General features: G+C 66.5%; 48 protein-coding genes and 2 pseudogenes (1 of these 50 running past the window's edge). 30 read left to right on the top strand and 20 right to left on the bottom strand.

Going from position 1 to position 57,671, the window contains the following annotated elements:
* From DIE22_RS33615 to DIE22_RS33565, 9 genes are all read right to left on the bottom strand, one after another.
* A protein-coding gene (locus DIE22_RS33615) for an ABC transporter permease (RefSeq protein ID WP_124607090.1) crosses the window boundary here: on the bottom strand, positions 1-798 show its 5' portion. Its footprint begins 327 nt before the window's first position; the window shows 798 of its 1,125 coding nt (coding positions 1-798); it begins with the start codon at positions 796-798; its stop codon lies beyond the left edge, outside the window.
* A gap of 2 nt (positions 799-800) precedes the next feature.
* A complete protein-coding gene (gene rbbA / locus DIE22_RS33610; protein WP_124607089.1) occupies positions 801-3,614 on the bottom strand; it encodes a ribosome-associated ATPase/putative transporter RbbA in 2,814 nt (937 codons plus the stop codon).
* A complete protein-coding gene (locus tag DIE22_RS33605) occupies positions 3,611-4,684 on the bottom strand; it encodes an HlyD family secretion protein (RefSeq protein WP_124501877.1) in 1,074 nt (357 codons plus the stop codon). The genes rbbA and DIE22_RS33605 overlap by 4 nt, the downstream gene beginning before the upstream one ends.
* Positions 4,681-6,174: an efflux transporter outer membrane subunit gene (locus DIE22_RS33600; RefSeq protein ID WP_124607088.1), complete on the bottom strand. Its 1,494-nt coding sequence runs from the start codon at positions 6,172-6,174 to the stop codon at positions 4,681-4,683. The genes DIE22_RS33605 and DIE22_RS33600 overlap by 4 nt, the downstream gene beginning before the upstream one ends.
* A 440-nt stretch (positions 6,175-6,614) precedes the next feature.
* Positions 6,615-7,565: a universal stress protein gene (locus tag DIE22_RS33590; protein WP_124501874.1), complete on the bottom strand. Its 951-nt coding sequence runs from the start codon at positions 7,563-7,565 to the stop codon at positions 6,615-6,617.
* 246 nt (positions 7,566-7,811) lie between these two features.
* A complete protein-coding gene (locus tag DIE22_RS33585) occupies positions 7,812-8,396 on the bottom strand; it encodes a hemerythrin domain-containing protein (protein WP_124501884.1) in 585 nt (194 codons plus the stop codon).
* A gap of 785 nt (positions 8,397-9,181) precedes the next feature.
* Entirely contained in the window at positions 9,182-10,186 is a 1,005-nt protein-coding gene (locus DIE22_RS33575) for a hypothetical protein (RefSeq protein WP_124501873.1), read from the bottom strand.
* A 100-nt stretch (positions 10,187-10,286) separates the two neighbouring features.
* Positions 10,287-11,114: a hypothetical protein gene (locus DIE22_RS33570; RefSeq protein ID WP_124607087.1), complete on the bottom strand. Its 828-nt coding sequence runs from the start codon at positions 11,112-11,114 to the stop codon at positions 10,287-10,289.
* Positions 11,115-11,234: 120 nt separating this feature from the next.
* Complete coding sequence (locus DIE22_RS33565) at positions 11,235-11,822, bottom strand: tetratricopeptide repeat protein (RefSeq protein WP_124501871.1); 588 nt, start codon at positions 11,820-11,822, stop codon at positions 11,235-11,237.
* Positions 11,823-12,197: 375 nt separating this feature from the next.
* Here DIE22_RS33565 and DIE22_RS33560 point away from each other — a divergent pair, with 375 nt between their 5' ends.
* The 6 genes from DIE22_RS33560 to DIE22_RS33535 all read left to right on the top strand — a co-directional run bounded on the left by DIE22_RS33560 (position 12,198) and on the right by DIE22_RS33535 (position 16,826).
* Positions 12,198-12,809, top strand: a complete 612-nt coding sequence (locus DIE22_RS33560; RefSeq protein ID WP_124501870.1) for a TetR/AcrR family transcriptional regulator — start codon at positions 12,198-12,200, stop codon at positions 12,807-12,809.
* Between the two features lie 418 nt (positions 12,810-13,227).
* Positions 13,228-14,034, top strand: a complete 807-nt coding sequence (locus DIE22_RS33555) for a transporter substrate-binding domain-containing protein (protein WP_124607086.1) — start codon at positions 13,228-13,230, stop codon at positions 14,032-14,034.
* An 89-nt stretch (positions 14,035-14,123) separates the two neighbouring features.
* Positions 14,124-14,810, top strand: a complete 687-nt coding sequence (locus tag DIE22_RS33550) for an amino acid ABC transporter permease (protein WP_124607085.1) — start codon at positions 14,124-14,126, stop codon at positions 14,808-14,810.
* On the top strand, positions 14,807-15,457 hold the full coding sequence (locus DIE22_RS33545) for an amino acid ABC transporter permease (RefSeq protein ID WP_124501867.1): 651 nt from the start codon (positions 14,807-14,809) through the stop codon (positions 15,455-15,457). Before DIE22_RS33550 ends, DIE22_RS33545 begins: the two co-directional genes overlap by 4 nt.
* Positions 15,444-16,193 (top strand): amino acid ABC transporter ATP-binding protein, encoded by a 750-nt coding sequence (locus tag DIE22_RS33540; protein WP_124607084.1) that lies wholly within the window; start codon positions 15,444-15,446, stop codon positions 16,191-16,193. The genes DIE22_RS33545 and DIE22_RS33540 overlap by 14 nt, the downstream gene beginning before the upstream one ends.
* A 102-nt stretch (positions 16,194-16,295) precedes the next feature.
* The gene (locus DIE22_RS33535) at positions 16,296-16,826 is read left to right on the top strand and encodes a GNAT family N-acetyltransferase (protein WP_124607093.1); all 531 of its coding nucleotides are present in this window, start codon (positions 16,296-16,298) and stop codon (positions 16,824-16,826) included.
* 27 nt (positions 16,827-16,853) lie between these two features.
* Here DIE22_RS33535 and gcvA read toward each other — a convergent pair whose 3' ends face one another.
* Positions 16,854-17,732 carry a transcriptional regulator GcvA gene (gene gcvA / locus DIE22_RS33530; RefSeq protein ID WP_124607083.1) on the bottom strand — a complete coding sequence of 293 codons (879 nt, stop codon included), beginning with the start codon at positions 17,730-17,732 and terminating at the stop codon, positions 16,854-16,856.
* A gap of 126 nt (positions 17,733-17,858) precedes the next feature.
* Between gcvA and argH the strand changes: the two genes are divergently transcribed.
* The 13 genes and pseudogenes from argH to DIE22_RS33465 all read left to right on the top strand — a co-directional run bounded on the left by argH (position 17,859) and on the right by DIE22_RS33465 (position 32,270).
* Complete coding sequence (gene argH / locus DIE22_RS33525) at positions 17,859-19,292, top strand: argininosuccinate lyase (protein WP_124607082.1); 1,434 nt, start codon at positions 17,859-17,861, stop codon at positions 19,290-19,292.
* A complete protein-coding gene (locus tag DIE22_RS33520) occupies positions 19,286-20,179 on the top strand; it encodes an amino acid ABC transporter permease (RefSeq protein WP_124501863.1) in 894 nt (297 codons plus the stop codon). The genes argH and DIE22_RS33520 overlap by 7 nt, the downstream gene beginning before the upstream one ends.
* Positions 20,176-20,979, top strand: a complete 804-nt coding sequence (locus tag DIE22_RS33515) for an amino acid ABC transporter ATP-binding protein (protein WP_124501862.1) — start codon at positions 20,176-20,178, stop codon at positions 20,977-20,979. Before DIE22_RS33520 ends, DIE22_RS33515 begins: the two co-directional genes overlap by 4 nt.
* 96 nt (positions 20,980-21,075) lie before the next feature.
* The gene (locus tag DIE22_RS33510) at positions 21,076-21,909 is read left to right on the top strand and encodes an ABC transporter substrate-binding protein (protein WP_124501861.1); all 834 of its coding nucleotides are present in this window, start codon (positions 21,076-21,078) and stop codon (positions 21,907-21,909) included.
* Between the two features lie 7 nt (positions 21,910-21,916).
* On the top strand, positions 21,917-22,789 hold the full coding sequence (locus DIE22_RS33505) for a polysaccharide deacetylase family protein (protein WP_124501860.1): 873 nt from the start codon (positions 21,917-21,919) through the stop codon (positions 22,787-22,789).
* A complete protein-coding gene (locus DIE22_RS33500) occupies positions 22,786-23,694 on the top strand; it encodes a polysaccharide deacetylase (protein ID WP_124607081.1) in 909 nt (302 codons plus the stop codon). Before DIE22_RS33505 ends, DIE22_RS33500 begins: the two co-directional genes overlap by 4 nt.
* Complete coding sequence (locus tag DIE22_RS33495; protein WP_124607080.1) at positions 23,691-25,079, top strand: MmgE/PrpD family protein; 1,389 nt, start codon at positions 23,691-23,693, stop codon at positions 25,077-25,079. Before DIE22_RS33500 ends, DIE22_RS33495 begins: the two co-directional genes overlap by 4 nt.
* 1,091 nt (positions 25,080-26,170) lie before the next feature.
* Positions 26,171-28,495, top strand: a complete 2,325-nt coding sequence (locus tag DIE22_RS33490; protein WP_124607079.1) for a YjbH domain-containing protein — start codon at positions 26,171-26,173, stop codon at positions 28,493-28,495.
* A 54-nt stretch (positions 28,496-28,549) separates the two neighbouring features.
* On the top strand, positions 28,550-29,266 hold the full coding sequence (locus DIE22_RS33485) for a carboxypeptidase-like regulatory domain-containing protein (RefSeq protein WP_124607078.1): 717 nt from the start codon (positions 28,550-28,552) through the stop codon (positions 29,264-29,266).
* 125 nt (positions 29,267-29,391) lie between these two features.
* Positions 29,392-29,778: a type II toxin-antitoxin system PrlF family antitoxin gene (locus tag DIE22_RS33480; RefSeq protein WP_260426830.1), complete on the top strand. Its 387-nt coding sequence runs from the start codon at positions 29,392-29,394 to the stop codon at positions 29,776-29,778.
* Entirely contained in the window at positions 29,699-30,205 is a 507-nt protein-coding gene (locus DIE22_RS33475; RefSeq protein WP_124607077.1) for a type II toxin-antitoxin system YhaV family toxin, read from the top strand. The genes DIE22_RS33480 and DIE22_RS33475 overlap by 80 nt, the downstream gene beginning before the upstream one ends.
* 292 nt (positions 30,206-30,497) lie before the next feature.
* Positions 30,498-30,665 (top strand): annotated as a pseudogene (locus DIE22_RS33470) (helix-turn-helix domain-containing protein); the annotation flags it as partial.
* Positions 30,666-30,899: 234 nt separating this feature from the next.
* Complete coding sequence (locus DIE22_RS33465) at positions 30,900-32,270, top strand: MFS transporter (RefSeq protein WP_124502005.1); 1,371 nt, start codon at positions 30,900-30,902, stop codon at positions 32,268-32,270.
* A gap of 228 nt (positions 32,271-32,498) precedes the next feature.
* Here DIE22_RS33465 and DIE22_RS33460 read toward each other — a convergent pair whose 3' ends face one another.
* Together DIE22_RS33460 and DIE22_RS33455 are read right to left on the bottom strand one after the other, a co-directional pair.
* A complete protein-coding gene (locus DIE22_RS33460) occupies positions 32,499-32,687 on the bottom strand; it encodes a hypothetical protein (protein ID WP_124502004.1) in 189 nt (62 codons plus the stop codon).
* 486 nt (positions 32,688-33,173) lie between these two features.
* Complete coding sequence (locus DIE22_RS33455) at positions 33,174-34,481, bottom strand: NtaA/DmoA family FMN-dependent monooxygenase (protein WP_124502003.1); 1,308 nt, start codon at positions 34,479-34,481, stop codon at positions 33,174-33,176.
* 339 nt (positions 34,482-34,820) lie between these two features.
* Between DIE22_RS33455 and DIE22_RS33445 the strand changes: the two genes are divergently transcribed.
* The 7 genes and pseudogenes from DIE22_RS33445 to DIE22_RS33415 form a co-directional block, all read left to right on the top strand.
* Positions 34,821-35,966 (top strand): MsnO8 family LLM class oxidoreductase, encoded by a 1,146-nt coding sequence (locus DIE22_RS33445; RefSeq protein WP_124607076.1) that lies wholly within the window; start codon positions 34,821-34,823, stop codon positions 35,964-35,966.
* Complete coding sequence (locus tag DIE22_RS33440) at positions 35,963-36,538, top strand: GNAT family N-acetyltransferase (protein ID WP_124502001.1); 576 nt, start codon at positions 35,963-35,965, stop codon at positions 36,536-36,538. The genes DIE22_RS33445 and DIE22_RS33440 overlap by 4 nt, the downstream gene beginning before the upstream one ends.
* A 66-nt stretch (positions 36,539-36,604) precedes the next feature.
* Positions 36,605-38,245, top strand: a complete 1,641-nt coding sequence (locus DIE22_RS33435) for an ABC transporter substrate-binding protein (RefSeq protein ID WP_124607075.1) — start codon at positions 36,605-36,607, stop codon at positions 38,243-38,245.
* A gap of 61 nt (positions 38,246-38,306) precedes the next feature.
* Positions 38,307-39,317: an ABC transporter permease gene (locus tag DIE22_RS33430; RefSeq protein WP_124501999.1), complete on the top strand. Its 1,011-nt coding sequence runs from the start codon at positions 38,307-38,309 to the stop codon at positions 39,315-39,317.
* A gap of 13 nt (positions 39,318-39,330) precedes the next feature.
* Positions 39,331-40,200, top strand: coding sequence for an ABC transporter permease (locus DIE22_RS33425; protein WP_124607074.1), 870 nt, complete (start codon positions 39,331-39,333; stop codon positions 40,198-40,200).
* Positions 40,197-41,888, top strand: coding sequence for an ABC transporter ATP-binding protein (locus DIE22_RS33420; protein ID WP_124607073.1), 1,692 nt, complete (start codon positions 40,197-40,199; stop codon positions 41,886-41,888). Before DIE22_RS33425 ends, DIE22_RS33420 begins: the two co-directional genes overlap by 4 nt.
* A gap of 29 nt (positions 41,889-41,917) precedes the next feature.
* A pseudogene (locus tag DIE22_RS33415) lies at positions 41,918-42,193 on the top strand (LLM class flavin-dependent oxidoreductase); the annotation flags it as partial.
* On the opposite strand, the gene DIE22_RS39265 reads toward DIE22_RS33415, so the two are convergent.
* Both DIE22_RS39265 and DIE22_RS33405 read right to left on the bottom strand, forming a co-directional pair.
* Positions 42,162-42,365: a sigma 54-interacting transcriptional regulator gene (locus DIE22_RS39265; protein WP_311767476.1), complete on the bottom strand. Its 204-nt coding sequence runs from the start codon at positions 42,363-42,365 to the stop codon at positions 42,162-42,164. The pseudogene DIE22_RS33415 and the gene DIE22_RS39265 sit on opposite strands and share 32 nt — an antisense overlap.
* Positions 42,366-42,804: 439 nt before the next feature.
* On the bottom strand, positions 42,805-43,545 hold the full coding sequence (locus DIE22_RS33405) for a GntR family transcriptional regulator (protein ID WP_124501996.1): 741 nt from the start codon (positions 43,543-43,545) through the stop codon (positions 42,805-42,807).
* Positions 43,546-43,702: 157 nt separating this feature from the next.
* Here DIE22_RS33405 and DIE22_RS33400 point away from each other — a divergent pair, with 157 nt between their 5' ends.
* Together DIE22_RS33400 and DIE22_RS33395 are read left to right on the top strand one after the other, a co-directional pair.
* Positions 43,703-45,265, top strand: coding sequence for an SLC13 family permease (locus DIE22_RS33400; RefSeq protein ID WP_260426829.1), 1,563 nt, complete (start codon positions 43,703-43,705; stop codon positions 45,263-45,265).
* Between the two features lie 38 nt (positions 45,266-45,303).
* Positions 45,304-47,712, top strand: a complete 2,409-nt coding sequence (locus DIE22_RS33395; protein ID WP_124501995.1) for a hypothetical protein — start codon at positions 45,304-45,306, stop codon at positions 47,710-47,712.
* Positions 47,713-47,897: 185 nt separating this feature from the next.
* Here DIE22_RS33395 and DIE22_RS33390 read toward each other — a convergent pair whose 3' ends face one another.
* Positions 47,898-50,279, bottom strand: a complete 2,382-nt coding sequence (locus DIE22_RS33390) for an AsmA family protein (RefSeq protein ID WP_124501994.1) — start codon at positions 50,277-50,279, stop codon at positions 47,898-47,900.
* 389 nt (positions 50,280-50,668) lie between these two features.
* On the opposite strand from DIE22_RS33390, the gene DIE22_RS33385 reads away from it, so the two are divergent.
* Complete coding sequence (locus tag DIE22_RS33385) at positions 50,669-52,471, top strand: alkaline phosphatase (protein WP_124607072.1); 1,803 nt, start codon at positions 50,669-50,671, stop codon at positions 52,469-52,471.
* 117 nt (positions 52,472-52,588) lie between these two features.
* On the opposite strand, the gene DIE22_RS33380 is transcribed toward DIE22_RS33385, so the two are convergent.
* From DIE22_RS33380 to DIE22_RS38410, 4 genes are all read right to left on the bottom strand, one after another.
* The gene (locus DIE22_RS33380; RefSeq protein ID WP_124501992.1) at positions 52,589-52,735 is read right to left on the bottom strand and encodes a DUF3096 domain-containing protein; all 147 of its coding nucleotides are present in this window, start codon (positions 52,733-52,735) and stop codon (positions 52,589-52,591) included.
* A gap of 606 nt (positions 52,736-53,341) precedes the next feature.
* Positions 53,342-54,355 carry a hypothetical protein gene (locus DIE22_RS33370; RefSeq protein ID WP_124607071.1) on the bottom strand — a complete coding sequence of 338 codons (1,014 nt, stop codon included), beginning with the start codon at positions 54,353-54,355 and terminating at the stop codon, positions 53,342-53,344.
* 140 nt (positions 54,356-54,495) lie between these two features.
* Complete coding sequence (locus DIE22_RS33365; protein WP_124501990.1) at positions 54,496-56,097, bottom strand: GMC oxidoreductase; 1,602 nt, start codon at positions 56,095-56,097, stop codon at positions 54,496-54,498.
* 26 nt (positions 56,098-56,123) lie between these two features.
* Positions 56,124-56,276: a hypothetical protein gene (locus tag DIE22_RS38410; protein WP_185640748.1), complete on the bottom strand. Its 153-nt coding sequence runs from the start codon at positions 56,274-56,276 to the stop codon at positions 56,124-56,126.
* Positions 56,277-56,465: 189 nt separating this feature from the next.
* On the opposite strand from DIE22_RS38410, the gene DIE22_RS33360 reads away from it, so the two are divergent.
* The gene (locus tag DIE22_RS33360; protein ID WP_124501989.1) at positions 56,466-56,726 is read left to right on the top strand and encodes a hypothetical protein; all 261 of its coding nucleotides are present in this window, start codon (positions 56,466-56,468) and stop codon (positions 56,724-56,726) included.
* Here the strand turns inward: DIE22_RS33360 and DIE22_RS33355 are convergent.
* Positions 56,683-57,459, bottom strand: a complete 777-nt coding sequence (locus DIE22_RS33355) for a hypothetical protein (protein WP_124607070.1) — start codon at positions 57,457-57,459, stop codon at positions 56,683-56,685. The genes DIE22_RS33360 and DIE22_RS33355 overlap by 44 nt on opposite strands.
* Positions 57,460-57,671: the final 212 nt, after the last annotated feature.

The raw sequence follows: 57,671 nt of genomic DNA, 5'->3' as shown, positions 1-57,671 counted from the left end.
GTGCAACGCCATGCCGGCCACGAACAGCGGCACGGACCCGGGAATCGGCACGTGCAGCGCGCCGCCCACGACGAACGTCAGCGACGCGACGGCAGCGGCCGCGACGACGAGCCCCATCGACCAGACCTTCGCGAGCATGATCTCCGCGGCGGTCACCGGCATGACGAGCAGATGCTCGATCGTGCCGTGCTCGCGCTCGCGAATCAGCGCGGCGCCGGTGAGGATCATCGACAGCATCGTCACGTTGTTGATCAGCTCCATCAGCGCGCCGAACCAGACTTCGTCGAGATTCGGATTGAAACGCATCCGCATCGCGAGACCGACGGGCGGCAACGGCGTACCGCGCTGGCGCCGCACGAATGCGTCGATCTCGCCCGACACGATCTGCTGGACGTAGCCGCCGCCGGTGAACGCCTGCGTCATGCGCGTCGCATCGACGTTGAGCTGGACCGTCGCATGGCGGCCGGCCAGCACGTCGCGCTGGAAATCCGGCGGAATGTCGAGCGAGAACGTGTAGTCGCCGTTGTCCAGGCCGCGATCGGCCGAGCCGGCGTCGACGATCGGGGGCGGCGCGAACTGCGGCGGAAAGAACGCCGCCGCGATGCGCGCCGACAGCGGCGACGCATCTTCGTCGACGATCGCGATCGGCACCTTGTGCAGCGTTTCCGGACGCGCGGTGGCGGCGACGTAGATCGACGCGCTGAACGTGTAGACGATGAGCGCGAGCAGGATCGGGTCGCGAGCGAGGCTCCAGAGTTCCTTGACGCCGAGCCGGAAGATGGCGAGCAGGCGCGACATGGTCAGCGCTCCTGCTTGCGGAGCAGGACGCCGGTCATGACCAGGATGACCGGCACGGCCGCAAGCATCGGCCAGAACTGGGACGACAGGTCGGCCGGGCCGAGCGCCTTGTTGTACACGCCGCGGCTGATCGCGAGCATGTAGGTGGCCGGATAGATCGTGCCGATCCACTTGCCGCTGCCCTCGAGCGACGACAGCGGCGTGAGCAGCCCCGAGAACTGCACGACGGGGATCAGCGTGCCGACGATCGTCATGAAGATCGCGGCGATCTGGCTGCGGGTAAACGTCGACGCGAACAGCCCGATGGCGGTGGCCACGACATTGAAGATCAGCACCGCGGCCGCCAGCGTCGCGAAACTTCCCTTGATCCGCACGCCGAACACGACGTCGGCCAGCACGACCATCAGCAGGAAATTCAGCATCGCCAGCATCACGTACGGCGCCTGCTTGCCGAGCAGGAATTCGGCCCGCGTGACGGGCGTCACGTACAGGTTGACGATCGACCCGAGCTCCCGTTCCCGCACGACGGCGAGCGCCGTCAGCATCGCGGGCAGCATCAGCAGCAGCATCGGCATGATCGCCGGAATCATCGCCGGCAGGCTCTTGACGTCGGGGTTGTAGCGATAGCGGATCGCGATGTCGACGGCCGGGACGAGCGACACGCCGAGGCGGCGCTTCGCCTGGTCGCGCAGCCAGTTTTCGTGCATGCCGGCCACGTAGCCGCGGATCGTCTCCGCACGCATCGGCATCGCGCCGTCGACCCACGCGCCGATTTCCACGGGCCGGCCGCGCGCGACGTCGCGCGCGAAACCGGGCGGGATCTCGATCGCGAGCGACAGCCGGCCGTTACGCATGCGGCGCTCGAGGTCGCGGTCGTCCGCGAGCGGCGCACGCGGCACGAAGTAGCGGGAACCGGCGAGGTTCTGCGCATAGTCCTGGCTCAGGATCGACTGATCGCGATCCAGTACCGCGAACGTCAGGTTGTCGACGTCGAGACTGATCCCGATGCTGATCACGCACATCAGGACTAGCGAACCGAACAGCGCCAGCGTCGCGCGCAGCGGGTCGCGTCGCAGTTCGAGCACTTCGCGCCACAGATAGCTGCCGGCGCGCGCCGGGCTGAACCATGCGGCGCCGCGGCCGGCGCCGGCCGCCGCGGGCGGCGCGGCGAGCCAGCCGGCGTCGGACGACGCATCGGCCGGCGTGCCGTCCGTGCCGTCCGCACGTTGTGCGTCGCTAAGGTAGCCGATGAACGCGTCCTCGAGCGTGGCGGCGCCGCGCAGGCGAACCAGTTCCGCGGGCGCGGCGCTCGCGAGCACGCGGCCCGCATGCATCAGCGAGATGCGGTCGCAACGGGCGGCCTCGTTCATGAAGTGCGTCGAGATGAAGATGGTCACGCGATCATTGCGCGCGAGCTCGATCATCAGCCGCCAGAAGTCGTCCCGCGCGACGGGGTCCACGCCCGACGTCGGCTCGTCCAGGATCAGCAGCTCGGGCTTGTGCACCATCGCCACCGCGAGGGACAGCCGCTGCCGCATGCCGAGCGGCAGGCGCTCGGGCAGCGAGTCGAGTGCGTCGGCGAGCCCGAAGCGCGCGACCATTTCGGCCACCCGTGCGGGTACGTCCGGTTCCGCCACGCCGAACAGGCGCGCGTGCAGCACGAGGTTCTGCCGGACGGTCAGTTCGCCGTAGAGCGAGAATCCCTGCGACATGTAGCCGACGCGCCTGCGCGTGTCGATGTCGTTCGCGGCGACCGGCCGGCCGAACAGCGTCGCGGTGCCTTCGGAGGCGGGGAGCAGCCCCGTGAGAATCTTCATGGTCGTCGACTTGCCGCAGCCGTTGGAGCCGAGAAAGCCGAAGATTTCGCCGCGGCGGATCTGCAGGCTCACGTGGTCGACCGCGACGAAATCGCCGAACCGCATCGTCAGCGCATCGGCCTCGATCGCGTAGCCGGCGCCCGGATCGGGCTGGTACGGCTCGATCCGGACCGGCTGGTGTCCGTGCCGGCGATCCTCCGGGAGCAACGCGATGAACGCGGCTTCCAGCGTGTCGCAACCCGTGCGGGCGAGCAGTTCGCCGGGGCTGCCCGTCGCCAGCACGCGGCCGGCGTCCATCGCGATCAGCCGGTCGAAACGCCGGGCCTCGTCCATGTACGCGGTGGCGACCAGCACGCTCATCGCCGGGCGCGCGGCGCGAATGCGTCCGATCAGCTCCCAGAACTGCGCGCGCGAGAGCGGGTCGACGCCGGTCGTCGGTTCGTCCAGGATCAGCAGGTCGGGATCGTGGATCAGCGCACAGCACAGGCCGAGCTTCTGCTTCATGCCGCCGGACAGTTTGCCGGCAGGGCGATCCAGGAACGGATGCAGGCCGGTGCTGTGCGTCAGCGCGTCGATCCGGCGGCGCCGCTCCGCCGCGTCGTGGCCGAACAGTCTCGCGAAGAACTGCAGGTTTTCCTCGACCGACAGCGTCGCGTACAGGTTCCGGCCGAGGCCTTGCGGCATGTAGGCGACGCGCCGGCATACGCGGGCGCGATGGCGGCGCGACGACAGATCGCCGTCGAGCGTCCATACACGCCCCTGCTGGATCGCACGCGCGCCGGCAACGAGCGCGAGCAGGCTCGACTTGCCGACACCGTCCGGCCCGATCAGCCCGATCATGCGGCCGGCCGGGATCTCGAGCGTCACGTCGGCGAGCGCGTATTTGTCGCCGTAGCGCAGCGACACGCCGGACAGCCGGGCGACCGTGCCCGGATCGGCCGGCGCCGGCAGGCCGTCGATCGAGCCGGCATCCGTATCGGCAGGCGTCGTCGATTTCATTGCGGCACCCGGATCGCGAGACGATCCGGCCAGCCTGCGTGCGGGTCGGTCTTCAGCCACGCGACGCCCGGCAACCCGGTCTTGACGAGTTTCAGGTGGCGCTGCAACAGATCGCGGTCGATGCGTGCCTTGACGCGAAACATCAGCTTCTGCCGCTCGGTGGCCGTCTCGACCGTCTTCGGCGTGAACTGCGCGGTGCTCGACACGTAGGACACGCGTGCCGGAATCACGTATTCCGGCGCCGCATCGAGCACGATCCGCACGTCGGCGCCGAGCGGCACCCGGCCCACGACCGCTTCGGGCAGGAAGAACGTCATGTACACGTCGGACAGGTCGACGACGTTGAGCACCTTGCCGCCTGCCGGCAGGACCTCGCCCGATTCGGCGATCCGATACTGGACGCGCCCGGCGCGCGGCGACGTCAGTTCGCTGTCCGCGATATCGGCCCGCACGCGCGCAACGGTCGCCTGCGCGGCCGTCACGGCCGAACGCGCCGCGACGAGCTGGGCCCGCGTGGCATCGATGGCGGCCTGCGCGGCTTCGACCTGGGCCCGCGCGGCATTCACGGTCGCCCGCAGGCTGCCGGCACGCGCGCGATCGTCGTCCAGTTCCTGCATCGACGACGCACCGTCGCGCGACAGCGTCTCGGACCGCGCGAGCCGCCGCGTGGCCGCATCCAGCTCGCTTTCCCGCTGCACGACGACGGCCGCGGCCGCGGCCTTGTCACTGCGGCGCTGCGCCACCTGCGCGTCGATGCTCGCCGCGGTGTTGACCGCCTGTTGTGCCCGGGCTTGCGCTTCGTCGAGCTGCGCCTGCAGGACGACGACGTCCATGCGTGCGAGCGGCTGGCCGGCCGTCACGAAATCGCCTTCGTCGACGAGCATGGCGGTGACGCGCCCGGGCAGCTTGGTCGCGACGTCGATTTCGGTCGCCTCGATGCGGCCGTTGCCGCTGACGAGGCCCGCATCCGCCTGTCCGTCGCGCCAGCGCGTCCAGCCGTAGTACGCGAGGCCGATCGCGAGCACGGCCGCACCGACACCGATCAGAAGAGGGCGCTGGATGATTTTCATGGTTGGGAAGCCGAGTCTGTCGAAAGAGGGGGCGGTGCCGCGGCAGTCCTGCCGGTGCCGATCGTCCCGCCGCCCAGCGCGCCGTACAGCGCGACGCGGCTCGACAGCAGCGCACGGCGGGTCATGACCAGTTGCTGCTCGGCGTTCATCAGGTCCCGCTGCGCATCGAGCACTTCGAGGAAGCGGGTGGCGCCGCTGTCGTAGCGCAGCTTCGCCAGGCGCGCCCGCTCGGCCTGCGAGGCCAGCGTGGCACGCTCGATCGCGACCTGGTCGGCGAGCCAGTGGCGCGCGGCGAGCGCATCGGACACGTCGCGGAACGCACGCTGCAGCGTCTTCTCGTACTGGGCGAGCGCCTCGTCGCGTTGCGCGCGCGCGAGCGCGAGATTCGACCGGTTGCGGCCGCCATCGACGAGCGGCAGCGTGACGTTCGGAATCACCGACCACACGCCCGACCCGGACGACAGCAGCGCATGCAGTGCGCTGCTTCCCGAACCGATCGAGCTCGTCAACGCGATGCGCGGGAAGAAGGCAGCACGCGCCGCGCCGATGTTCGCGCGGGTTGCCTGCAGTTCGTGCTCCGCCGCGATCACGTCCGGACGCCGGGTCAGCAGCGACGACGGCAGCCCGGGGGCGAGCGAAGGCATCACCGCGCCGTCGTCGAGCGCGAGCGGCGTGTCGGCCGCATCCGGCGGCGCACCGACGAGCAGTGCCAGTGCATCGGCCGCCGCGGCGCGGGCCTGCTGCAACTGGACGCCGAGCGATTCCGCCTGCTGCAGCAGAATGTCCGATTGCGTGAGGTCGAGGCGCGAGATCGCGCCGGCCGCGTGACGCAGCCGGAAAATCCGCAGCGACTCGCGCCGCGTGTCGACCGTCGCGCGGGTCAGCGCGATGCGTTCGTCGATCTCGCACAGGGTCAGATAGGCGTCCGCTACCCCGGTGACGACGCTCAGTATCACTGCCTGGCGGGCCGCGTCGCTCGCGAGGTAGCGCTGGAGCGCCGCGTCCTTCAGGCTGCGCACGCGGCCCCAGAAATCGAGCTCCCACTGCGTTTCGGCCAGCTGGACTTCGTAGACCTGGCCGATGACCGGCGCCGGCGAGAGCAAGCCGCCCGGCGTGCGAAACCGCGCATAGGCCGCGCCCGCGCCGATCGTCGGCCATTGATCGGCACGGCGGATGCCGTGGACGGCACGCGCCTGCTCGACGCGCGCGACCGCCGCGCGCAGATCCCGATTATTGGCGAGCGCCTGCCCGATCAGCGCGCGAAGGCGCGCGTCGACGAAATAGGCCTGCCACTCGGGCACTTGCGCCGCCGGTGTCGCGTCGGCGGACGGATCCGGAAAGGATGCGGGAATCGGTGCGGCGGGACGCTCGTCCGGTGGCGCGAGCGACACGCATCCCGACAGCAGCCCCATGCCCGCGGCCAGCGCAACGGCACGCAGGCGTCGCGCGACGGCAGGGTGAAAGCGAACGGGAGGCGCGGCAGCGCGCATGGAGGTGCCTCGTCGAATACGGGAATGCTGGATGGCGCCGCCTCGGGGGCGTCGCCGCTTCGGACTCGTTTATATCCGACGATTACCGGGTTTCCCCTTGATCTGCGTCACTCGCGCGGGAATACGTTTCGAGCGGTCCCTCGCTTGACGCGCGTGCCGGAGCGTGCGCCGGGCGGTCGCGACGCGTCGTGACGGCAGGCCGGCCGCGGTATGCAGCACGGTCGGTGCCGGCGACAGTTTCGTCGGCGGCATGGTCTGGGCGCTGGCGGGCGGCGTGCCGTTGGAGGGTCGCGGACACGCCGCACGACGGGCCGGACGTCATGCAGGTGCAGGCGATGCAGCGTGTGCTGTACGGGCTCGAAGCCATCGTGCGCCTGCATTGCGCGCAGGAGGAGGCGCTGTTCCACGCGGTGGGAACGGAGGCGCGACAACGAAACGCGTCACGCGCGACGTGCGTTTACGAGAAGAAGCGGCGTTTTCGTGATCCGCGCAACGCGTGCGGCCACGCTGCCAACCACCCAGCCCGCCGCACCTCGCCGTCCATGGGTGCCCATGACGATCATGTCCGCATTCCAGTCGATGGCGTCGCGCGCGATGATGTGCGAAACGTCCGCGCCTTTTCGATCCGTTCGGATCAGTTCCGATTGCGCTTGTCCGGCCACGCCATCGAGCAGGGTCATGGCTTTTTGCAGCGCTTGATTGCCTTCGCCGATCAATGCCGCTTCCAGCGTCTCGACCGGGACGAAATCACCCAACGACACCGGGCGATCGAGGACGTATATCGCACGCAATTCGGTGGTGGGCCTCGCGAACGTCAATCCGGTTCGCAACGCGTGGAACGCAACCGGACTGCCGTCGACAGCAAACAGCATGCGCCGCGGCAGGTGTTCGGCAACCGGCGCAAACCCCTCGGGAACGATGAGCAGCGGGCAGCCGACGAGTTTGCCGAGCGGGCCGGAAACCGTTCCTTCGATCCATCCGAGCAAGCCATGATGCTGACGTGCGCCGACGATCAGGAGTTCGGCTTGCCACGCTTGCGCACTGTCGGCCAGCACATGCACGATATCTGCGCCATGCGTGGACAGGTCGATGACTTCCGTGTCGACGGCGATGTCGTCGCGCTGCATGGCGCTTTTGGCGCGCGACAGGGCGTCGGCGGCATCTGTCAGCAATTCGTCGCGCGCCGATTCGAGAAACGCCATCGATTTCGATCCGCGCGGGACGAGTGTGCGCGGATTGTCGGCAACGCTCACGATGTGGACCGATGCATTCGACGGCACGAAGCTTCTGGCATACGCGAGGGCGTGATCGGATGCGATCGAGCCGTCGATGGCGATCAGTACCCGTTGGGGAGCGAGAACTGCCTGGCGGGGTGAGGTGCGGGTGCTCATGAATGCCTCCCGATGGCAACCGGCGATCGTCCGTACGGCGATTTTTCGCCCGTCCGGCTTTTACCGGCTTGACCTTCGTCAAGCGCGTTCGTCATCGCGGTGCAACGGGGGAGGATGAGGAATCAGCCGGTGGCTGCCTGGAAACCGTGCCTGGGTCAGTGCGTTTGCTTCGCCGGATCGAAGTCTTCGGGAATGGAACACGCACGACATGACCGGCCGTCCATCGACCGATGCAACCGAACGAGGCTAGCTGGCTTCGTGATCCGGGATGGCATGGACGATCATCGAGAACAGTCTTTCCAGATCCTCTTCCGGTTTCTCGCCGTCGAACGGGTCGCGATTCGCTGCAAAGGCGGCATCGATCTCGGCCCAGTCATCCGTCGTCAACAGACGTTTGGCGGCCGGCAAGATCAGTGTTTCTTCCAGGCACCGATGGTCCGCATGGAACTCCGCATAATCGTCCATCAGCGCGCCCAGCGTGTGAAGTGCGGAGGCCCCCTTCAACTCATACCGGGTCAGCGCATGCTCGAGATTTCTCAACTTCATGTCGCCTTGATCGTGCTGAGCCTCGAGTTCATCAAGGACGCTGTCGAACTCGCTGGTTCGCTCCCGCAATGGCCTGAACAGGTAGCGATCCTCTTTGGGATGATGTATCTGCTGCGGGTATTCCCGAATATAGTAAAGCATCGCCCGAAACACGATGAGGCCCGGAACGGGGGCACCGGCAACAAGCAGATGGACGAAGCGTCGCATGCCGTCGATAACGACGGACAACTGCACGTGTTCCTGGAGGATGACGGCTACTGCGCTACGCGGCCCGAGCAACGGCATTTCAAACTCCACGGCGGGAACGGAACAACCCGCGGCTTGCGGCTTGCGGCTCGCTGCGACTGCAAGCACGCAACCCGGTTTCGATACCTCCATATTGGTCATGCACGGTTCGCCGTCAAAGCGCGCGAACGCCGCGGCGTTGATGAGGATCAACGGACAGCGCTGTGTGTTCGTCCGGCGGCCGCTTCGAGCGACGAAACGCTGGCCGGCCGCTGGTCCGATGTTTGCCGCCGTCCTTGCAGCCACGAGGCCGCAACGCGCCCGTTACAGCGCGCCATGTTTCCCGCTTCACCCGATATCGTCGGCCTGACCCCGATGCCGGCCTGAACGCGTCGGCCATGGGAGGATGCGCGGAAGAATGTTCTTCGTATGGATCAGACGGTGCGCCAGCGCGCCGAGGACGTGCAGGCCGACCAGCGCGGCGGGCCCGTATGCCGTCAGCGCATGCAGTTCTCCCAGCCAGTGTTGGCGGGCATTTCGCATACGTCGACGGGCTGAACGGAACGGGGTTCGGCGTGCGTGTCACGTGACCGGTGTCGGTCTGACTCCCTGGCATCGGCGACATGACGGTCAACGCAGGTGCGCGCATACGCGGTGCCGGGCCGGCCCGTGTCTTTCAGGCCGAATGCAGCCGCGAGGCGAAGCTGGCATTGCCTTCAGCTTGAGCGGAGCCTGCTGTCGCTCCGGCAGGCCGGGGCGGCGCATCCGAGGTACGCGGTTCGACCCGCGCGGAACACCCGGCAAGGGCCGGCCCGCGCGATGCGCGCCGGGTCGGCAGCGTCCGCTCAGTTCTGCGTGAGCGGATTCAGCGTCGTGCACAGGAAACCCGTGCAGTTTCCGGCCTTGAAATAGAAAGGCGCCTGCTGCATCGCCGCCGGCGGCGGCGCGCTGAACGCCAGTTCACCGAGATACGCATTGCCCTGCGCGCCGTAATCGTTCGCCTGCTGCACGAAGTTCGCGCCGGTCGACTGAGTCGCGGCCGACTGGTACGTGAAGGTCGACGACTGCATCTGGTCCTTCACGTAGATCCACGACATCGTGCTGCCGAACACTTGCCCGCCCTTCGCGCGATAGCCCTTCGCACCTTCGCTGTTGGACTGCGCGATGAAGTCGTTGATGCTCGCCGCCGGGGTCAGCGCATCGTACGTATAGGTCGCGTTCGACGCGTTGTTCTTCATGTAGACGTTCGCCTGCACCGATCCGACGACCATCGCGCTGAAGAACCAGTAGCCCGACTGGCCCTGCGCATTTGCCTGCGTGAGGAATGCGTTCGGATCGGCCGGCAGGCCCGTCGTCGTGTACGTGTAGGTCGCCGACGAACCGCCGTCCTTGCGATAGAGATAACCGTAACCGTACGGTCCTTCGTAGCGATAGCCGTTCGCGCCCTGGCCGTTGGCCTGGCCGAGGAAGCCTGCCCAGTCGGCCGGCGGCGATTGCAGTTGATACGTGTAGGTCTGGGCGGTGCCGTCGTTCACGAAGATCGAGCGCGTGCCGCCGCTGGCCGCGTCATAGTAGTAGTCGCCGAGATAGCGGTAGCCCTTCGCGCCCTCGCTGTTGAGGAGCGTCAGGAAGCCCGGGCCGTCGGCCGCGGGCGTCTGCGCATCGTAGCGCCACGTCAGCGTGCTGCCGCCCGAGCCACCGGTCCCTCCGCTGCCGCTACCGCCGGCGCCACCGCTGCCGCCGTTGTCGCTCGTCCCGCCGCCGGATGCGGCGGGCGAGGCATTGTCGTCGCCGCCGCCGCAAGCGGTCAGCGCCAGACAGGTCAGTGCAATCAATGTAGCGGCTTTCATCAGGATCACCTCGAAACGAAAAGGACGAACGGAGCCGGTACGCGCGGACAAGTCATGTACCGGAAATCGGCCGGTGGCAAGCACCACCGGGCCGGGGACGTCAGTTGACCTGCAACTGGCCGCCGCGGCCGAGGCCGCCCTTGACGTCTTGCGCCTTGTAGCTGCGCAGCGCGACGACCATCTTGTTCCACGCGTCGATGAACGCGACGACCGTCGCCTTGCCTTCCGGCGTCGTCGAGAAACCGGCCAGGCCGCCGCCCACGCCGCCGCCCAGGCCGCCCAGCGCCGCGCCGTAGTTGGTCGCCGTCGAGCTGCCTTCGGCCGCCGCGATCTGCACGGACGAGCGCACGTCGAACAGCGTCAGCGTCACGACCGACGCCTTCGTCTGCAGATGGCCGGCCACCGCCGCGACCGCGCCGTTGCCGATCAGCCCGCCGATCATGCTGCCGATGCCGCCGATCGGCGAATCGTTGATCACGATCTGCGGTTCCATGTAGTAGTCGGCCGCGACGCGCTGGCCTCTCTGCTGCTTCGAGCCCGCGCGGTATTCGCCCGAGTTGCGCTGCAACTGCGTGATGCGCGACAGGCGCGCGTCGGTCTTCTGGTTGCCGAGCGACGTGATCACGAAGCAGTTCGACTGCTGCACGGCCAGCCGCAGCAGCGGATCGATGCTCGTCACCTTGGTCGCACTGCCGAACGGGCCCCACCAGTCGGCGTTGCGGCCGTCGTCGACGGCGATCGTGCCGAGCGGCGACGCACAGCGCTGCAGTTGCGAATCGGCACCGGCGCTCGTGCCGCCCGCGGCGGCACCGGTCACGCCGGCGTTCTGGCCGCCGGGCGTCACCATGCCGCCGCAGCCGGCGACGGACGCGCAAAGCGCTGAAACCAGCGCATCTCGAGTGAGACGTTGGGAAAGGTTGGTCTTCATGTCGTTATCGATCGATAGAGTCGTTGTTCGGCTTATGTGTTCGTGCGAACGTCGATAAGCCCCCCGGCGTGGCGCGCGATGGTGGTCTCCCCGCGGCGGCCCCCGTTGCTTTCGGCCCGGTCAGTAGTACCAGTACGTCTGCTGCCAGACGCCGTAGTACGGATAGCCCGAGTACCAGTAGCCGTAATAGACGTCACGCCATTGCGTGCGCCATTTCCAGTCGTCCTCGTCTTCCTGCTTCGCCTTGCGGGCGAGTTCGAGCAGCTTTTTCGATTCCTTGTCGCCGCGGCCCGCCGCGATCGACAGCCACTTGTCCGCTTCGCGCGAATCCGAGCCCATCTCCTCGAGGCCGAACAGGTAGAAACTTCCGAGCGCCTTCTGCGCGTTCAGGTCGCCGCGCTCGGCGGCGTCGCGCATCCACTTGAGTGCCTGATAGCTGTCCTGGCGCACGCCGTCGCCGCGGAAATAACGCAGGCCGAGGTCGTAGGCGGCCTTCGGCTGGGTCTTCGCGGCCTGCTTCAGCGACACGATGCGCGGATCTTCGTGGTCGTCCGAATCGCGCCTTTTTTGATAGGAGACCTGATCTTTAGGGCGATCGGAACAACCCGTGTCATCGCAGATCCGGACCGTTTTGCTGGTAATGGACGGATCCTGCGCGCACGCGGCCAGCAGCAACAGCAGCCCCCGCGCCAGTAAACGGCGAACCATTTTTGCTTTCCCCACGTGTCGTTTGCGCCGTACTGCTTCGCGCTATCCCACCCCGCGAGCGCGCACTCGGCGTGGTGCACGGCGAGGCGAATGCAATTCGTCAACGTCGGCACACAGCCAAGTCTCTCTCAGGCTCTCTTTTCGGCATTGCCACATCAATGCAACAGCAGAAAATATCGATCCTTATTTTCTCGGTTCAAATGATACATATCGGTCTATCCAATAGTCAAGGCAACTTGCAATTCAGTTTGCCGGATGAGGGGAGGTGTGTCGGTTCCTTTTTCAGGCGAGCCGGAAGGGCAGGCGTAAGTGGACGGGACAATGTTAGAATAATCGGTCTACACGGTATGAAGCCTCGAGGAGGAGGACCCGGTCGTGAGAGCCAACAAACGCCAGCAGGTGGTAGACAAAGCGACCGAACTGTTCTCCAGGCACGGTTTCCATCCTGTCGGTGTCGACTGGATCATCGACGATTCCGGCGTTGCCCGAATGACGCTCTATCGGCATTTTCCGAGCAAGGACGAACTCATCCGCGAAGTGCTGGTTCAGCGTTACGACCTGATCGTCGGCAGCATCGACGCGCAACTGCAGCACGTGCGCGACCCGGTCGAGCGCGTCAAGACGATCTTCGACTGGTATGAGGCCTGGTTCAATACGCCGGAATTTGCCGGCTGCCTGTTCGAGCGCGCGTTGGCCGAATTCGGGACCGCTTATGCGCCGATCTCCGACGTCGCGATCCGCTACCGCCGCACAATGGTCGAATGGATCGCCGAACTGCTCGAGCCGCTCGTGGTGCCCGAAACGGCAAAACGGCTGGCCGGCGTCTACATGATGCTGCTCGACGGTGCGACGGTCGACGCGCGGGCGTTCAACGATTCCGCGTCTGCCGGGCGCGCATGGCAAGCGGCGAAGTCCCTTCTCGAACAGGAAATGTGCGCCACCAACCGGTCCGCGACAGATGCGGACGGCGCAACGCAGCCTGCCTAGCACGCTGACCACGGTTCGCCGACAGTGGCGAATGGATCCGCCAAGCGGGCAACCTGCACGGCGCGAGCACGCGAACAGCGCCGGTTCGCGACGTCGTGCATCGCGCGAGCGCCACCTCCCGGTTCGTCTTTGCATCCGACACCCCGCGCGTCCTGGATCGATGCGCTGCGCCCGCCCGCCTTCGGTTCGTGGTGACGATCGGTCAGGTAATTTGGTGCGCCGGCGCGCGCCGCGAATGGGCAACCGCTGCGGCCGGCGCCGGCTCATGCACCGAAATGAGGAATGCAGTTCGCCGACATTTCCGTCAAGTGCCGCTGCGACAGGCCTTGCACGGCAATGGCCCGGTTTTTGCTGGAGTTGCCGAGGCCGCGCAACGTTGCGCGCTGCCCGACGACATACCAGACAAGGAAGATTCACCGTGAGCCCGACGATCCGACCGTTCCCCCGACGCACCTGGCTGGCTGCGCTGATTGCAGCACCCGTGATGGCGCTGTTCGCTGCTGCACCGGCGCATGCCGACGCGCTCGATACCATCGCGAAAAACGGCGCGCTGCGCGTCGCGGTGCCTGAAGACTATCCGCCGTTCGGCTCGGTCGGTACGGACATGCAGCCGCAGGGCTATGACATCGACATGGCCGAACTGCTCGCCAAATCGCTCGGCGTGAAGCTGAAGCTGGTGCCCGTGAACAGTGCGAACCGGATTCCGTACCTGACGACCAACAAGGTCGACATGGTGATCTCGTCGCTCGGCAAGACGCCGGAGCGCGAGAAGGTCATCGACTTCTCGACCGCGTACGCACCGTATTTCCAGGGCGTGTTCGGGCCGGCCGACGTGAAGGTGGGCACGCCCGCCGACCTGACCGGCAAGACCGTCGGCGCCACGCGTGGCGCGCTCGAGGAGATCGCGCTGTCGCAACTGGCGCCGAACGCGACGATCAAGCGCTTCGAGGACAACAACGCGACGATCCAGGCATTCCTGTCGGGACAAGTGCAGCTGATCGCCGCCGGCAACATCGTCGCGGCGGCGATTCTCGCGAAGAATCCGCCGCGCCGGCCCGAGGTCAAGTTCGTGATCAAGAATTCGCCGTGCTTCGTCGGCGTCAACAAGAACGAACCGCGCCTGCTCGCGAAGATCGACGACACGATCGCGCATGCGAAGCAGGACGGCACGCTGGGCGCAATGTCGAGGAAGTGGCTCGGCCAGCCGTTGCCGGCCGGACTGTGACGGATCGCCGTGTCGCCTGACACGCCGCCGCGGCCGGCCTGCCCGGCGCGGCGCGTGTCGTTGCCCGAACCCGAATCTACCCCCTTCCCATGAGCTACCAGCTTCAATTCGGCGAGCTCGCCGATTACGCCAGCGTGTTCGCGAGCGGCGCGGCGATCACGCTCGCGCTGACCTCGGTCGCGACCGTACTCGGCGTGGCGCTCGGCGTGCTCGGCGCGGCCGCGTACAGCGCCGACGCGCGCGCGGCCGTGCGGCTGCGCCCGCTGATCGGCGCGTACGTCGAGGCGATCCGCAATACGCCATTCGTCGTCCAGCTGTTCTTCCTCTTTTTCGGCTTGCCGGCACTCGGCGTGCACATCGGCGAATACACGGCCGCGATTCTCGCGATGACGCTCAATCTCGGCGCGTACTCGGTCGAGATCGTGCGCGCGGGCGTCGCCGCCGTGCCGAAAGGGCATCTGGAAGCGGCATCCGCGCTGGCGATGTCGCGCGCGCAGATGCTGCGCCACGTCGTGCTGCCGCAGGCGCTCGCCAAGGTGTTTCCGGCGCTCTCGAGCCAGATCGTGATCACGATGCTCGGGTCGGCGGTCGTGTCGCAGATCTCGGTGGCCGACCTGACCTATGCGGCGGGCTACATTCAGTCGCGCAACTTCCGCGCATTCGAGACGTATTTCGTCATCACGCTCGCGTATCTGGCGATGGCGCTGCTGCTGCGTGCGACGCTCGGCTCGATGGGGCGCCGCCTGTTCTCCCGTCGCGTGCGAGGTGCGCGATGACCGATTTCACGTTCGGGCAGATTCTCGCGAACCTGCTGCTGGCCGCGCGCTGGACGATCGTGCTGTCGATCGTGTCGTTCCTGTCCGGCGGCCTCGTCGGCCTCGGGCTGCTCGTGATGCGCGTATCGAACTCGACGCTGCTGCGCGGCTGCGCGAAGCTCTATATCGAGGTATTCCAGGGCACCCCGTTGCTGATGCAGCTGTTCATCGTGTTCTTCGGCCTGCCGCTCGTCGGTCTCGACGTTCCTCCGTGGGTCGCGGCCACGGCCGGGCTCACGTTCTTCACCAGCGCGTATCTCGCCGAAATCTGGCGCGGCTGTGTCGAGGCGGTGCCGAAAGGGCAGTGGGAGGCGTCCTCGAGCCTCGCGATGAGCTACGTCGAGCAGCTGCGGCACGTGATCCTGCCGCAGGCCGCGCGCATCGCGATCGCGCCGACCGTCGGCTTCGGCGTGCAGGCCGTGAAGGATACGGCGCTGGTGTCGATCATCGGGTTCACCGAGCTGACGAAGGTCGGCATCGCGATCTCGAACGCGACGTTCCGGCCGTTCGTCGTGTACGGGCTCGTCGCGCTGATCTATTTCGTACTGTGTTATCCGCTTACCCGTTACGCGCGCACGTTGCAAAGGAGATGGCATGCCGCTCGTTGAAACCCGTGGTCTCGAAAAGAACTTCGGCCCCCATCATGTGCTCAAGGGCATCGATTTCTCCGTCGAGCGCGGGCAGGTCGTATCGATCATCGGCCGCAGCGGCTCGGGCAAGAGCACGCTGCTGCGCACGCTCAACGGGCTCGAGAGCATCGACGCGGGCACCATCTCGATCGACGGCGAACGTGTCGATGCACGGCACGCCGACCTGCGTGCGCTGCGGCTCAAGGTCGGGATGGTGTTCCAGCAATACAACCTGTTTCCGCACCTGAGCGCCGGGCAAAACGTGATGCTCGCGCAGTCGGTCGTGAAGAAGGCGCACCGCCAGCAGGCGCGCGCGATCGCGGAGCTGATGCTCGAGCGCGTCGGCCTCGGCGACAAGTTCGACGCCTTTCCGGAACAGCTGTCGGGCGGCCAGCAGCAGCGCGTCGCGATCGCCCGCGCGCTCGCGATGAAGCCGAGCGTGCTGCTGTGCGACGAAATCACGTCCGCGCTCGATCCCGAGCTCGTCGGCGAGGTGCTGGGCGTCGTCGAGCAGCTCGCGCGCGAGGACATGACGCTGATCATGGTCACGCACGAGATGAACTTCGCGCGTGCGGTGAGCGACCGGATCGTGTTCATGCATCAGGGCAGGGTGTGGGAGAGCGGCACGGCGGAAGACATCTTCGAGCGGCCGCAGACGGTGGAGTTGACACGGTTTCTGGGCAGCGTCCGCCACACCGAAGCCGTTGCGCGCTGATCCGCGCCGCCTGCGGAGTGCTGACATCGTCGCCCGGATCGTCGACAATCCCCGGCGTATGCACCGTGCCCGCGCGTGCCAAGCCGCCCGAGAGAGTCTTCCATGTCCGGAATAGCCATCAGGTCCGCCAACGTCGACGATGCGCAGGCGATCGCCGATTTTCACGTCAAGGTCTGGCGGCATACCTATCGCGCGCTCGCACCGGCGCAAGCGCATGCCGTCCTCGACGAGCACTATCGCGGCAGGAAATGGCGGGAAAAGCTCGCATCGCGCGACGGTGACCAACGGGTGCTCGTGGCGGAAACCGACGGCAGGATCGTCGGAATCGGGGCGGCCGGCGCGCCGTCGGAGCCGATCTTCGGCGACCGTGGCGAGATCAAGTTCCTGTATGTCGACCCCGCATTCAAGCGTCGCGGCATCGGTCGCGCGCTGCTCGCGCAACTCGCTACGCATCTGAACCACATGCGGTATCGGGGCGCGGCGTTGAGTGTCGTCAAGGGCAACGACGCCGCGATCGCCTTTTACGCGTCGCTGAACGGCCGCTTGGCAGGCGAGTATGTCGATGCCGGGCCGGTCTGGCGATCGCACAACATCGTGATGGTGTGGGACGACCTGGCGAGTCTCGTTACCTGAGCCCGCCACCTGCCGCGCGCACGCGCGTCACGCCAGGCGGGCGCGCAGCCACGTCGTGAACGCGGTCACGAGCGGCGAATCGGCCAGTTCGTGACGCGTGACCAGATAGTAGGCGTGACGAGACGGCACCGTCGCGCTGAACGGCCGCACGAGCGTGCCGTCGATCAGGTCGTCGCGCACGGAGAGGCTGTCGCCGAGCGCGACGCCTTGCCCGTGCACCGCGGCTTCGACGCCGATGTGCGCATTGCCGATTTCCAGGATGCGGATGCCCGGCAGCTTGTCCGCGTTCGCTTCCGCCAGCCAGCGCATCCACGAACCCGCGTGCTCGCAGAACAGCGTGCGTCCCGCGAGATCCTGCACCTTGCGGATGGCGTCGGGCCCGTTCATCAATGCCGGGCTCACGACCGGGAACAGCGCCGGATGCGCGAGCAGCTCGACGCTCCGGTTCCGCCAGTTGCCTTCCCCGTACCGAATGCATACGTCGACGTCGGTCGAGTAGGTCTCGCGATCGTCGTTCGACGGAATCACCTTCAGGTGGATTCCCGGATAGCGCTCGAGGAAATCGCCGATGTGCCGGGCAAGCCAGCGCGACGTCAGCGACAGCGGCGTCGACACGACGAGATCGCCGGCGGCCGCCGGCGAATCGAGCCTGACGGTGGCGTTCGCGATCATGTCGAACGCGGCGCCGACCGGCTCCAGCAAGGCCTCGCCTTCGGGCGTGAGCTTCACGCGCGCCTTTGATCTGATGAATAGCGCGACGCCGAGCGTGCTCTCGAGAATCCGGATCTGGTGGCTGACCGCGCTCGCGGTCACGTGCAGTTCGTCGGCGGCAGCCGACACGCTGCCGCGCCGGGCGGCGGCCTCGAACGCGCGAAGCGGGTTCAGCGGGGGCAGGCGATTGCGCATCGGCGGTCGCGTCCGAGGCGACGGTGCTGAGAAAAATTGCATTTAAGCGGATTCAATTTCTCGCTACAACAAAAAAAATTGAATGCCTACAGTGGGGACAATCCAACCGAGTCGAGGTCGACCGCAATGAGCCTTACCGAACCGATCGAGCGCCTGTGGGGCGGACGCTTCCAGTCGAAACCGTCCGACGCGCTGCTGAACCTGTCGCGCTCCGATCCGAGTTTCTTCCGCCTCGTGCCGTACGATCTCGCGGGCTCCCGCGCCCATGCACGCGAGTTGAATCGCGCCGGCATCGTGAATGACGACGAACTCGCGCAGTTGCTGACCGCCATGGACGGCATCGCGCGCGACTACGCGGCCGGTGCGATCGCGCCGTCGCTCGCCGACGAGGACGTGCACACCTTCCTCGAGCGCGTGCTCACGCAGCGGCTGCCCGCGCTGGGCGGCAAGCTGCGCGCCGGGCGCTCGCGCAACGACCAGGCGGCGAACGACCTGCGCCTGTACCTGCGTGACAAGGCACGCCAGCTCGTGCGCGGCGTGCTCGACCTGCAGGATGCGCTGGTCGGCCAGGCGAGCCGGCACGTCGACACGGTGACCGCCGGATTCACCCACCTGCAGCCCGCGCAGCCGATCGTGTTCGGTCATCAGCTGCTTGCGCACGCGCAGTCGCTGTATCGCGACGCCGACCGCCTGGTCGACTGGGACCGCCGCACCGCGCGTTCGCCGCTCGGCGCGGCCGCGCTCGCGGGCTCGGCGATCTGCGTGCGGCCCGAGCTGTCCGCGCGGGAGCTCGGCTACGACGCGCCGTGCGAGAACTCGATCGACGCGGTGGCCGCGCGCGATCACGTCGCCGAATTCGTGTTCGTCACGAGCATGCTGGCCGTGAACCTGTCCCGCCTGTCGGAAGAAGTGATCCTGTGGACGTCGCGGCAATTCCGCTGGGTGGAACTCGATGACGGCTACGCGACGGGCAGCTCGATCATGCCGCAGAAGAAGAACCCGGACATCGCGGAACTCACGCGCGGCAAGGCAGGACGCCTGATCGGCAACCTGACGGGCCTGCTCGCGACGTTGAAGTCGTTGCCGCTCGCATACAACCGCGATCTCGCGGAGGACAAGATCGCGGCGTTCGATTCGATCGACACGCTCGAACTCGTGCTGCCCGCGATGGCGGGAATGATCCGCACGATGCGCGTGAACGTCGACGAGATGCGTCGCCAGGCGCCGCTCGGCTTCACGCTCGCAACCGAGGTCGCGGACTGGCTGGCGCTGACGGGTGTGCCGTTCAGCGAAGCACACGAGATCACCGGCACGCTCGTGCGCGCGTGCGAGCGCGACGGCGTCGAGCTGGCCGACGCGAGCGCGGAACAGCTGCAGGCCGTCGACACGCGCCTCGCACCCGAGGTGCGCGCGCATCTGACGCTGGACGCGGCCGTCGCGGCCCGCGGCGGTGCGGGCGGCACGTCGCCCGCGCGCGTGCGCGAGCAGATCGGCCGCCTGAACGACGCGATCGAGCGCCAGGCCGCGTGGGCCGCCGCCTACCGGGGGCCGTCATGCTGAGCGCATCCGATTCGAGCCGCCTCGACGGCGCACCGGAGCCGGCCGCGCGCGCGGCGGACGGCACCGCCGGGCTCGTTCGCGTGCGGCGGCGCTACTGGGGCCGCTATGTCGCGTCGATCGCGATCATTGCCGCGCTTGCCTATGTGGCGGTCGCGTTCGCGCGCGGACAGATCGAATGGCGCGTCGTCGGCCAATTCCTGACCGCGCGCTCGATCCTGACGGGGCTCGCCAACACGATCGTGATGACCGTCCTCGCGATGACGCTCGGCGTCGTGCTCGGTGTCGTCACCGCGGTGATGCGGCTGTCGTCGAACCCGGTGCTCAATGCGATCGCGCAGGGTTACATCTGGCTGTTCCGCGGCACGCCGGTGATCCTGCAACTGCTGCTGTGGTTCAACCTCGCACTGGTGTTTCCGACGCTCGGCATCCCGGGTATCGCCGAATACCGGACCGTCGACGTGATGACGCCGTTCCTCGCGGCGGTGCTCGGGCTCGGCATCAACCAGGGGGCCTATACGTCGGAAGTCGTGCGGGCAGGGCTGCTGTCGGTCGACACGGGCCAGTACGAGGCCGCGAAATCGATCGGCATGGCGCGCCTGCAGGCGCTGCGCCGGATCATCCTGCCGCAGGCGATGCGCGTGATCGTGCCGCCGATCGGCAACGAGCTGATCGGCATGGTCAAGCTGACGTCGCTGGCGAGCGTCGTGCAGTACGCGGAGATGCTGCACAACGCGCAGAACATCTATTACGCGAACGCCCGCGTGATCGAGCTGCTGATCGTCGCGGGCATCTGGTATCTCGCGGTCGTCACCGTGCTGTCGCTCGCGCAGGCGCGCGTCGAACGGCGTTTCGCGCGCGGCGCGGGCAGGGCGGCGGGCCGCAAATGAACGACACGACCCTCAACCTTCGGGAGAACGCCATGACGAACGCGGTCGTTCGCGCCGTCGACGTACGCAAGTCGTACGGTGATTTCCAGGCACTGCACGGCATCACGCTCGACGTCGCGCCCGGCGAAGTCCTGTGCATCATCGGGCCGTCGGGCTCGGGCAAGAGCACGTTCCTGCGCTGCATCAACCAGCTCGAGACGATCAGCGCCGGCGCGCTGTGGGTCAACGGCGAACTGGCCGGCTACCGCCGCGCCGGCGACCGGCTCCACGAGCTGTCGGAGCGACAGGTCGCACGCCAGCGGCTGGCGACGAGCATGGTGTTCCAGCGCTTCAACCTGTTTCCGCACAAGACCGCGCTCGAGAACGTGATCGAAGGCCCCGTGCAGGTGCTCAAGCGCCGCCGCGCGCAAGCCGAGGAGGAAGCGCGCGCGCTGCTCGCGCGCGTCGGGCTCGCGCACAAGTGCGACGCGTTTCCGATCGAGCTGTCGGGCGGCCAGCAGCAGCGCGTCGCGATCGCCCGGGCGCTCGCGATGCATCCGCAGCTGATCCTGTTCGACGAACCGACATCGGCGCTCGACCCCGAACTCGTCGGTGAAGTGCTGGCCGTGATGCGCGATCTCGCGAAGAGCGGGATGACGATGATCGTCGTCACGCACGAGCTCGGGTTCGCGCGCGAGGTGGCCGACCGCGTCGTGTTCATGGACGGCGGCCGGATCGTCGAGAGCGGACCGCCCGACCAGGTGCTGTCCGCGCCGACGCACGCGCGTACGCGCGAGTTCATCTCCGCCGTGATTGCATGAACGGGCCGGTCGCGCCGCACCGCCGCGACCGATCGATCGAGCCGCCGACAAGCGCGGCGTAGTCCTCCATTACTCCATCAAGACAAGGCGACACCCATGAAAGCATCCGTCCTGACCCGCACGCTGGCCGCTGTCGCATTCGGCGCACTCGCGCTTCACGCACCGTTCGCCGCCGCGCAATCCGCGAGCGCGAAACGCACGCTGAACGTCGCGATCGTGCCGAACTACCCGCCGTTCGAATACAAGGATCCGGCGACCGACAAGCTGGCGGGCTTCGACGTCGATCTCGGCGAGGCGCTCGCCGCGAAGATGGGCGCGAAACTGAACTGGGTCGAAACGAGCTTCGACCAAATGATGAGCGCGGTCGCGACGCAACGCGTCGACATGATCCTGTCCGGCATGACCGACCTGCCGACGCGCCGCGATGCGGTGACGTTCGTCGACTACATCGAGACGGGCCCGCAGTTCTATACGCTGAAGACACGCGCCGGCGAGTTCGCGCAGATGGGCGCGCTGTGCGGCAAGCGCGTCGGCTCGAGCCGGCGCACGTCGTTCCCCGACAACACCACCGCGTGGAGCGCGGAGAACTGCGTGAAGGCCGGCAAGCCGGCGATCGTCGTCGTCGGCACCGACGGCTCGTCGGACGCGCGGATGCAGTTGCGCCAGAACCGCATCGACGCGGCCGTGCAGGGCGGCGAGACGCTGCCGTACCAGAACGGCCTCGAGCAGAACGCGTATGCGCCGGTCGGCAAGCCGTTCCTGTCGCAATACACGGGCATCGGCGTCGCGAAGAGCAATACCGCGCTGAGCAGTGCGCTGACGACGGCGCTCAACCAGCTGATCGCGGACGGCTCGTACCAGAAGCTGCTCGCGAAGTGGGGACTCCAGGAGCACGCGGTGGCGAAGGCGATGATCAACGGCACCCGCTGAGCGAACGATGACGGACCTGGCTCCCCGCTGGCCGGACGCGAAGCGCGCGTGCGTCGCGCTCGCGTTCGATCTCGACGGTCCGACCGGCGACGCGATGCTGAACGGGTCGATCTGGCGCAATCCCGCGTATTTCACGCTCGGCAGCTACGGGCCGTGGCGCGCGCTGGGGCGGCTGCTCGACATGCTCGCGTCGTTCGGCCTGCCCGCGACGTTCTTCGTGCCCGCGTGGGTCGCGCGGACCTGGCCCGCGCCATGCGCGGCAATCGTCGAGCGCGGCCACGAGATCGGATATCACGGTTACCGGCACGAGGCGTTCTGGACGCTCGCGCCCGAGCGGCAGCGCGAGATCATGGCGCAGTCGGCCGACGTCTTCCACCGCACGCTCGGGGTGCGTCCAGTCGGGTTCCGCACGCCGTCCGGCGACTGGAGCGAGGCGACCGTGGCGGTGCTGCGCGAAGCTGGCGTGCGCTATTCGAGCTCGATGCGTGGCGACGACCGTCCCTACCTGCTGCCCGGTGCGGACGGCGAGCCGCCGCTCGTCGAGATTCCCGGCCGTTGGGAGACCGACGATTACGCGTCGCTTGCGTATCACCGCAACCCCGACTATCCGGCCGGGCTCGACCGGATCGCCGGCTACGGTGCGACGCTCGACAACTGGATGCGCGAATTCGACGGCGTATACCGCGAAGGGCTGTGCCTGACGACGCTGCTTCATCCGAAAGTCTGCGGCAAGCCGGGGCGCATCGCGCTGCTGGAGGCCTGGCTCGGCCACATGTGCGCGCAGGAGGGCGTGTGGTTTGCGCGCTGCCGCGACGTGGCCGACTGGTGGCTTGCACAACATGCGCAACCCGCGCAACCCACTCACCGGAGCGGCATGTGAAGACACCGCCTTCCTGGCCCGGCGGCGCGCGATGCGCGGTCGCGATCACGGTCGACTTCAACGACATTCATGGCATCCAGACACGCGAGCCGCGCATCGTCGGCCGTGAAAAATCGCTGTCGGCATGGCGCTACGGCGCGACCCGCGGCGTCGACCGGCTGCTCGCGGCGTTCGACGAATTCAGCGTGCCGACGAGCTGGTTCGTGCCGGGCCGTGTCGCGCAGACGCATGGCGACGCCGTGCGTTCGATCGCGGCCAGCGGGCACGAGCTCGGCGTGAGCGGTTTTCGCTGCGAGGATTTCGACGCACTGCCGCTGGCCGCGCAGATCGATGCGTGCCGCGCCGGGCGGGCGGCGCTCGCGGACGCCACCGGGTGCGGCGTGGAAGGCTTTCGCTCGTTCACGGGCAACTGGGCCGAAGGCTTTGCGGACTTTCTCGTGGCGGAAGGCTTCACGTGGTCGTCGTCGTGGCGCGGCGACGACTTGCCGTACCTGCATCCGCGCGGCGACGGGGGCACGGACGACGCGCGGCTCGTCGAGCTGCCGCTGCACTACGAACTCGAGGACGAGCCGTACTTCGAGTTCAACCTGTCGCCGCCGGTGCCGGCCGGTCAGCCGCGTATCGCCGCATACCGAGACGTGCTCGACAACTGGCGGCACGACGTCGACGGGTTCCGGCGCTTCGGGCTGTGCTGCGTGCTGCGCCTGCATCCCGAGGTCATCGGCACGGCAGGGCGGATCGACCTGCTGCGTGCGTTGCTCGCCCATCTGCGCGACGCCGGTGACGTCTGGTTCGCGAGCGGGCGCGACGTCGCGCGCTGGTGGCGCGAGCACGTGAGCGCCAACGAGCCGGACCATCCGGTCGATGTGTTCGCACGTTGCGTGGCAGAGGAGTCGGCGCGATGACGATGGATACCGAAACGCGCGCCACGCGGCTCGCGACGTTCGTCGCGCAGACACCCGCCGCCGCCGTGCCTGACGATGTCGTCGCGAAAACCAAGCGGCACGTGCTCGATACGTTCGGTGCCGCCCTGGCTGGCACGTCGGCCGTCGAGACGCGCAGCGCACGTGCGCTCACCGGCGCCGTCGCGCGCGGCGGTGCGTCGCTGTGGGGCACGCGATGCAGGGCAGGGGCGCGCGACGCCGCGTTCGTCAACGGGATCGCCGCGCACGCGCTCGAGCTCGACGATGCCGGCGGCTGCGATCATTCGGGTGCCGTCGTGCTGCCGGCCGTGCTCGCCGCGCTGTCGTGCGCGGGCCGCCCCGTGACGGGCCGGGAATGCGTGACGGCGATCGTGCTCGGCTACGACGTCGGCCGGCGCGTGCTGGAAGCAGCCGGCGGCTACTCGGCCCACAACGGTGCCGGCTGGCACTCCACGCTCAGTTGCGGCGTGTTCGGCGCGGCAGCGGCAAGCGCGCGCGTGCTCGGGCTCGACGCCGCGCGCACGCGCGACGCGCTGGGCCATGCGGCAAGTTTCTCCGGTGGCCTGTGGGGCTTCATCCACGATGGATCGCAGACGAAGCGGCTGCATGCCGGGCGCGCGGCGGAAGGCGGTGTGCTCGCGGCGCTGCTGGCACGCGAAGGCGTGAGCGGCCCCGCCCGGGTGTTCGACGACGTGTGGGGTGGTTTCTTCAACACCTTCGCCGCGCAATCGCATGCGCCCGACGCACTGACCGACGGCCTCGGCGCGCACTGGAAACTGATGCGCTGCTCGATCAAGCCGCACGCGTCGTGCCGCAGCGCGCATGCGGCAGTCGACGCGGCGCTGCAGCTTGCGGACGGTCGCACGTTCGAGGCCGGCGGGATCGAGCGGGTGGTCGTGCGGGCGAGTGCGTTCGTTGCCCGGATGTGCGGCGGACGCGACCTGTCGACGCTGTCGTCGGCGCAGATGAGCCTGCCGTACGCGGTTGCGGCGGCCTTTGCGTATGGCGACACGGGGATCGGGGTTTATCGCGACGACCGGCGTGCGGATTCGCGCGTCACGGCGTTGCTCGCGCGCATCGCGATCGAGATCGATCCGGCGCTGGGCGATCTCGACGAGCCGACGGTGATCCTGCATCGCGCGGACGGACGGCGGGAATCGCGTCACGTGCCGATCGCGCTCGGCGACCCTCGCAATCCGCTGTCCGATGCGGCGCTGCTGGCGAAGTATCGTGCGCTGGCGGGCATGGCGCTCGAGCGTGCGCAGGTCGATGCGTTGAGCGACACGTGCCTGTCGCTGGAGCGGTTGGCGGACGCGCGGGTGCTGAACGTGCTGCTTGCGGGGAGTGCGGAGCGGTGTCGATCGTGATTCAGTGAATGCCGACGGCGTGGTGAACCGATATGGCTTCTGGCTGAGTTCAAATGTCCGTACATGGAGATGTCCGCTTTAGCGCCGCGTAAGCTGAAGCGGTTGGATAGCACCGTCGCGTCCTTGCCGTCGATCGCCCGAAAGCTTACAAGCATCGGCCTATCTCATCGATCTCGAACAGCTTGCTCCCGATGGCTCAGCGGGACGACTTGTGTATAAGCCGATGCCGTAAACGGCGTCAAAATCACGGGGACCCCGCATCGGCGTGTTTACGATCGTCGCGTATCTGTCTTTCCGGGCGCGCAAGCATCGATCGCGCGCAGCGCGTGTCCCGTCGCGCTCCGTCTCGTATCGCCGCGCCGACCATCAGTCGTGCGCGCGCACGCATCAAGCGATTGATTCGATACGGGTTTATCGGGTGTTCAAGCGAAAGGCGATCCCGTTCGCGCGCTCGGGCATGTTTATTTCCGTCGACTCAACTTGTCGGATTTGATCAAGAATTCGGCGCAGATAGCGCTTCCGGTTTCCATTAGACTTACTCGCATATAGGTAACGATCCGTAATGCAGGAGCGAGACATGCGAACCCATGGGAACGCACGTCTGAATGTAACGATTGCCCACGGACGTGTACTGCAAGGCGTCGGCACGATCGCCGGACGCGTGAGCATGTGGTGAAAGTCGTTTAATTATTAAGTCATGCGAACGAAATAAATGTTGACGAAATCCGGTGCCGATTACGGTCGCCGGGCTTGATTGCGCGAGCGAATCGCTTCTGGGAACGGTCCACGCCGCGGGACGAGGTGGGCGCGCCAAATCGCTGACGGGCGCGCGATGTTGGGGGGGCGTTGCCATGTGTCGATCCCGGTGCCAGGTGGTCGGCGTGCGACAGCGATCGGAGTTACGCATGCCGGTGCGGGCGAAGCGCCATTCCGCGGGACGGGGTTGGGTGCAGGATCGTGATGGATCTTCGATCGCATCGTCGCCGCATGGGCGTTCACGGCCACGAGCGATGCCAGTGCCGCGGCGGTGCGTGTCGACGTTCGGCGATGTCGAATGCCACACACGATACGAACAATCAAGTACACGACCGATGATAATCAAGCTACGTGCGAACGCGACCACGAACAAGCCGGCGGCCGTTGCCCTGGGGGCAGCGTTGGCATTTTCCCTGCCGGCTGGTGCGGCGGGCACGCCGGTGCTGACATCGCTGGGGCAGTCCGGCGGGCTCTTGATTCCATACGGATTCACGCTGCCGGAGGGGACATTCGAGGGGCAATACAACAACTACATCGATCCACGGTTCGGGAACCGGACGACGAGTTCGGACATCGTCTGGGGCGCGATCGGCCTGTTTCCCCACGTGGAGGTATCCGGCGGTCTGGCGAACTATCCAGGCGACGTACGCGCGAGGGTGCCGGGCTACGACCATATCGTGCTTCGGCATCTGATGGCGAACGCAAAGGTCTCGATTCCGAAGTTCTTCACATACCAGCCGGACATCGCGATCGGCATCAATGACGTTGGCGGGCAAACGCATTACTTCCGGTCCACCTACGGTGTCGTATCGCAAGTGCTCGGGCCCGCGACGCTGACGGTCGGCTACGGGCATGGCGACCGGCTCGACGGGGTGTTCGGCGGCGCCGAGCTTCGGCTGTGGCACACGGGCCTGTCGCTGCTGGCGGAGCACGATTCGAAAACGCCCTATGCGGGCATCCGCTTCCAGTCGCCGCCGATCAAGTGGCTGGCCGACGCGAGCCTCGTGGGCACCGTGATGCGCTCGCTGAGGCATACGGACAGCATCGCGCCGCGCACGTCGTTCTCGATCGGCGTGCAGATTCCGCTCGGCAGGCGGTTCGATGCCGCGCGTTGCGGCGATGGCTTGTGCGGCGACGCGCCGGTTGCCGCGGCAGGCACATCGGCGCCGGACGACGCGCGCGCGGCGGACGACGACACGCTGCGACCTGCGGCCGCGCTCGCGCCGCTCAGGGCATTCACGCGGATCGAGCCTGCCACGCCTGCGGCGGCGGACGCGTCACGCGACGATCGAGTCATGCCGTCGCTTCACACGCCGCCGGATCTCGTTCGGACCGCCGCGCCGGCAGTCGACGCGGTGCCGGACCCGGCGGCGCTCGACAGGATCGTGCGCGCGCTGACGGACGCCGGACTCGAGCGCGTGCGCGCCGGCATGGCGGGCGCGGATCTCGTCGTCGAATATGAAAACCACCGCTACAACCAGAACGAGGCGGACGCGCTGGGCATCGCGCTCGGCGCGGCAGCGGAGTACGCGCCGAAGGGCGTCGAGACCGTGCGCGTCGTGATCAAGAAGGCGAACGAGCCGGCGGGCGAGGTGAGCGTCGATCGGGCGGACTACGCGCGCTTCGTCGCGGGTGGCGCGTCGACCGCCGCCGGCGCGTCGCTGTCGATGCGCACGCGGCCGACGCACGATGCGGATTCGCTCGCGTGGGTGGGCAACGCCCGCGCGCACGGGCTCGTACGGATCCAGATCGCGCCGGTCACGCGCTACCTCTACGGCACTGACTACGGCAACTTCGACTACTCCGTGGGCGCGAAAATCCAGGGCTTCGTGCCGCTGTGGCGCGGCGCGGAACTGTATTCGAGCGTGATCGTGCCGATCGCGAACAGCAAGAACATGGACAACGGCCGCGTCTACGACCCATACCGCTTGCGCGGCGGGCTGTCGACCGTTGCGCTCGTGCAGAGCTTCTGGATTGCGCCGCGCGTTTTCAACGTGACCGCGCTCGGCAAGTTCGACCTCCAGTACCTGGGCGTCGAGAACGAGACGACCGCGTTCGTACCGGGCCGTCCCGACGTGGTGCGGCTGAAGCTCGCCTATCTGCATCACGAGCCGGGCAAGGATGCGCTGCCGGCGGAGAAGAACGCGCTGCTCACGTACCGGTGGGTCGAGCCCGCGTGGAAGATGTGGATCGAGGCGGGCGTCGCGCGCTATGTCGGTGGCGACAAGGGCCCGCTGATCACGTTGACGCACTGGTTCGACGACGTGTCGTTCAGCGTGCAGGGATGGCACAGCGGCCACGGCTCGTTCGTCGGCGCGTCGGTCAGTTTCCCGTTGACGCCGCGCCAGGGCATGAAGCCGGGGATCGTGCAAATCAACGGGCCCGAGCAGTTCTCGCTCAATTTCCGCACGCGTGTCGGATCGTCGAACTATCTCGCGCAAGACGGCGCCGAGAATCTCGACTTTGCCTACAACGCGCAACAGTTCCTGCTCAACCAGGGGCGCTTCAGCGCCGAGTACTTCGCGACGCAGCTTTACCGGATGCGCGATGCATACAAGCGCTACGCGCATTCCGCCGGGGTGGCGCCGCCCGCGACGGAGGCGGCGCTGCCGGCTGACGGCGTGCAGCCGTCGGCCGCGCGCGAGGCAAGCATTCAATGATCGAGGGACCGGAGAGTCCTCAGGAAAATCGAGTTGACCTAACGGAGAAAATCGATGAAGACGATGAAGAAAGCGGCACTGAGGGTATTGCAAGTCGGCACGTTTGCGCTCGCGGGTACGCTCGCGGCATGTGGCGGGGGCGACGACAGTACGAGCACGACGCCTTCGAACGCGTCGTCGGCCACGATCAGCGGCACGGCCGCGACCGGCGCACCGATGGCGAACGCGGCGATCACGATCGTGTGCGCGACCGGCAACGGTTCGGGCACGGCCGACGCGAACGGCGCGTTCTCGGTCACGTTCGTGCTCGCGGGGCCGTGCACGATCACCGGCACGAACGGGACGACCACGCTGCACTCGTTCGCGAGTGGCGGCGGCACGTACAACGTGACGCCGTTGACCGAACTGCTGCTGACCTATCTGGCGGGGCAACTGGGCACGGACCTGAACGGGCTGCTGTCGGGCCTGGCGTCCAATCCGACGTATCAAAGCGCGTTGACGAACCCCGCTGCCGTTGCGGCTGCGGCGAATGGGGTTGCCCAGACCATCAAGAACGAAACCGGCGTCGCGCTGTCGACGTCCGCGTTCCTGACGACGTCGTTCAAGCCCGGCCAGGCCGGCCAGGATTCGGACCTCGAAGCGCTGAAATCGAAGGGCGCGATCGGAGGAAACGGCCAGCCGTCTGCGACGCTGCTCGGCAAGGTGGGCGACGCCGGCAAGGCAGCTGGCAAGCCCACCGGCGGCACCGGCGGCAGCGGCAACCCGGCGTAACGGCGAGCGAAGCCGCGCGCGGCGCAGTGCGCGCGGCTTCACATCCGGCGCGTTGCCCGCCACGCGGTTCGATGGCGAACTCGCGCGCCCGGGCAACTGCGCCTTGGCGGCTGATATGACTCCCCGTGTCAATCGGGTTCGTTTTTTCAGTTTTCGAAGGCATGTTGCCTGAATTTCCTGAGGGCGACGTAGCAGTAAAGCGCGACAAAATCCGCTACACAATCCGCCCCAGCGGGGAGGTGGTGCTGACCCGTGTCGAGTCCTCGGAGGAGGACGACCCGGTGCTCGGTCAGTTCCTGCGCTTTTTGGCTGGGGACATCGTCAGCCACCCTGAGCGCCTGCAGGCCATTGATGCCGAGCTTGTGCAGCGTCTTCAGTCGCTGACCGTCGGCGTCGAAGTCGATCTCGATGCCCCCTGTCGGCAGACGATGAATGAGCGGCAGCAGGCACACACCCTTGCATATCCACGGCTGGACGGTTTTTGCTCACCCGCTGTTTCTTGCTCAGCTTGAAGCGCTGACCCAGCAAGTCGAAATGCTCAAGCAAAAAGATCCTAGCGGGTACGTGACGAAGAACGCCACCAAGCGACTGGCGGCGATTACAACGCTAGCGTTCGATGTGATCCCACAAGAACCGGCGCGTCCGGAATACCGGCAAGGCAACGCGCTTGGCGAGGAGCATAAGCACTGGTTCCCGGCCAAGTTCTTCCAGCAGTACCGGCTTTTTTCCCGGTATCACGCGCCGAGCAAGGTGATCGTTTTCGCGTGGGTAAATGATGAGGACACCAAACGTGCCTACGAGAGCAGCGACGACGCCTACCGGGTGTTCCGCAAGATGCTCGAAAGCGGACATCCTCCAGACGATTGGAGCCAGTTGTTGATAGAGGCTCGCGCCGACGGCCAGCGCTTGCAGCGGTTCGCTGCCGGCATTGGCCCGTAAGGTTTGGCCTCCATGGCGAACAGGGTTCTGGGAAGCATCAGTCGTCGATCGCAGCTTGAGGTCGCGGAGCACGTGCGACCCACGATTTCCGCCGAGGGCTTGGGAAGAAAATTCCGCAAAACGCGGACACCGTGCCAGCCCCTACAAACCAGCAACCATATTTGACATAAGGCAAATTAGCGATTTTTTAGTTGTAGTAGCTTTTTAGAAATGTCGTGTTCTAGCCATTTAGAAATGTCGCGTTTGGACCTCGGTAAGCTTGCCGGCTCCCCGTCAGATCATGGAGCCGGCGATGCACCGAACAGCACTGGTGACATTGAACATGCGAGAACTCGACCGTCTGAAGGTAATCCAGGCTGCAGTGGATTTGGGCCTGAGGCCTGGCCGCGCGGCCGAACGACTGGGCCTAACGGTCCGGCAGATCGAGCGGCTGGTGATTCGATACCGGGAGTCAGGTGCGGTCATCGAACGGTCCGCGAATTCCAGTTCGGCATCTGCGTGTGTTCAGTTCGAACATCACGCCAACCTCGTCGCTGCCGCGGCGAATGACAATTTAATATCATATTATGATATATAAGGATGGCTTAATGAAAGATCGGGACGCAGTGGAAGCCATTCGCAACTCGCGCTTGCCGGAACCTGTCACGGGGCGTAAGGTTTATTTCTCTATCGCCCTTTTTCGGGAGATATCAAAATGGCTGCCATGCAATCCGCGGCCACGCCCCTCTCCGACGAGGAAGCCCGGCGCCAGTTGCACCGCGCCGTCATCGCCAGCACGATCGGCACCACGATCGAATGGTATGACTTCTTCCTCTACAGCACGGTCACCGGCCTGGTCTTCGCAAAGCTGTATTTCCCGCAATCCCACCCACTCGTCGGCACGCTGCAGGCGTTCCTGATCTATGCCGTTGGCTTTGTCGCACGGCCTGTCGGCGCGGCGATCTTCGGCCATTACGGCGACCGCATCGGACGCAAGGCCACACTGATCGTGACCCTGTTGCTGATGGGGCTCGCCACGTTCGCCGTGGCCTTCGTTCCGACCTACGCCGCGATCGGCATCTGGGGCGCCGTTATCCTCACGGTACTGCGCTTCATCCAGGGCGTCGGCGTGGGTGGCGAATGGGGCGGCTCGGTCCTGATGTCGATGGAGTGGGCGCGCACCAATACGCATCGCGGTTTCGTCGCGTCGTGGCCGCAGTTCGGCGTGCCTGCGGGATTGTTCCTCGCCAACCTTGCCGTGTTGGCCATGAGCTGGTTTTCCGGCAGCGCTTTCCTCGCGTGGGGCTGGCGCGTGCCGTTTTTCCTCAGCATCGCGCTGGTTGCGATCGGGCTCTATATCCGCCTGAATATTCTCGAGACGCCGATCTTCGCGAAGCTGCTGGCCGAGCGTCGGATCGAGAAGACGCCGATGCTCGAAGTGCTGCGCAAGCAGCCGAGGGATATCGTGCTGTCGGCGTTTGCGCGGATGGCCGAACAGGCGCCGTTCTATATCTATACGGCGTTCGTGTTCACTTACGGGATCACGGCGCTGGGCGTCACGCGCGAACTGCTGCTGGCGGCGGTGCTGGTCGCATCCGTGGTCGAGTTCGTCACCATTCCGCTGTTCGGGCACGTGTCGGATCTGATCGGGCGGCGGAGGATGTACATGATCGGTGCGGCTGCCGCCGGCGTGTTCGGATTCGTCTACTTCGCGATGGTCGATAGCCGGAATCCGGTATGGATCTTCGCGGCCATCGTGTTGTCGCTGGTCCCGCATTCGATGATGTATGGACCGCAGGCTGCATTGATTGCCGAGTCATTCACAGGGCGGCTGCGGTATAGCGGCGCGTCGATGGGTTATCAGCTCGCTTCGGTCATTGCCGGTGGCCCGGCACCGCTGATCGCAACGGCGCTGTTTGCCTACTACCACTCGGGGTATGCGATCGCGGCGTACGTGCTGGTGTGCGCAGTGCTGAGCGTGGTCGCCGCATCGAAGCTCGGGGACTATACGAACAAGGATATTTCGCGGGAATACGACGACGCTCGGGGTTTGGGGGATCATGGGCACGCGCCGCCGGTTACTTGACGAACTCGCCAGATCAGGCAGGCGATGACGACGGCAGCCGCGACCCCATCGCGTCACGGGCTGGTGGGCCGACACGCTGGGCCGCACCGCGAGACGGCGCCGGGCGACGCAGAACACGGAGCCGTCCAGTCCGGAACAGGTCTGACGACGGGGCGCGATATGCGTGCTACGCCGTTCGTGATTCCGCGCTCGCCGCTGTCGCGCAGCGGTTCGCCCGGCGTAACCGGGTTATCGCTCGCTGACCTTCACGCGCGGCAGCCATTCAGCCTCGGCGCCCTGCGTACCTTTCAGATGAGCAGGCGTCGCGTCCTGCGCGTGCACGTCGAAACGGCGTGCCGCCTCGGTGTCGAGATGCCGGCCATCGAACGTCGACTGGCGACGGGTAATCATGTTGATGCGAAGGCGTTTTGCCGCCATGGTCGGTATTCCTTGAGAAAACGGTACCCCGCTGACAGGCGGGGTGCCATAGATTTACGCGAGAAAAATGTCGCCGCGATGACGCGGCGCGCGACGCAAATCCCCCACCCTCTCCTCTTTCCTCCGGCAATCCCCCCTCAAACATCCACCCACATCCTCGTCACTCGCGCTTGCAAGGTTAGGGAGGCCCAACCCGCGCAAATACGAGGGCAGATGCTGGCCCTGCCGCTGCGTGTTGCACGTGATAGCTACCTGCGGCTTGTCGCAACGCGAGTGACCTGGTCGCTCGACGGTTTAACGGCCGGTCGTCGCGGATTGTGCCCGCGACCGCACTCGCGGCCGTCGCCCCGCTGGCATCCGGTCTGCACCTTTCGACTGCACCGGCAACAGCACGTCACGGCTCATGTCACGCAACTCCCCTATCGTTCGTTTCGCCTCGGCCGACGCCCGACGCGGCGGCTGGCACACCGCTCGCCCCTCGTCCGTTCACGCCGTCACGGTCGCACGCCGCACCGCCGGCAGTTCCAGATTCGCGCGAAAATCCCCGCCCACATAGTCGGTATCGAGCAGATCGCGCCGGCGCAATTCGGGCAGCAGACCGTTGAGCAGCAAGTCCTCCTGGTCCGGCTGGCCGAGCCCGTGCAGCGACAGCACGTCGACCAGCCCCGCGCGATAGCGCGTTTCGATCGCATCGGCGAGCTGCTCCGGCGTGCCGGCGACGAACCAGTGGCCGGTCTCCTGTGCACGGACGATCAGCTCGCGCAGCGTCAGCCGCTGGCGGGCGTAGCCGACGAAGATCGCAACACGTCCGCGCCGGCGATGCACGCTGTCGATCGCCGGCAGCAGGGATGCCGGCAACGGCTGGTCGAGCGGCAGATCGCGCAGGTCGACGCCGCCGCCGAACATGTCGGCGAGCTTCAGCCTGCCTTGTTCGTAATCGATTCGTTCATGCTTGTCGCGCAACCGCCGTGCGACGTCAGCATCGGATTCGCCGATCACCGAATGAAATGAGTTCATCACGAGCGGCACCCGGTCGCCGCGACCGAATGCGGCAGCCTGCCGATGCAGTTCGGCGACGAACGCGCGCGCATCGTCGAGCGTCGGCTGCGACGTATAGACGACTTCCGCAAACCGCGCACCGAGCGTCACGCCGCTCGCCGACTGACCTGCCTGGAACAGGACGGGCCGCCGTTGCGCCGAAGGCGGCACATTCAGCGGCCCCTGCACCTGAAAGTGCGCACCGCGATAGTCGATCGTGCCGAGCTTGCGCGGATCGACCGAGATGCCGCCGCCCTGCCCGCGCCGCGTCGCGTCCGGATCGTTCGCGTCGAACAGCGCGTTGACGACTTCGACGAATTCGGCCGCACGCGCGTAACGTCGTTCCGGGTCGGGCAACCCCGCATCGCCGAAATTCTCTTCGCCGACCGACGACGTGACCGCGTTCCACGCGGCGCGTCCGCCGCTCACATGATCGAGCGTGCCGATCAGCCGTGCGAGGTTGTACGGATGGTGATACGTCGTCGACACCGTCGCGACGAGTCCGATGGCCGATGTCGCCTGGCTCAGCGCCGCCAGCGCGACGATCGGTTCCTGGCTGCCCGTGGTACCGGCGAGGCCTGCCAGATCGGCCTGCAGCAGATCGGCGGTGAAGAGGCCGGTGATCTTCTCGGTTTCCGCCTTGCGCGCGAGCGATGCAGCACGCCGCACGCCCTGCGCAACCTCCGCATCGCCGGGCGCATACAGCACGCTTGCCGCGCCGACGAGCGTCTTCAGTCGTCTGCGTGCGCCGCTCATGACGCGGCCCCGGTCATCCCGCGGGTGCTTGCGGCGCGTGCCGCGCGTCGTTCGTCATGGTCGTTCATCTGCATTCCTCGTGATTCCGTTCGATCGGAGGAGGCATGTCGGCATCGCGATGGCAAGTGCGCTCGCATCGGATCGTCCGGCAGGCTCCGGGCACGCGCCGCAAGGCGCGCAGCCAACGACCATAACGCAAGCCCCCCGGTCGGCCGGAACGAATATTTTCGGCTTTCGATATTCTTCTTGATTGTTTGACCGTGCGAGCGTCGACGAAAAATAATTCTGCATGCCTAACCCGTTGATCCGGCCGCTTCGACCCGCGCCGATCGCCTCATCATGACGTTCGACGCCAACCGTTCCGATTCCGTTTTGTCCGCGTTGCCATTCCGCTTGAGCGTGCTCGACAAGAGCCCCGTTGCGCCGGGAGAAACCGCCGCCGACGCGCTGGCGCGCAGCGTATCGCTCGCGCGCTTCGCCGATGCCGCCGGCTATCACCGCTACTGGCTCGCCGAGCATCACAACACCGCCGCGCTCGCGTGCCCGTCCCCGGAGATCCTGATCGCGCACGTGCTGGCGCATACGCAGCGCATCCGTGTCGGGTCGGGCGGCGTGATGCTGCAGCACTACAGTCCGTACAAGATCGCGGAAAACTTCAACCTGCTCGCGTCGCTCGCGCCCGGCCGCGTCGATCTCGGCGTCGGCAAGGCACCGGGCGGCCTGCCGCTGTCGACGCGCGCGTTGCAGGCCGGCTACGATCCGGCGCGGCGCGCGTCGTTCGCCGATCTGGCAGACGAGCTGAATCGCCATCTTCAGGGCGCGGCCACGGCAGCCGATGCGATCGGGCAGGATGCCGCCGCGCTGCACGCGACGCCGCTGCCGCCAGTGCCCGCGCAACCGTTCCTGCTCGGCGCAAGCGCGGAAAGCGCCGCGCTCGCGGCGCGGCTCGGCTGGGCCTTCGTCTATGCATCGCATCTCAACGCATCCGCCACGGACCTGGAACGCGCGTTCGATGCCTATAGCCGCGCGTCCGGCGGCGGCACGCCGCTGCTCGCGGTCTCCGCGATCGTCGCCGACACCCGCGACGCGGCCGCGCAGCTGGCGAGCGGACATCAGGGCTTTCGCGTGCAGGTAGGCGACACGCCCGCCGTCAACGTCGGCAGCCTCGAACAGGCGCACGCATACATTCGCCAGGCAGGCGGCGGCCCGCACCGGATCGAGCCGCGCGAAACGCGGATCGTGCACGGCACGCGCGACGATGTGCTGCACGAACTTCACGTATTGCATCGCCGTCACGGCATTGCCGAATTCGTCGTCGACACGCCGCTCGCCGATGCCGCACCGCGGATTGCGTCGCTGCGATTGCTGGCCGGCGCGCGCGCCGACGACCACGACGCGGCACCGTCGCGAGACAGACCGGATGCGCGACGCTCGAGTGCCCGCACGGTCGCGCGCCATCCGGACTTCGAGGGCGCGGCGCGATGACCGATACGATCCGCATCGCCGGCACCGACGACGTGCCGGCCCTCCATGCATTGCTACAGGACGCCTACGCACCACTCGTGGCGCAGGGCGTGCACTTCACCATCACGCGCTCGCCGATCGAACGCGTCGCGCAGACCGTCGCGCGCGAAACGACGTTCGTGCTGGAACGCGGGACCAGCGAAGGCCGCCCTGTCCTCGCAGCCACGTTGACCGTGCGGTTTCCCTGGGTATCCGGCGAACGCCCTCGCACGCCTTATCCGTTCCTGCACTGGTTCGCGGTCGCGCCCGCATTCAAGCGGCAGGGCTTCGGGCACGCGCTGATCGCGCACGTCGAGTCGCAGTTCCTGACCGGGCAGGTCAAGGCGCCCGCGACGTATCTCGCGACCGCGACCAACCATCCGTGGCTGCAACCGTACTACGAGCGCAATGGCTACGTGCCGTTCAATCGCTCGACGAACTCGCTTGGCACGCCGCTCGTCTGGCTGAGAAAAATCCTGATCCCGGAGCTCTACCGGGATCCGGCGGCGGACGACACCGCCCCGGACGGCATGCGCCTCCACGCGAACGCATGACGTGCCGGGCCACCCGGCAACGCGCACCGCATCCCCCGCTACCCACCTCGTGAAAGGCTTCCACGCATGACATTCGCATTTCCGGATTCCGCTCCCCGCGCGTCGCGCCGCACCGCACCGGCCGCGCTGCTGCTGGCGCTCGCACTGCCGTACGCGGCGTTTGCGCAGGGCACGCCCGTCCCGGGCGGCACGCTGACCTGGGGCGTCGAAACGGAGCCCCGCACGCTGAACCCGCAACTGAACGGTCAGGACAAGGTCGAGCTGCTGCTGCGCAACGCCTATGAAAGCCTGCTCGCGCAGAAGCCCGACGGCAGCTACGTGCCGTGGCTCGCGACCGGCTACAAGGTGTCCGCCGACGGCAAGACCTATACGTTCACGCTGAGCGACGGCGTGAAATTCACCGACGGCGCGCCGTTCGACGCGAAGGCCGTCGCGCGCAACTTCCTCAACGCGCGCGAACTGTCGTATTCGGCCGGCAGCCAGCTCGCAAGGCTGATTTCGCACGTCGCCGACGTGAAGACGCCGGACGAGCATACGGTCGTGATCACCCTCGACGCGCCGTATGCGCCGTTCCTGACGTTCGCCGGCCGGCTGCCGCTGCTGTCGCCGAATGCCTTCGACCGGCCCAGCCTGAAGTCGGGCGGCACCGACATCGCGGGCACCGGCCCGTTCATCCTGCGCCGCTACGTGAAGGGGCAGGAAATCGAATTCGCGAAGAACCCCGACTATCGCTGGGCGCCGCCGACGGCTGGGCACCAGGGCCCCGCGTACCTGGACCGGATCGTCTACCGGTTCCTGCCGGAATCGTCGGTGCGTACCGGTGCGCTCTTGTCAGGCCAGGTCGACGTGATCGAGGGCGTGTCCGGCAACGACGCGGCGCTGATCCGCAAGAACCCGGACTTTATCTACCGGCGTGCGCTGAACACCGGCACCCCGTACTCGCTGTTCCTGAACGTCACCTACGGCCCCACGCAGGACGTGAAGGTGCGGCGTGCGCTGCTCGAAGGACTCGACACGACCGGTATCGTGCAATCGATCTATCGTGGCGAGCGCACGCGCGCATGGGGTGTCACGTCGCCGATCGATCCGTTCTACGACGCATCGATCGAAAAGACTTACGGCAACAACCCGAAGCTCGCAAACCAGTTGCTCGACGAAGCCGGCTGGAGTGCGCGCGACGCTGGTGGCTACCGCACGAAAAACGGTGAGCGCCTGACGGTCGCGGTGATCCAGGCGCAGGCGACGGTGCGCGACCAGCGCGACGTGTTGCTGCAGGCGCTGCAAGCGCAGGCGCGGCAACGGCTCGGCGTCGACCTGAAGATCCAGTACGTCGACGACGGTACATACGTCGAGGCGCGCAAGACCGGCAAGTTCGGCTCGATCGCGAATTCGAACACGCCGCCGGACGGAATCGACATCGAGGGCCACTACCTGCCCGTCGATCGCGGCGGCGCGCTGAACTACAGCCGTGCGTCGGCGCCCGAGCTGACGCGCTGGCTGCAGGCGGCCGCGCGCACGCAGAACGTCGCGGAGCGCAAGAAGCGGTACGGCGAGCTGCAGCGCTTCGCGATCAACGAGCAGGCGTACGCGGTGCCGCTGTACGAGCCCGAAGACCAGATCGCCGCCGCGAAGTCGGTTCAGGGGTTGCGCTTCCGCTCGTTCGCGCAGATGCCCGAGAACCCGTACGACGTATGGGTGAAGCAGTAAGCCGGCGCGCGCGGCCTGCCTTGCACCGCGCTTCGCGCTGAACCGACAGGAGAATTCGACCATGAACCGTTCGCCGTCCGCTCATCTGTCCGTCCCGGACCCGCTGCCGGCCGCGGCGTCGCCGGCGGCGTGGCGCCGTTGGCTGCGTTCGCCGGTCGCGACGCGGCTCGCAACCGGTGCACTCGTGCTGTGGGCCGCAGTCACGCTGTCGTTCGCGGCCGTGCATCTTGCGCCGGGCGACATCGTCAGCATCCTGATCGGCGAGCAACTGAGCACGCCGGAGATCGAAGCCGCGATCCGCCAGGAATGGGGACTCGACGAACCGCTTGCGCTGCAGTACCTGCATTACCTGTGGCGGGTACTGCACGGCGAGTTCGGCCGCTCGTACATCCTGAACACCGACGTCGCGCCGCTCGTGCTCGGCCAGCTGTGGCCGACGCTGAAACTGACCGGCGCGGCGCTCGTCGTGACGATCGCGTTCGCCGTCGGTCTCGCGGTGCCGACGGCCGGCCGCCGCTGGGCCGGGCGCGCCGCGTCCGGCGTCGAGCTGCTGCTCGCGTCGACGCCGTCGTTCTGGCTCGGCATCATGCTGCTGTTCGTGTTCAGTTTCACGCTGAAGCTGTTCCCGGTGGCCGGCGATCGCGGCTTCGCCTCGCTCGTGCTGCCCGCGCTGTCGCTCGGGCTGGCACAGGGCGCGGTGATCGGCCGCGTGCTGCGGCAAGGCATCGAGCGTGCGCTCGACGAACCGTACGCGCTGACGGTGCGCTCGTGGGGCATCGGCGGGCTCGCGCTGCGCGTGCGCCATGCGCTGCGCCACGCGGCGCTGCCGGCCGTCACGCTCGCCGGCTGGCTCGTCGGCGGATTGCTGAGCGGCGCGGTCATCACCGAGCAGGTGTTCGGCCGGCCGGGTCTCGGCAAGGTGACGGTCGACGCGGTGCTGTCGAAGGACATGCCGGTGATCCTCGCGATCGCGATCCTTTCTGCGGCGATCTACGTCGCGCTCAGCACCGCCGTCGACCTGCTGTACCTGCTGATCGATCCCCGCCTGCGCGAGCGCCGCGCGCCGCATTGAACCGGAGACGCCCATGTCCGTTCCCGCCGATCTCGCGTTGCACGCACCCGCCACATCCCGCGCGGCCGGCTGGCTGCGCCGCCACCCCGGCCTCGTGCTCGCCGCCGTCTATCTGCTGCTGAACGCGGTCGCCGTCGTCGCGCCCGGGTGGCTCGCGCACTACGACCCGCTCGCCGCCGATCCGCTGTCCGCGCAGCTCGGCAGCAGCGCCGAGCACTGGCTCGGCACCGATCAGCTCGGCCGCGACATCTTCTCGCGCGTCGTGTATGGCACCCGTTATTCGCTGTCGATCAGCGCGGCCGCGATCGGCGTCGCGACACTGTTCGGCACCGTGCTCGGGCTGTTCGCCGGCCTCGCGCGGGGCTGGCTCGACGAGCTGATCACACGCGTGCTCGACGTCGTGTCCGCGTTCCCCGATCTACTGCTCGCGCTGATGCTGATCTCGTTCACCGGCCCCGGCGCGGTGAACCTCGTGTTCGCGCTCGGCATCGCGTCGGTGCCGCGCTTCGCGCGCGTGGTGCGTGCACAGACTTTCGTCGTCGCGGCGTCCGGCTACGTCGAGCACGCGCGCACGCTGGGTCTCGCGCCGGCGGTGCTGGTGTGGCGGCACGTGTTGCCGCATGCGATCGCGCAGGTGCCGGTACTCGCGACGATCGGGCTGGGCACCGCGATCATCGGCACGTCGGGACTGAGCTTCCTCGGGATGGGGCCGCCGCCGCCCGCCGCCGAATGGGGGTTGATGCTCGCCGAGGGCCGCAACTACCTGTACAACGCGTGGTGGATCGCGGTGTGGCCCGGCCTCGCGATCACCGCGGCCGTGATCGCCGTGAACGCGCTCGGCGGCTACTGGCAGGCGCGCTTCGAACGCCGGGAGGCGGCATGAGGACGCCCGGAACCGTTTCGCCCGCAACGGCCGCCGCGCCACGGGTCCGCATCGAGCGTCTGACGATCGGTTTTCGCGGGCCGTGGGGCACACAACCTGTCGTCGGTCCGCTCGACCTCACCGTGCATGCCGGCGAATGCGTCGCGCTCGTCGGCGAGTCGGGTTCCGGCAAGTCGGTCACCGCGCGCAGTCTCGTCGGGCTGAACGGCCCGCACACCGTGACCGATGCCGCGCGCTTCGAGATCGCCGGCGTCGACGCACGCGGCCACCGGGAACGCGACTGGCGTGCGATACGCGGCCGCCGGATCGGCTACGTGCTGCAGGATGCGCTGGTATCGCTCGATCCGCTGTGGCGCGTGCGCGACCTCGTGGCCGAAGCGCTGCACGATACTCGCCGGCGCGACGTCGCGGCGCGCAGCGCCGACCTGCTGCGCTCGGTCGGCATCGACGACCCCGAGCGGCGCCTGCCGCAGTATCCGCACCAGTTGTCGGGCGGCTTGCGGCAGCGTGTGCTGATCGGCACCGCGATCGCGGGCGGCGCGTCGCTGCTGATCGCCGACGAGCCGACCACCGCGCTCGACATGACCGTGCAACGGCAGATCCTGTCGCTGCTGCGTGCGCGCCGTGATGCCGGCGACGCGGTGCTGTTGATCAGCCATGACCTCGCGGTCGTCGCGGAACTGGCCGATCGCGTGCTCGTGATGCGCGCCGGCCAGATCGTCGAACAAGGGCCGGCGCGCGACGTGCTGACCGCGCCCGCACATCCGTACACCCGCCAGCTGCTCGCGGCGATTCCAACGCCCGCGTCGCGCGGGTTCAGGCTCTCGGCCCATCCAGCGGCCGACGACGCTGCACCTGCCCCCGCCGCTGGGCGCGTCCCATTGCCGCCCAAGCAGATCGAGGCCGGCACGCGGGTGCTCACGGTCGACGCGTTAACGAAGCGCTACGGCGGCGCCAACGCACCGGCCGCGGTCGACGGCGTGTCGTTCTCGCTCGCACGCGGCGAGACGATCGGCATCGTCGGCGAATCCGGCTCCGGTAAATCGACGGTCGCGCGGATCGTGCTCGGCCTGATCGAGCCCGACAGCGGCGCGGTCACGCTCGACGGCAAGCCATGGAGCGGCGCGCCTGAAGCCATACGACGTGCCCGTCGCGCGCGGCTGCAGTTGATCGCGCAGGACCCGTACAGTTCGTTCGATCCACGCTATTCGGTCGGCCAGATCATCGGCGAGAGCCTCGATGCGATCGGCATTCGCGGCGACGCGCGCCGTCGCCGCGTATTGCAGTTGCTCGACGAAGTGCGGCTCGGCGCGGGTTGCATCGACCGCTATCCGCGCGAACTATCCGGCGGCCAGCGGCAGCGCGTCGCGATCGCGCGCGCGTTCGCGCCGAGTCCCGCGCTGCTCGTTGCGGACGAGCCTGTCAGCGCGCTCGACGTGTCGATCCAGGCGCAGGTGCTCGACCTGCTCGCCGATCTGCAGGCCGAGCATGGCACCGCAATGCTGTTCATCTCGCACGACCTGGGCGTGATTCACCACGTCGCCGACCGGATTCTCGTGATGCGACGCGGCCGCGTGATCGAAAGCGGCCCGGTCGAGCGGGTGTTCGACGTGCCGTCGCACCCGTACACCGCATCGCTCCTCGATGCCCTGCCGACGCTGCCCGGTGCGCACGCCGCGCTCGCATGACCCCTGCCCGCCCTTACCGAACCGCTTCCATGAGCCCATCGACCCGCACTTCCCCCCGCCCGATCCATCTCGGCGCCATCATCCAGGGCGCGTCCGGCAACATGTCCGCCTGGCGGCATCCTGACGCGGTCGCCGACGCCAGCATCAACGTGGACTTCGTCCGCACGCTCGCCAGGCAGGCCGAAGCCGCGAAATTCGACCTGCTGTTCGTCGCCGACGGCCTGCACATCAACGCGAAATCGATTCCTCACTTCCTGAACCGCTTCGAACCGCTTACGCTGCTGTCGGCGCTTGCAGCAGCTTCCCCTGGAGCGGCGGTGCGAGATCGCCGATTTCGTCGAGAACGATCGTGCCGCCGTGCGCTTCCTCGAAATAGCCGACGCGACGCCCCTGCGCACCCGTGAACGCGCCGGCCTCGTGGCCGCACAGTTCGCTCTCCGCGAGTTGCTGGCTGATCGCGCCGCAGTTGACCGCGATGAACGCACCGGAGCGGCCGCCGACATGGTGGATATGACGGGCGACCAGTTCCTAGCCGGTGCCCGTCTCGCCGAGAATTAGCACGGGCGCAGCGCTGGGCCCGATCTGCTCGACGAAGCGCAGCACGGCGCGCGACGCGGGATCCGCGAATACGAGCGCTTTCGCGCGCACCGAAAGGGGGCGATGCTCGCTTTCCGGCAGAGAAATGAGCGGTGGGGAATCTGTGCGATTGTCCATGGTTCGGGCGCGGGCGGACCGGTTGACGATACTGGCGTCCGCCCGAGGGTTTGATCGTAGTCAACCCCGGGCTCGCGCAAAATACCGATTGCTGTGATGCTTCGCTGCCGCGCGCAAATAACGAATCCCGTGTGTGTTGTGCCAAACAACGGCATGCGGCCCGGAGTGCCCGGAAGCCACCGACTACCGGGCGCCCGCTCCCTCAGCCGACGAACCTCGCTTCCACGCCGCTTCGCACGACGAGGTCGAACCGTTCCGGCCGGATATGGAACACGGTGGATTCGCACGTGCTGCCGTCCGCAAGCTGAGACGCGCGCCGCAACACGAGGAGCGGCAAGTGTGGGGCGATCCGAAGCCGCTGCGCGACATCCTCGGGCGACCCGACGGCCGTGACCGACATTTCGGCGTCCGTGATGCGCCAACCGAGCACGCCTTCCAGCACCTCGTAGGTCGACATGCGCTCGGCCTGCTCGAAGGTGACCGTTCCGGCTTCGGGCAGCAGGCAGGTCTGCGCGAGCGCAATGGGTTCTTCGTCGACCCAGTGCAGGCGTTCGAGATAGATGCAGCGCGTGACGTCGGCGGCGAATACTTGCCGCAAGCCCGGCGGTACGTCGCACGCTTCCATGCGCAGCAACTCCATCCGTGCGCGTGCGCCCTGCCCGGCGATCGAATCGTGAAGCCCGCGCAGCACGTCGAGCCGGTGCCGCAGCCGCTGCTTCGCTGCGAACGTGCCCTTGCCCTGCTTGCGCTCGACGATGCGCGCGTCGGTCAGGCGATCGAGCGCGAGCCGGACCGTCACGCGGCTCACCTGAAAACGCTCGCTCAGCTGTGCCTCGGACGGCAGCTTGCCGGTCGGCTCGTACACCCCTTGCTCGATCTCGTCGCGCAGCGTCGTCGCGATCTGCTCGTAAAGCGACGTCGCGTCTTCACGCACCAGCGTCATCGATTGTTCCTCTCCGTGCCCGGCTCGCGCTATGCGCGATTTCCGATATCGATATGAAAAGCAATTGGATCGCCCAACTTGTATTAATACGTATTATGACATCTCGATAGACAGTCGGGTCCGCCATATCAGGACCCGACGCACGGGGAGCATACCAGTGACTGAAAATGCAATCGGCACGCCGCCGTTGGACGGCGCGCAGGCAAGCCGGCCGCCACGGATCGAACCGGCGGCGGCGCGACATGCCGATCCGCACGCGGCAGGCCGATCGCGTCGCGCGCGGTGGCGTGCCGCGATCGGCTTCGCCGCCGCGTGGCTCGCGTTCTTCGCGATTGCATGGTGGTTGCCTGCGCCCGCGCATCTGTCCGCCGAAGGCAACGCGACGCTCGCGGTCGTCGCATGGGTCGCGATCGTGTGGATTACCGATGCGGTTCCGGTCGGCGTAAGCGGCATCCTGCTGCCGATGCTGCTCGTGCTGTCGCATGCGAGCCCGTCGTTTCCGAAGGCGGCCAGCGGCTTCGCGGCGCCCGTCGTGTTCCTGTGCCTCGCCGCGTTCCTGTTCTCCGCGATCATGCAGGCATGCGGACTCGATCGCCGCATCGCGCTGCTGCTGCTCGACCGCCTGAAGGTGCGCACGGCCAACGGCGTGATCTGGGCGATGTTCGCGGTGAACTGCCTGATGGCGCTCGTCGTGCCGGCCGCGAACGCGCGTGCCGCCACGCTGCTGCCGGTCACGAACGGCATTGTCCGGCTGTTCGGCGAATCGCCGCGCGAGCGCGCCGCGCGCAAGGCAATCGTGATCCAGACGCTCGTGTACGGCGCGATGATCAGCGGCATGTGCATCCTGACGGCCCACCTGCCGAACATGGTCGTGTCCGGGCTGCTCGAGAAACAGCTCGGCATCCGGATCTCGTACCTCACGTGGCTGACGCTGCAGTGGCCGTACCTCGGGATGTTCGCGATCACGCAGGGCTGGGTGCAGTTCTATTTCCGCTCGCGCGCGGTCGCGATTCCCGGCGGCGTCGATGCGATCGCGACGATGCGCCGCGCGCAGCCGAGTGCGGCGCGCAACGACTGGGCCGTGCTCGCGCTGTTCGCGGCCGTCGCCGTGTTGTGGGCGACCGAGCCGCTCCATCACCTGCCGTCGGAAATCGTCGCGCTGATCGCGCTCGCGCTGCTGTTCGCGCCCGGCGTGCTGCGCTTCGGCTGGGCCGAAGTCGAGCAGCGCACGATCTGGGGCACGCTGTTCCTGCTGGCCGGCGCACTGTCGCTGTCCGCGGCGATCAGTTCGTCGGGGCTCGCAAGCTGGGCCGCGGATCATATCTATGCCGCCGCACGCGGCCACGGCTGGTGGCTCGGGATCGCGATCGTGATGCTCGGTACGCACGTGATCCGCATCGGCATGCTGTCCAACGTCGCGGCCGTCACGATGATCGCGCCGATCGCGCTCGCGCTGGCGCCGCGCCTCGGGCTGCATCCGGTTGCGTTCACGATGCTCGTCAGCGACACCGACAGCTTCGCATACTTGCTGCCCACGCAGATTACCGCCGGCGTCATCGCGTACAGCAGCGGTGCGTTCTCGACGGCCGACTACGCGAAGGTCGGGATCGTGTCGGTGCTGATCGCGATCATCTATGGCCTCTGTGTGATCGCGCCGTGGTACGCGTACATGGGCATCCCCGTCTGGGACGCGAGCGCGCCCTGGCCGTTCGCGCATTGACGCGCGCCGCTTTCCATCGACATCTTTCTGAATTCCCCATGAACGAATCCAACGCCGCCCTCGATACCGTTGATGTCCGCGCCGCCGCACTGCGCGACCGCCTGGGTCCGCACGTTGCCCCCGCAGGCCTGTATGAACGCCACAAGCGCCTGCCGTTTGCCGGGCGCGTGAGTTGCAACGTCACGCGTCTCGAAGCCGGCGAATGGAGCGAGATCGTGCTCGATTACGAAGTCGGCTCGTCGGGGATCGCCGACGGCGGCTGGTTGAAGGCCACCTTCAAGTTCTATTCGGATTGGGCGCTGTTCCAGACGAGCGATCCGAGCGCCGCGAACTACATCAGCGCCGAATACCTTGCCGCGCCGCTCGTGCCGGGCCAGAGCCCGGCCACCGTGCAGGCGCTGAACGTTCGTTTCGACCAGAAAGGGCACGAGCGGCCGTTCCAGAAGGCCGTGATCGTCGACGTCGTCGACGGTTACGTGAACGCCGGCGACCGGATCGTGATTCGTCTTGGCGACCGCCGCCGCGGCCCCGGCACGCGCGTACAGACCTTCGCCGAGGACAACTTCCGGTTCCGGCTCTATGTCGATCCGCTCGGCACGTCGCGCTTCGTCGCGGTGCCCGGCGACATCTCGATCGACATCCGTGCCGGCGCGCCGTCCGACGTGCTGCTGAACGGTCCGCGCTTCGTGCGGCCCGGTACGCGCGCGCCGTTCCGGCTGTCGCTGCAGGACCGCTGGGGCAATGCGTGCCGCGACGTCGGCGGCGCCGCGCGCGTCGTCGCATACGACACACGCGGCGAAGCCGTCTACCGGCGCGAGCACGCGCTGCCCGATACCGGGCTCTCAAGTTGTGCGGTCGACGACCTGCCGGTCGATGCCGGCACGCTGCGCATCGTGGCCGACGTGCCTGCCCGCCCGGACGTGCGCGCGGCCGAAGCATGGCTCACGATCGACGCATCGCTGCCCGTGCCGCGCGCGCTGTACGCGGACCTGCACGTCCATGCACACGATACGGTCGGCACCAACAGTCCCGAGTACAACGCGCGCTACGCACGCGACATCGGCGGCATCGACGTGCTCGGCTACACGGCGAACGATTTCCAGATCACCGACGAGAACTGGCAGCTTGGCGTGGATGCGGTCGAACGCTTCAACGAACCGGGCCGCTTCGTCGTCTATCCGGTGCAGGAATGGTGCGGCAGTTCGACCGCGGGCGGCGATCACAACGTCGTGTTTCTCGGCGACGCGCGGCCGGATTTCCCGTACAACGCGCGCGGCGAGCACAACCGCACGCTCGTCTGGAACGAGGACATGAAGGGCAATGCGGTCGAGCTCGGCCGCTGGCCCGTCGAGGAATTGTGGGACGCGTATGCGGACGATGCCGCGCAGCATCTGGTGATGCCACACGTGGGCGGCCGCCGCTACATCCCGGACTGGCATCATCCTGAACTCGAGCGGCTCGTCGAGATCGCGTCGTCGTGGGGACACTTCGGGTGGCTGTACCAGGACGTGATCGAACGCGGCTACCAGCTCGGCGTGGCGGCCAGCGGCGACGAGCATCGCGGCCGGCCCGGCGGTGGCGCGCCGGGCGTACAGGTGTTCGGCGTGCACGGCGGGCTGACGGGCGTCCTCGCCCCGGTGCTCGATCGCAAGCACGTCGGCGAAGCACTGCGCGCACGCCGCACGTGGGCGACCACCGGCGAGCACAGCGCACTGCTCGTGCGCTGCGGCGATCACTGGCAAGGCGATGCGTTTGCGCACCGTGGGCCCGCTCGGCTCGACTACCGGCTGCTCGGCCAGTCAGGCTGGGAATACGTGGCGGCGTACGATCACGAAGGCCTGCTGTGGGAACGCAACCTGCATGCGGAACTCGGCTACGCGGATCGCCTGATCCGCGTGCGCTGGGGTGGCGCGCGCATTCGCGATCGTTACCGCTGGGCCGCGTGGCGCGGCCGGATTCGCATCGTCAACGGCACGATCCACCGTTTCGGATCGAACGGCTTCGAGCACGTCGAGGAGTCGGCGTGGCGCACCGGCGCGACGGATGTCGAGTTCCGCAGCGACACCTATGGCGACGCGGACAGCATCGAGCTCGACATCGGCAATCTCGCTGCCGCGACGATCGTGATCGAAGGCACGATCGACAGCTTCGCGAAGGTCGGCGATCCGCTTCAGCGAAATCCGTTCGTGCATGCGCCGGCGTTCCGATTCGAAATCAGCGGTGCCGCGTTGCTCGCGCAGGGGACGGCGACGCACGCACTCGGCGGCACGGAGCTGTTCGTCGCGATCGAACGGCTGACCGACCAGCCGCTGCCCGTCGATCTCGCAGGCAGCGTCGAAGTTGCACCCGGCAATGCATCGTTCGGATACCGCCCCGTCTATTGCTTCGGGCGGCAGCGCAACGACAGCAAGGTCTGGTCGTCCGCGCAGTTCATCACGTTCGATTGACGTATTTCCGGGACCGGCCAATCGTGCAGCACGCCGCGTCAGGCCGCGTCATGTCCGCATGCATTCATTGATCCGGCGACAGTGGCGCGGGCCCGTCAACATGCCCTTCGTTGTCGCCCGCCCCATGTTGGGTCGACGCCTTCTCAAGCCACGAACCCGTGCTCGTTAAGCAGCCGACACCGCGTTCATCTAGCCGGTGCAGCCTTCGTCTTCTGTCGGATTCCCGGCGGTGGCGCCGTCGGGCGCTGCTTCATGTCGGTCAGCATCTGCTGGCACGGCAACGGCCGATTGCGGCCCGGCTGCAGCAACGCGAGCAGACTTGCGAGCGGATTCAGCAAGCCCAGCCCGATCGCTGCCCCGCCACGCGCGATCAGTGCCCCGGCCTTGACCCCGACGTGCGGCTGCTTGAAGGATCCGGTGACATACAGTGGCGAGCGCAGCGATATCACGCGGAATCCCTTGGTATGGGGATGGATCGTCAGATTCATGGTCTCGTCTCGCAGGTTCACGTTGCCGTCCATTCCGATCACCGCGTCATCGGTGTCGAGCGCGAACACGCGCGAGTCGAGCACGCCATGGGTGACCACGAAGTCGGCCACTGCGCAGTTGATCTTTACGTCGCGTGTGCCGAACAATTTCTCGTACACCACGTTTGCAACGTTCAATCCAGCGGCTTCCATCAGCAAGAGACTCACCGTGCCGTCGGTGACCAATGCCTTCACTTCCCCGTTGGACGTCGCTGCGAGTGCCGCCGGCGAATTGCCGGTGGCCGACAACGCGACATCGCCGTTGACCTCGCCGAGCGCTGTTTGCATCACCGAGAATGTCGGGAACAGTTGCTTGAGTTTCAGATGTCGCGCCTGCAGCGAGAATTGCCCCTTGAGCGGCACGCCGCTGCCGTCCAGGTGAATGTTCGAAGCAAGCGTACCGCCCGCGACACCAAAGTTCAGCGGGTTGAGCGTCAGCACACCGTCATGCATGACGACGTGGGTCGACAGGTCGGTGATCGGCAAGTTCGAAGTCTTGACGATGCGCCGCCCGGTAAATCGAACGTCGGCGTCGATCTTCGTCCAGCGGTCAGTGCGGAATGCCTCGACCGGCAACGCCTTGTTCGCGGGCTGCGCGACGGCCGCACCCCGCCGCGCCTTGCTGGCATTCGTGTCGGCGCCGACGAGCGGCGCAAGGTCGGAGAACTGCAGCAGCCTGGACACCAGCGTACCGGACAAGAGCGGCCTCGGTTCGCGCGAAACGTACACCAACGTGCCGTTGATATCGCTGCCGCCGACGCGTCCCGTGAAGTCCTCGTACTTGAAGACGTCGCCGGACGCCCGGAATTGACCGACCAGCCGGCCGTCGGTCGCATAAGGAGAGGTTTCGGGTAGTGTGATGCCCGTGACTTCATACAGGTGGGCCATGCTGGTGCCCGCGAGCCACAGTCGGAGATCAACCGCTGCCAGGTGCGACGGATCCGTCAGCGTGCCGACGAGCGCCAGGTGCGTATCGCCAAAGCGCAAATCGGCCTGAACCGGAAATGGGTGTTGCGTGCCCTGCACCTCCAGCAAATTGCCGATCTTGCCGGTGCCGGCGACATCCCCCTTCTTGTACGTCCCCTTGACGGTCCAGCCGATCATGTAAGCGCCAACGCTGGCAGATGCCGCGGGCGCGGCGCCTGCCGATGCGCTCGGTGTCGCCGAGGCCGTTGCGCCGGGTGCGGCAGTTGCGGTTGCGTTCGACGCCAGCGGTGGGCCTGATACAGACGGGGCGATCGTGGTGCCGGATTTCGTCGCTTCAGCATGCGAAGCAGCGGCCACCGCTTGCGAAGCCGCCGCCGATGCGCGGGACGCCGCCTCGGCGCCCGACGCGGGCACCCTCGATTGTGCCGCCCCGGAGTGCGCCTGGGCCGCGAGCTTTTTTTGACCTGCCGGCCCGACGGCCTGTGCCGATTCGCGGTGCGCCAGCGCCTCCTGCTGCTTCACCACCGCGCCGAACGGGATCGGCCGGCCAAGCGTGTCGATCACGGCGCTCAGATCGAATTGCTTTTGCTGGTCGTAGTAGCCGAGATTGCCTTGGGCAAACGCGATCTCATGCAGGTCGAGCGTCCATCCGCCGCGATGCGCGGGCTCCTTGAGCTTGAACGTCCAGTTGACTCGCCCGTCCCTGAGGCGTTCGAGGTCGACGGATGGATTGACCAGATCGATTGCGGGAATCACGATGTGGCGTGCCATCAGCGGCAGAGCCTCGACTTCGAAGCTGATCGCGTCCAGCGCGATGAAATACTTCGTGCGCGCCCAATCGGGGTTGGAGATCGTGACATTGTGTGCGCTGAATCTCGGCCACGGCACCCATGCGCGCCAGCCTTGCTCGCTCAAGGGCCGACGCCACCCGATATGCAGATCGCCGTTGATGGCGAACTGCCGTCCGATCGCGTCCGACACCTTGTCGTCGACCCAAGGCCGGGCTCGATTCCAGTCGAACGTCACGATGAAGATGACCAGCACTGCAAGCGCCAGGGTGACGATAACGGAAAGCCACGCGGCCGCCTTGCCGACGGTGTGGCCTATGTGCATTTCTCACTCCCCGAGTTTGCTGCACGATATCGAGCAATTCGTGTTCCTGAATACGCGTCAAATGGGCATGTCGGATGATATCGACGCGCAATCACGTGCGACCTGCCGAGCGCTTGCACGAGCAGTCGACAGATGCCGCGAAACCGGCTTTCCGGGCCATCCGCTCCATGCGCAAGAACTTTGCCGGATTGCAGATAAGGGGTCCTCCGCCACGTCGCGCGCGAGTTCGAAATGGGGTTCTCACGACTTTTCAGGCGTTGAGCTTCGCAGTAAGGTTCCGGATCGACTGCTCCCTCCTCGCGCTGTGTGGGGGGCAAGCTTGTGGAACGAGAGAAGTAGACGCTTGCGCAGTGCTTTCCGCATCCACGGCATGTCGATCGGGAGGATCAATGGATCGTCGCCACTTCCTCAAGTCGTCGGCCTTTTTTACCGTTGCGGCTGCCACCGTCACGCTCGACGTTCCACCGGCACTCCTGCGGGTCAGCACCGTGCGCAAGAACCTCTATCGATTCCCGCAAGGTGTCGCAAGCGGTGACCCACGCGATCGCTCCATCGTGTTCTGGACGCGATGCGTGCCGGTATCCAGGGGCGTCCAGCACCATGCAAAGGGGGTCGCGCGCGCGGTACCGCTAAGACTCGAAGTATCGACGCTGCCGGATTTCTCGACACTCGTCGCCAGCGTACCGCTGAGGGCGCTGGCCACCTACGACTTCACCGTGCGCGCGAAGGTGACGGCGTTCTCGCCGAAGACCACCTACCACTACAGGTTCGTCGCCGGCGACGACGTCAGCATGACGGGGGTCGCGCGCACGGCGCCAGAGGCAAACGAGGCCAACGAGCAGGTTCGCTTCGCGTGGCTCACCTGCCAGGACTGGAGCGTCAACCATTGGCAAGCGATGACGCTGCTGGCCGCCGAACGCGATCTCGATTTCGTCGTGCACGTGGGCGACTACATCTATGAAACGGTCGGGACCTCTCCCCCCGGCCGGGCCGAACCGGCGCATCCTCCGCTGCGCTTGCCCGACGGCAAGCTGCTCGCGGACGGCCGCGCGTATGCCGATACGCTCGAAGACTACCGGACACTCTATCGCACCTATCGTACCGATCCGCGCTTGCAGACGCTGCACCAGCGCCTGCCGATGATCGCGATCTGGGACGACCACGAATTTTCCGACGACTGCTGGCAGGATCATCAGGTCTACACCAACGAGGAGCGGCAGGAAACTAGGCGCCGCCGCAGCGCCAGTCGCGCGTGGGCGGAGTACATGCCGGTGGATTGGAGCGATGTGCGCTTCGAGCCGGACAATCCGTCGTACACGAACATTCGCATCTACCGCGATTTTCGTTTCGGCATGCTGATGCACCTGGTGATGACGGACGAGCGGCTGTATCGCGACCACCCTGTCGTGAGCGAGGCGGCTGTCGCGCGCACGCACGGGCACGACCCGGTGCATGGGGACGACTCGGCCGGCTCACGCTACTTCGTCAAGCAGGACGTGCTGCAACGTTACGAGGCGCGCGATACCGAGCAACTCGGTCGCCCGCCGTCGATCCTCGGTCCGGAACAGACACAATGGTGGAAAGCCGCGATGAGGGGCTCGCCGGCCACGTGGAAGGTGTGGGGCAACGAGGTGATGTTGAATCGTCTGTGGTTCCTGATGCCGGGCGCACCGAAGACACCCGCGGCCCGCCTCGTGGCCGATTGCGACGCCTGGGACGGCTATCCCGCGCACAAGCGCGAACTGCTCGCTTACTTGAGGGAGCACGGAATCCATAACGTCGTCGCGATCACCGGGGATCTGCATGCATTTCAGTGCGGTGTCGTGCGGGACGATCCCGATCCCGCGACGAGGGTGCCGGTGATCGTTGATTTTGTCTGCGCCGGCATCAGCAGCGCGTCCTTCTATTCCACCCTGAAAGCGGCATGGAACGGTACGCCGCTAGCATCGATCGTGGCCACCCCTGCCAGACTCGACAGCTTCCTGATGGCGAACAACCCTGATCTGTGCCACGCCGACCACGACGCGCAGGGTTATGCGGCGGCCACCGTCACGCCGGAACACTTTTCCGTCACGTTCAACAAGGTGAAGCCGTTGAACCCGGACGGAACCGCGCCCGCGGATGCACTGCTTGGCCGCACGCGATTGACCGTGCCCAAGGACTCGGTCGAGGTACGCGTCGACCCCATCTAGATTCCGACGCGCGCGAGTTCGTTGCCGAAGACGGTCGAGCCGCAGTTTTTTCTCATTCCCGCAAATCTGAATGAGCAACCCTGTCCGGTCATGCACAGGACCGCGCCAGGCGGCTCGTCAGTGGATGTGTCCTGCGAAAAGCCCGAGCAATCCGATGACGATCAGATAGATTGCAACGATGTAATTCAGCAGGCGCGGTACCACCAGAATAAGAATTCCGGCAATCAGCGAGACCAATGGGCTCAGGTTCGTGAATACGTGCATGGCGTTGCCCCTTAACAATAGATCGCGAAATCGCCGAGCGGAGCGCCTCTCCTGAAACACCGGAAACCCTGTCGCTCGAGAGAGTGCGTTCGCTACCCATTGACATCCGGTTAGCCCGCCGAGACAGGCGCTTGACCCGAAGCATGCCGACGATCTCCGGGCACCGGGCAAACACGCTACCGGCGGCAGCGGACCGTACTTCATGAACGTGTGCTTCGTAGCCACTCTTTTTCAACGCTGCACGCGATGCCCAACATGTGCGGGAGTTTCTTGCAGACGCAGGTGCCCTGAACCACGGACGTTTGTCAGTGCAGCGTTCGCTTGCGTATCGGAGCGATTTCCGTGCCTGGCTCAGCGCGTGCTTATCGACCGAACTGCCGGCAACCGCCGAAAAGCGGAAGCGCGCGGCAAGTAGACGAGCCCATTCCGGCGATGGCCATGCTTGTGCCGGAGCCCGCATGAATGTCAGGTTGCGCTGTGAGAATCCCCGCACGTCGGGAAACGCAGCGTTCAAGTCCGGCGCTAGCCGATCGATGACTTTCGCGCCCCACCGTTGTCGCTTCTCGACTGTCTGAACAGAATGGGCCTACGCGTGAAAATGAGCCCCTAGAAATTGCGCGCCACGCCGACCATGAACATGTCCTGGTCCTTGTCGTTACCGGTTGCGACACGATTGAAGCGCACGCTCGCCGCCCAATCGTTCGTGACCTGATAGGTCACCTGCGCGCTGAGCAAGGCATTGAGTCTCGTTTTGCTCGAGACCTCGTCCCGATCATGCGAGAGATACGGACCCACACCTGCCGAAAGCGTCCACTTGCTCTTGATCGGCGCGACGTACCAGATTTGCGCCGCCACGCCTCTTCGGCCGGCGACGCCATTGTTGCCTTCATAGACGAAGCTCGCCGAATAGGCCCACGCATTGCCGAGTGGCCGCTTGACTTCGACCATATACCCCTTTTCGATCGGCACTTGGGGACGGTTCGTCTGCGACGTCCCGGCCCAAACGCTCACCTGTGTCTTGCCGTCCGAAAACGCCGGGCCAGGATCGCCGCCGAGATCCGAGCCGATGCCGAACAGCACCGCGTCGGAATTGAATCCGTTGATCATCTGGACGTGGTTGTACTGCACCTTGAGGAAGAAGCCGTTGGGAACGAGGTAATACCGCACCGCTGCCGACGCACGCACGCCCCATCGCTTTTCATTACGCAACCGGTTGTCGACATGTGTCGTGTCCATGCTGAAATACGGCCCCGCCGACAATTCGAGCGCCACGCGATTGCCGACCGGCCAGCGAAACGCGCCCAGGGCCGCGAAGCCGTCACGGTGGTGATCCAGCGGATGCCCCTCGTTCACGTACGCGAGGTAGACCGAGAGGTAGTCATTCAAGACGTCGCCGAAGCCGACTTCGTAGGCACGCCAATGCATGTCGCCCCCCTCGGTCGCACGTCCGTCGCCATACACCGCATAGACGTTGATCGTTCGTTCCGAAGGCTTCAACCCGACCGGCAAGCTCGAAGGACTGTCCTCGGCGTGCACGTGGCCCGGGCCTGCCAGAATTGCCAGAGCGGCGATCGAGCTTGCGAGGACGAAGCGCGAATAGATGCGACGGCACGGTCCCATTTGGACACCCCCTCACGTTGGTAACGGTAACCGCGATTTCCTGGACAAGTTGACAGCGATTATTGGCGACGGGCAATAGGGGCCAGCCCGCTCACTTCTCCGGCTGTAGCCTCCACGAGGCGCTCGCCGATCCGGAACACCTACGCTGAACGCTGGCCGAGCAACACGGCGACATTGCGCTCGGCCAGCGCGGCGATCGTGCGGGATGGATTCAGCCCGAGCGCACGCGGGACAGTCGCACCGTCCATCACATAGAGCCCGTCGTAACCGAATACCTTTCCGTCCGCGTTCACCACGCCATCCGCGCACGTGAGCCCCATGTTGCAACCCCCGAGCGGATGCGGAGTGATCAGCTTGTGGAAATCGCTCCATGTCGGCGGGACGAAAGGTTCGCCGCCCGTGGCAACCGACAGGCGCCGGTGCGCATCGACCATCGCATCGACGACAGCCCGGGATCGCGCGTAAGACCAGTCGAGCCGCAACACGCGATGCCAGGGCGCAAACCAGCAGCGACCGAGACGCATGCGCCCGTCGCCCGGATCGATGGCCTGGCCGAACCAGGGCATCATGTTCTCGACCGGGTCATCGCAATCGAAATGGCGCGCGAAGGCTCGCCAGAACGCGCGCATCACCCCACCGTGCGAGCGCTGCAGGTGGCGGCGCACGAAATCATGCGCAAGATTGGGCACGCCGCCGTCCTCCACGAACAGAGGTTGACCCTTGTCGGCTGTCCCGTCGAGCAGGTCGATTGCAGCGGAAATGGTGACGCCGTGCGACGGAGAGATCTTCCGGTGACTGTAGAAGGCCGGCGTGACGAAGTCGCCGTTGAAGGCCCAGCCCCAGCCGAGCCTCGGCGATAGATTCGGCAGCGTGCGATGCTCGTCGCGACAGCGGAGCAGCAACTCGGTACTGCCGATCGATCCGGCGCTGACGATCACCCTGGCCGCCGTGGCGGTTCCAGGCATGAAACTGCCGGCCACGGGATCGATGACGTTGAAATGTACGCGCCATCCCCGGCCGAGCGGCTCGAGCTTCTGCACGACGTGCAGCGGAAGGATTTTTGCGCCATGGCGCTCGGCCACGGCCAGATAGTTGAGGTCGAGCGTGTTCTTCGCCGACACCTGGCATCCGATGTCGCAATTGCCGCAGTGCACGCACGTGCCCTGCGATACCCCGTGCACGTTGACGTGCCTGACCGAATGCCGGTCGTCGCGCGCGCCGGGCAAGGACGGATCGTAGGTCGGCGAAAACGACACGGCGAGCGGCAACTTGCGATACCGATCGCCCCAACCGCAGGCGTCGGCAGCGTCGCGCAACAAGCGGGTGCGTTCGCTGATCTGGTTGTCGGGCACCTCCTGGACCGACAGCATCCAGCCCACGCGCTGGTAATACGGCTTGAGTCCCTCGTACGTGATCTCCGGCGGCCAGCCGCGATCGAAGGCGTCGGGTTTGGCCTCGACCGAGACATTGGCGTAGATCAGCGACCCGCCGCCCACGCCGGCGGCAGCCACCACCGACATGCTGGAAAAGACACGCAGGTCGGCCCAGCCATGGAATCGTTGCGGGTTCTGCTGATTCCACAGCCACGGGTCGGTCTCGTCGCGCGGATACGTGTTCGGTGTCCAGCGGCGACCACGCTCCAGCACCAGCACCCGCCATCCCGCCTCCGCAAGGCGGCAGGCCGCCACCGCTCCGCCGAAGCCACTCCCGACTACGATGACATCGTATTCAATCGCGCTCATGACGACGATCTCCTGACGTAGGTGCGTCACGGTTCCGATGCGAAAAACCTGAAGAATCCTCCCGCCTCCGAAGGCATCACGATGCCGAACGGGACGAAGTCGATGTGGCCCGCCAGGCCGCTTTCGTGTTGGTCGAGGTGAAACAGCTGCCCGGCAAACCGTTTGGAAAGACCCGACATCGTCGTGCCTCAATCTTGCCCGGCAGACCCGGCAAAACGTCGTCATCCAGATGACTTTTCCTTTATTTTCAATATGTTATGCACCTCTCACGGGCGCATGATTCGAGCTGGCACGTCCTGTGCGTTTGTAGCTGCGAGCGCAACGAAAAGTGCTCTCTTCCAAACCGCAGCAAACTTAGGAGATTTATCATGTCCGCACTGATGATCAACGACCTGTCCCGCGCCCACGAACTCAGCCGCAAGGAAATGGCTGCCGTCAGCGGTGGTAGCGTGTTCCAGAACATGGGAATCAACAACATCGCCACCGGCAGCGGATTCTCGTTCGCCAGCCCCAATACCATCACGGCCCCCGTCACGCAGGTCGATGCATCGACCCACCTGGATCTCACCAGCGTGACCAACTCGATCAACAACCTTGGCGGTCTGGTTGTCGCGAAGCTGGGCGTGTAAGCTTCGCCGTCCTTCCCCGCAGTGGCAGTGTTCGATAGCGTCGTACCGAAGCTCTGCAGCCCGCCGCGGGATTGTTCTCGCGGCATTCAAAGCCCGCCGGGCCGCGTCCCTGGCGGGCTTCCTTGCATGATAAAAACGCAGACGGCATGAACAGGCGGATTTGCTGACGCCCCGTCGGCAGCCCCCCCTCTCCCATCAGCGGCCGGGTTGATCCCGGCGCGCTTTCAGCGTCCCTCCCCTGCGCACAGATCCGCTCCGCCTCATCGAGTTTGACGGCGCCGGGGCGCCGGTCATGGAACTGCGTGGTCGCATCGATGCGTCGTTGGTCATCGGCGCGGCATTCCCGATGCGTCCCGCCGCTCCGCAGGCACGCAGCGAATTCAGTTATGCGAAGCATACGATTCCCGATCCTGGCGTCAATCCCGGTTGCGGCCGCCCGTCGGCGCACCATCGCGTCGGCGTTCGCCGTCGGCAACAGCGTGTCGCTCAACGGCCGGGTGCCGCGCACGATCGCGTGCGTGTTGGCGACGCTTTCGCGCAGACGCTTCCACCCCGCCGCCGCACATGGATGCCTGCGACGCGAATCGCCAGCGCCACGCGCCATTTCATGTTGGCCGAGATAAAACAGCAGCCACGGAAATTGTTTGGAAGAACCCGACATCGTCATTCCTCGATCTTGCCCGGCGGGCCCGGTGAAACGTCGGATGCCAGATGGAATTTCCTTTGTTTTCATGAGGTTAAGCACCTCTCATGCGCACATGACTCGAGGCTGGCACGTCCCGTGCGTTTGTAGCTGCGAGCGCAACGAAACGTGCTCTCTTCCAAACCGCAGCAAGCCCAAGGAGATTTACCATGTCCGCACTGATGATCAACGACCTGTCCCGCGCCCACGAACTCAGCCGCAAGGAAATGGCTGCCGTCAGCGGTGGTAGCGTGTTCCAGAAC

It is taken from the genome of Burkholderia sp. Bp9142 (genome assembly GCF_003853415.1).
Classification (GTDB): Bacteria; Pseudomonadota; Gammaproteobacteria; order Burkholderiales; family Burkholderiaceae; genus Burkholderia.
The sequence above is the reverse complement of the archived record's forward strand: the minus strand, read 5'-3'. Positions and strand labels throughout refer to the sequence as shown.

Coding starts and splice junctions, on each gene's coding strand:
- rbbA (WP_124607089.1), bottom strand. CDS start 3,614: ATGAAATCGACGACGCCTGCCGATACGGATGCCGGCTCGATCGACGGC.
- DIE22_RS33605 (WP_124501877.1), bottom strand. CDS start 4,684: ATGAAAATCATCCAGCGCCCTCTTCTGATCGGTGTCGGTGCGGCCGTG.
- DIE22_RS33600 (WP_124607088.1), bottom strand. CDS start 6,174: ATGCGCGCTGCCGCGCCTCCCGTTCGCTTTCACCCTGCCGTCGCGCGA.
- DIE22_RS33590 (WP_124501874.1), bottom strand. CDS start 7,565: ATGAGCACCCGCACCTCACCCCGCCAGGCAGTTCTCGCTCCCCAACGG.
- DIE22_RS33585 (WP_124501884.1), bottom strand. CDS start 8,396: ATGCCGTTGCTCGGGCCGCGTAGCGCAGTAGCCGTCATCCTCCAGGAA.
- DIE22_RS33575 (WP_124501873.1), bottom strand. CDS start 10,186: ATGAAAGCCGCTACATTGATTGCACTGACCTGTCTGGCGCTGACCGCT.
- DIE22_RS33570 (WP_124607087.1), bottom strand. CDS start 11,114: ATGAAGACCAACCTTTCCCAACGTCTCACTCGAGATGCGCTGGTTTCA.
- DIE22_RS33565 (WP_124501871.1), bottom strand. CDS start 11,822: ATGGTTCGCCGTTTACTGGCGCGGGGGCTGCTGTTGCTGCTGGCCGCG.
- DIE22_RS33550 (WP_124607085.1), top strand. CDS start 14,124: ATGAGCTACCAGCTTCAATTCGGCGAGCTCGCCGATTACGCCAGCGTG.
- DIE22_RS33545 (WP_124501867.1), top strand. CDS start 14,807: ATGACCGATTTCACGTTCGGGCAGATTCTCGCGAACCTGCTGCTGGCC.
- DIE22_RS33540 (WP_124607084.1), top strand. CDS start 15,444: ATGCCGCTCGTTGAAACCCGTGGTCTCGAAAAGAACTTCGGCCCCCAT.
- DIE22_RS33535 (WP_124607093.1), top strand. CDS start 16,296: ATGTCCGGAATAGCCATCAGGTCCGCCAACGTCGACGATGCGCAGGCG.
- gcvA (WP_124607083.1), bottom strand. CDS start 17,732: ATGCGCAATCGCCTGCCCCCGCTGAACCCGCTTCGCGCGTTCGAGGCC.
- argH (WP_124607082.1), top strand. CDS start 17,859: ATGAGCCTTACCGAACCGATCGAGCGCCTGTGGGGCGGACGCTTCCAG.
- DIE22_RS33520 (WP_124501863.1), top strand. CDS start 19,286: ATGCTGAGCGCATCCGATTCGAGCCGCCTCGACGGCGCACCGGAGCCG.
- DIE22_RS33515 (WP_124501862.1), top strand. CDS start 20,176: ATGAACGACACGACCCTCAACCTTCGGGAGAACGCCATGACGAACGCG.
- DIE22_RS33510 (WP_124501861.1), top strand. CDS start 21,076: ATGAAAGCATCCGTCCTGACCCGCACGCTGGCCGCTGTCGCATTCGGC.
- DIE22_RS33505 (WP_124501860.1), top strand. CDS start 21,917: ATGACGGACCTGGCTCCCCGCTGGCCGGACGCGAAGCGCGCGTGCGTC.
- DIE22_RS33495 (WP_124607080.1), top strand. CDS start 23,691: ATGACGATGGATACCGAAACGCGCGCCACGCGGCTCGCGACGTTCGTC.
- DIE22_RS33490 (WP_124607079.1), top strand. CDS start 26,171: ATGATAATCAAGCTACGTGCGAACGCGACCACGAACAAGCCGGCGGCC.
- DIE22_RS33485 (WP_124607078.1), top strand. CDS start 28,550: ATGAAGACGATGAAGAAAGCGGCACTGAGGGTATTGCAAGTCGGCACG.
- DIE22_RS33475 (WP_124607077.1), top strand. CDS start 29,699: ATGAGCGGCAGCAGGCACACACCCTTGCATATCCACGGCTGGACGGTT.
- DIE22_RS33465 (WP_124502005.1), top strand. CDS start 30,900: ATGGCTGCCATGCAATCCGCGGCCACGCCCCTCTCCGACGAGGAAGCC.
- DIE22_RS33460 (WP_124502004.1), bottom strand. CDS start 32,687: ATGGCGGCAAAACGCCTTCGCATCAACATGATTACCCGTCGCCAGTCG.
- DIE22_RS33455 (WP_124502003.1), bottom strand. CDS start 34,481: ATGAGCGGCGCACGCAGACGACTGAAGACGCTCGTCGGCGCGGCAAGC.
- DIE22_RS33445 (WP_124607076.1), top strand. CDS start 34,821: ATGACGTTCGACGCCAACCGTTCCGATTCCGTTTTGTCCGCGTTGCCA.
- DIE22_RS33440 (WP_124502001.1), top strand. CDS start 35,963: ATGACCGATACGATCCGCATCGCCGGCACCGACGACGTGCCGGCCCTC.
- DIE22_RS33435 (WP_124607075.1), top strand. CDS start 36,605: ATGACATTCGCATTTCCGGATTCCGCTCCCCGCGCGTCGCGCCGCACC.
- DIE22_RS33430 (WP_124501999.1), top strand. CDS start 38,307: ATGAACCGTTCGCCGTCCGCTCATCTGTCCGTCCCGGACCCGCTGCCG.
- DIE22_RS33425 (WP_124607074.1), top strand. CDS start 39,331: ATGTCCGTTCCCGCCGATCTCGCGTTGCACGCACCCGCCACATCCCGC.
- DIE22_RS33420 (WP_124607073.1), top strand. CDS start 40,197: ATGAGGACGCCCGGAACCGTTTCGCCCGCAACGGCCGCCGCGCCACGG.
- DIE22_RS33405 (WP_124501996.1), bottom strand. CDS start 43,545: ATGACGCTGGTGCGTGAAGACGCGACGTCGCTTTACGAGCAGATCGCG.
- DIE22_RS33395 (WP_124501995.1), top strand. CDS start 45,304: ATGAACGAATCCAACGCCGCCCTCGATACCGTTGATGTCCGCGCCGCC.
- DIE22_RS33390 (WP_124501994.1), bottom strand. CDS start 50,279: ATGCACATAGGCCACACCGTCGGCAAGGCGGCCGCGTGGCTTTCCGTT.
- DIE22_RS33385 (WP_124607072.1), top strand. CDS start 50,669: ATGGATCGTCGCCACTTCCTCAAGTCGTCGGCCTTTTTTACCGTTGCG.
- DIE22_RS33380 (WP_124501992.1), bottom strand. CDS start 52,735: ATGCACGTATTCACGAACCTGAGCCCATTGGTCTCGCTGATTGCCGGA.
- DIE22_RS33370 (WP_124607071.1), bottom strand. CDS start 54,355: ATGGGACCGTGCCGTCGCATCTATTCGCGCTTCGTCCTCGCAAGCTCG.
- DIE22_RS33365 (WP_124501990.1), bottom strand. CDS start 56,097: ATGAGCGCGATTGAATACGATGTCATCGTAGTCGGGAGTGGCTTCGGC.
- DIE22_RS38410 (WP_185640748.1), bottom strand. CDS start 56,276: ATGTCGGGTCTTTCCAAACGGTTTGCCGGGCAGCTGTTTCACCTCGAC.
- DIE22_RS33360 (WP_124501989.1), top strand. CDS start 56,466: ATGTCCGCACTGATGATCAACGACCTGTCCCGCGCCCACGAACTCAGC.
- DIE22_RS33355 (WP_124607070.1), bottom strand. CDS start 57,459: ATGAAAACAAAGGAAATTCCATCTGGCATCCGACGTTTCACCGGGCCC.